This is a genomic window from Micromonospora sediminicola, from assembly GCF_900089585.1.
Taxonomy (GTDB): Bacteria; Actinomycetota; Actinomycetes; order Mycobacteriales; family Micromonosporaceae; genus Micromonospora; species Micromonospora sediminicola.
Map to the genome: position 1 here is coordinate 1,333,783 of NZ_FLRH01000003.1, position 56,729 is coordinate 1,390,511.

General features: G+C 73.1%; 48 protein-coding genes and 1 pseudogene (1 of these 49 running past the window's edge). 26 read left to right on the forward strand and 23 right to left on the reverse strand.

Annotated elements, in window-relative coordinates; all coding sequences use genetic code 11:
- Positions 1–229 precede the first annotated feature (229 nt).
- A complete protein-coding gene (locus GA0070622_RS06920; RefSeq protein WP_091570384.1) occupies positions 230–1,135 on the forward strand; it encodes a CDP-alcohol phosphatidyltransferase family protein in 906 nt (301 codons plus the stop codon).
- 64 nt (positions 1,136–1,199) lie between these two features.
- On the opposite strand, the gene GA0070622_RS06925 is transcribed toward GA0070622_RS06920, so the two are convergent.
- The 3 genes and pseudogenes from GA0070622_RS06925 to GA0070622_RS06935 form a co-directional block, all read right to left on the reverse strand.
- Positions 1,200–2,447: a phosphatidylserine decarboxylase gene (locus GA0070622_RS06925; protein ID WP_091570386.1), complete on the reverse strand. Its 1,248-nt coding sequence runs from the start codon at positions 2,445–2,447 to the stop codon at positions 1,200–1,202.
- Positions 2,448–2,986: 539 nt separating this feature from the next.
- Positions 2,987–3,170, reverse strand: a pseudogene (locus tag GA0070622_RS33655) (hypothetical protein); the annotation flags it as partial.
- The gene (locus GA0070622_RS06935; RefSeq protein WP_091570391.1) at positions 3,167–5,002 is read right to left on the reverse strand and encodes a PspC domain-containing protein; all 1,836 of its coding nucleotides are present in this window, start codon (positions 5,000–5,002) and stop codon (positions 3,167–3,169) included. The pseudogene GA0070622_RS33655 and the gene GA0070622_RS06935, both read right to left, overlap by 4 nt.
- Positions 5,003–5,247: 245 nt before the next feature.
- Between GA0070622_RS06935 and GA0070622_RS06940 the strand changes: the two genes are divergently transcribed.
- The 7 genes from GA0070622_RS06940 (at position 5,248) to GA0070622_RS06970 (ending at position 13,436) form a co-directional block, all read left to right on the forward strand.
- A complete protein-coding gene (locus GA0070622_RS06940; protein WP_245666550.1) occupies positions 5,248–6,429 on the forward strand; it encodes an ATP-binding protein in 1,182 nt (393 codons plus the stop codon).
- Positions 6,430–6,431: 2 nt separating this feature from the next.
- Complete coding sequence (locus GA0070622_RS06945) at positions 6,432–7,109, forward strand: response regulator (RefSeq protein ID WP_091570399.1); 678 nt, start codon at positions 6,432–6,434, stop codon at positions 7,107–7,109.
- Between the two features lie 564 nt (positions 7,110–7,673).
- Complete coding sequence (locus tag GA0070622_RS06950) at positions 7,674–9,314, forward strand: peptide ABC transporter substrate-binding protein (protein ID WP_091570402.1); 1,641 nt, start codon at positions 7,674–7,676, stop codon at positions 9,312–9,314.
- 162 nt (positions 9,315–9,476) lie between these two features.
- Positions 9,477–10,403: an ABC transporter permease gene (locus tag GA0070622_RS06955; RefSeq protein ID WP_091570405.1), complete on the forward strand. Its 927-nt coding sequence runs from the start codon at positions 9,477–9,479 to the stop codon at positions 10,401–10,403.
- The gene (locus GA0070622_RS06960; protein ID WP_091570409.1) at positions 10,396–11,373 is read left to right on the forward strand and encodes an ABC transporter permease; all 978 of its coding nucleotides are present in this window, start codon (positions 10,396–10,398) and stop codon (positions 11,371–11,373) included. Before GA0070622_RS06955 ends, GA0070622_RS06960 begins: the two co-directional genes overlap by 8 nt.
- Before the next feature lie 25 nt (positions 11,374–11,398).
- Positions 11,399–12,427, forward strand: a complete 1,029-nt coding sequence (locus tag GA0070622_RS06965; protein ID WP_091570412.1) for an ABC transporter ATP-binding protein — start codon at positions 11,399–11,401, stop codon at positions 12,425–12,427.
- Positions 12,420–13,436, forward strand: a complete 1,017-nt coding sequence (locus tag GA0070622_RS06970) for an ABC transporter ATP-binding protein (RefSeq protein ID WP_091570424.1) — start codon at positions 12,420–12,422, stop codon at positions 13,434–13,436. Before GA0070622_RS06965 ends, GA0070622_RS06970 begins: the two co-directional genes overlap by 8 nt.
- 65 nt (positions 13,437–13,501) lie before the next feature.
- On the opposite strand, the gene GA0070622_RS06975 is transcribed toward GA0070622_RS06970, so the two are convergent.
- Entirely contained in the window at positions 13,502–13,855 is a 354-nt protein-coding gene (locus tag GA0070622_RS06975; RefSeq protein WP_091570427.1) for a chorismate mutase, read from the reverse strand.
- A gap of 288 nt (positions 13,856–14,143) precedes the next feature.
- Between GA0070622_RS06975 and pcrA the strand changes: the two genes are divergently transcribed.
- Positions 14,144–16,537: a DNA helicase PcrA gene (gene pcrA / locus GA0070622_RS06980; protein WP_091570430.1), complete on the forward strand. Its 2,394-nt coding sequence runs from the start codon at positions 14,144–14,146 to the stop codon at positions 16,535–16,537.
- A 61-nt stretch (positions 16,538–16,598) separates the two neighbouring features.
- Here pcrA and GA0070622_RS06985 read toward each other — a convergent pair whose 3' ends face one another.
- The gene (locus GA0070622_RS06985) at positions 16,599–17,366 is read right to left on the reverse strand and encodes a M23 family metallopeptidase (RefSeq protein ID WP_369700216.1); all 768 of its coding nucleotides are present in this window, start codon (positions 17,364–17,366) and stop codon (positions 16,599–16,601) included.
- Between the two features lie 261 nt (positions 17,367–17,627).
- Complete coding sequence (locus GA0070622_RS06990; protein WP_091570434.1) at positions 17,628–18,341, reverse strand: M23 family metallopeptidase; 714 nt, start codon at positions 18,339–18,341, stop codon at positions 17,628–17,630.
- A 386-nt stretch (positions 18,342–18,727) separates the two neighbouring features.
- Between GA0070622_RS06990 and icmB the strand changes: the two genes are divergently transcribed.
- The 3 genes from icmB to sucD all read left to right on the forward strand — a co-directional run bounded on the left by icmB (position 18,728) and on the right by sucD (position 21,647).
- Positions 18,728–19,132, forward strand: a complete 405-nt coding sequence (icmB, locus tag GA0070622_RS06995; protein ID WP_091570437.1) for a coenzyme B12-dependent isobutyryl CoA mutase small subunit — start codon at positions 18,728–18,730, stop codon at positions 19,130–19,132.
- A gap of 446 nt (positions 19,133–19,578) precedes the next feature.
- Positions 19,579–20,757, forward strand: a complete 1,179-nt coding sequence (gene sucC / locus GA0070622_RS07000; protein ID WP_091570441.1) for an ADP-forming succinate--CoA ligase subunit beta — start codon at positions 19,579–19,581, stop codon at positions 20,755–20,757.
- 2 nt (positions 20,758–20,759) lie between these two features.
- Positions 20,760–21,647: a succinate--CoA ligase subunit alpha gene (gene sucD / locus GA0070622_RS07005; protein ID WP_091570445.1), complete on the forward strand. Its 888-nt coding sequence runs from the start codon at positions 20,760–20,762 to the stop codon at positions 21,645–21,647.
- Between the two features lie 54 nt (positions 21,648–21,701).
- Here the strand turns inward: sucD and GA0070622_RS07010 are convergent, their stop codons facing one another.
- The gene (locus tag GA0070622_RS07010) at positions 21,702–21,971 is read right to left on the reverse strand and encodes a hypothetical protein (protein WP_091570450.1); all 270 of its coding nucleotides are present in this window, start codon (positions 21,969–21,971) and stop codon (positions 21,702–21,704) included.
- A 147-nt stretch (positions 21,972–22,118) separates the two neighbouring features.
- Here GA0070622_RS07010 and GA0070622_RS07015 point away from each other — a divergent pair, with 147 nt between their 5' ends.
- Entirely contained in the window at positions 22,119–23,456 is a 1,338-nt protein-coding gene (locus GA0070622_RS07015) for a cell division protein PerM (RefSeq protein WP_091570455.1), read from the forward strand.
- Positions 23,457–23,535: 79 nt separating this feature from the next.
- Here the strand turns inward: GA0070622_RS07015 and GA0070622_RS07020 are convergent, their stop codons facing one another.
- Entirely contained in the window at positions 23,536–24,060 is a 525-nt protein-coding gene (locus GA0070622_RS07020; RefSeq protein ID WP_091570460.1) for a DUF4190 domain-containing protein, read from the reverse strand.
- A 148-nt stretch (positions 24,061–24,208) separates the two neighbouring features.
- Between GA0070622_RS07020 and purN the strand changes: the two genes are divergently transcribed.
- From purN to GA0070622_RS07035, 3 genes are all read left to right on the forward strand, one after another.
- Entirely contained in the window at positions 24,209–24,829 is a 621-nt protein-coding gene (gene purN, locus GA0070622_RS07025; RefSeq protein WP_091570465.1) for a phosphoribosylglycinamide formyltransferase, read from the forward strand.
- A complete protein-coding gene (gene purH / locus GA0070622_RS07030) occupies positions 24,826–26,394 on the forward strand; it encodes a bifunctional phosphoribosylaminoimidazolecarboxamide formyltransferase/IMP cyclohydrolase (protein WP_091570469.1) in 1,569 nt (522 codons plus the stop codon). The genes purN and purH overlap by 4 nt, the downstream gene beginning before the upstream one ends.
- 276 nt (positions 26,395–26,670) lie before the next feature.
- Positions 26,671–27,132 carry a hypothetical protein gene (locus tag GA0070622_RS07035; RefSeq protein WP_091570474.1) on the forward strand — a complete coding sequence of 154 codons (462 nt, stop codon included), beginning with the start codon at positions 26,671–26,673 and terminating at the stop codon, positions 27,130–27,132.
- Positions 27,133–27,263: 131 nt separating this feature from the next.
- Here the strand turns inward: GA0070622_RS07035 and GA0070622_RS07040 are convergent, their stop codons facing one another.
- The 5 genes from GA0070622_RS07040 to GA0070622_RS07060 form a co-directional block, all read right to left on the reverse strand.
- Entirely contained in the window at positions 27,264–28,292 is a 1,029-nt protein-coding gene (locus GA0070622_RS07040; protein WP_091570478.1) for an ABC transporter ATP-binding protein, read from the reverse strand.
- On the reverse strand, positions 28,276–29,313 hold the full coding sequence (locus tag GA0070622_RS07045) for an ABC transporter ATP-binding protein (protein ID WP_091570483.1): 1,038 nt from the start codon (positions 29,311–29,313) through the stop codon (positions 28,276–28,278). The genes GA0070622_RS07040 and GA0070622_RS07045 overlap by 17 nt, the downstream gene beginning before the upstream one ends.
- 7 nt (positions 29,314–29,320) lie before the next feature.
- A complete protein-coding gene (locus GA0070622_RS07050; protein ID WP_091570486.1) occupies positions 29,321–30,277 on the reverse strand; it encodes an ABC transporter permease in 957 nt (318 codons plus the stop codon).
- 72 nt (positions 30,278–30,349) lie between these two features.
- Complete coding sequence (locus GA0070622_RS07055) at positions 30,350–31,288, reverse strand: ABC transporter permease (RefSeq protein ID WP_091570490.1); 939 nt, start codon at positions 31,286–31,288, stop codon at positions 30,350–30,352.
- A gap of 90 nt (positions 31,289–31,378) precedes the next feature.
- A complete protein-coding gene (locus GA0070622_RS07060) occupies positions 31,379–32,977 on the reverse strand; it encodes a peptide ABC transporter substrate-binding protein (RefSeq protein WP_091570494.1) in 1,599 nt (532 codons plus the stop codon).
- A gap of 388 nt (positions 32,978–33,365) precedes the next feature.
- On the opposite strand from GA0070622_RS07060, the gene GA0070622_RS07065 reads away from it, so the two are divergent.
- Complete coding sequence (locus tag GA0070622_RS07065; RefSeq protein WP_091570499.1) at positions 33,366–34,229, forward strand: bifunctional methylenetetrahydrofolate dehydrogenase/methenyltetrahydrofolate cyclohydrolase; 864 nt, start codon at positions 33,366–33,368, stop codon at positions 34,227–34,229.
- A gap of 99 nt (positions 34,230–34,328) precedes the next feature.
- Positions 34,329–35,279: a malate dehydrogenase gene (gene mdh, locus GA0070622_RS07070; protein WP_091570504.1), complete on the forward strand. Its 951-nt coding sequence runs from the start codon at positions 34,329–34,331 to the stop codon at positions 35,277–35,279.
- Between the two features lie 8 nt (positions 35,280–35,287).
- Here mdh and GA0070622_RS07075 read toward each other — a convergent pair whose 3' ends face one another.
- Entirely contained in the window at positions 35,288–36,133 is an 846-nt protein-coding gene (locus GA0070622_RS07075) for an MBL fold metallo-hydrolase (protein WP_091570508.1), read from the reverse strand.
- A gap of 132 nt (positions 36,134–36,265) precedes the next feature.
- On the opposite strand from GA0070622_RS07075, the gene GA0070622_RS07080 reads away from it, so the two are divergent.
- On the forward strand, positions 36,266–37,483 hold the full coding sequence (locus GA0070622_RS07080; protein WP_091570512.1) for an NADP-dependent isocitrate dehydrogenase: 1,218 nt from the start codon (positions 36,266–36,268) through the stop codon (positions 37,481–37,483).
- Positions 37,484–37,805: 322 nt separating this feature from the next.
- Here GA0070622_RS07080 and galT read toward each other — a convergent pair whose 3' ends face one another.
- The 4 genes from galT to GA0070622_RS07100 all read right to left on the reverse strand — a co-directional run bounded on the left by galT (position 37,806) and on the right by GA0070622_RS07100 (position 42,050).
- Positions 37,806–38,879, reverse strand: coding sequence for a galactose-1-phosphate uridylyltransferase (galT, locus tag GA0070622_RS07085; RefSeq protein ID WP_091570516.1), 1,074 nt, complete (start codon positions 38,877–38,879; stop codon positions 37,806–37,808).
- Complete coding sequence (locus tag GA0070622_RS07090) at positions 38,876–39,664, reverse strand: DeoR/GlpR family DNA-binding transcription regulator (protein WP_091570520.1); 789 nt, start codon at positions 39,662–39,664, stop codon at positions 38,876–38,878. The genes galT and GA0070622_RS07090 overlap by 4 nt, the downstream gene beginning before the upstream one ends.
- Positions 39,665–39,843: 179 nt before the next feature.
- Positions 39,844–41,373: an adenylyl-sulfate kinase gene (gene cysC / locus GA0070622_RS07095; protein ID WP_091570525.1), complete on the reverse strand. Its 1,530-nt coding sequence runs from the start codon at positions 41,371–41,373 to the stop codon at positions 39,844–39,846.
- 110 nt (positions 41,374–41,483) lie between these two features.
- Complete coding sequence (locus tag GA0070622_RS07100) at positions 41,484–42,050, reverse strand: DM13 domain-containing protein (protein WP_091570529.1); 567 nt, start codon at positions 42,048–42,050, stop codon at positions 41,484–41,486.
- 144 nt (positions 42,051–42,194) lie between these two features.
- Here GA0070622_RS07100 and GA0070622_RS07105 point away from each other — a divergent pair, with 144 nt between their 5' ends.
- From GA0070622_RS07105 to GA0070622_RS07125, 5 genes are all read left to right on the forward strand, one after another.
- Entirely contained in the window at positions 42,195–43,109 is a 915-nt protein-coding gene (locus tag GA0070622_RS07105; RefSeq protein WP_091570534.1) for an ABC transporter ATP-binding protein, read from the forward strand.
- A complete protein-coding gene (locus GA0070622_RS07110) occupies positions 43,102–43,980 on the forward strand; it encodes an ABC transporter permease (protein WP_091570539.1) in 879 nt (292 codons plus the stop codon). Before GA0070622_RS07105 ends, GA0070622_RS07110 begins: the two co-directional genes overlap by 8 nt.
- Entirely contained in the window at positions 43,977–44,936 is a 960-nt protein-coding gene (locus GA0070622_RS07115; protein ID WP_091570542.1) for an ABC transporter ATP-binding protein, read from the forward strand. The genes GA0070622_RS07110 and GA0070622_RS07115 overlap by 4 nt, the downstream gene beginning before the upstream one ends.
- Positions 44,936–45,646 (forward strand): ABC transporter permease subunit, encoded by a 711-nt coding sequence (locus GA0070622_RS07120; RefSeq protein ID WP_091570546.1) that lies wholly within the window; start codon positions 44,936–44,938, stop codon positions 45,644–45,646. Before GA0070622_RS07115 ends, GA0070622_RS07120 begins: the two co-directional genes overlap by 1 nt.
- Positions 45,647–45,759: 113 nt before the next feature.
- Complete coding sequence (locus GA0070622_RS07125; RefSeq protein ID WP_245666137.1) at positions 45,760–46,242, forward strand: hypothetical protein; 483 nt, start codon at positions 45,760–45,762, stop codon at positions 46,240–46,242.
- Positions 46,243–46,363: 121 nt separating this feature from the next.
- On the opposite strand, the gene valS is transcribed toward GA0070622_RS07125, so the two are convergent.
- Positions 46,364–48,928 carry a valine--tRNA ligase gene (gene valS, locus GA0070622_RS07130; RefSeq protein ID WP_091570551.1) on the reverse strand — a complete coding sequence of 855 codons (2,565 nt, stop codon included), beginning with the start codon at positions 48,926–48,928 and terminating at the stop codon, positions 46,364–46,366.
- Between the two features lie 118 nt (positions 48,929–49,046).
- Between valS and GA0070622_RS07135 the strand changes: the two genes are divergently transcribed.
- On the forward strand, positions 49,047–50,564 hold the full coding sequence (locus tag GA0070622_RS07135; protein ID WP_091570556.1) for a hypothetical protein: 1,518 nt from the start codon (positions 49,047–49,049) through the stop codon (positions 50,562–50,564).
- Here the strand turns inward: GA0070622_RS07135 and GA0070622_RS07140 are convergent.
- The 4 genes from GA0070622_RS07140 to GA0070622_RS07155 are packed head-to-tail and all read right to left on the reverse strand — an operon-like array spanning position 50,561 to position 56,277.
- Complete coding sequence (locus GA0070622_RS07140) at positions 50,561–52,471, reverse strand: ABC transporter ATP-binding protein (RefSeq protein ID WP_091570560.1); 1,911 nt, start codon at positions 52,469–52,471, stop codon at positions 50,561–50,563. The two genes, GA0070622_RS07135 and GA0070622_RS07140, sit on opposite strands and share 4 nt — an antisense overlap.
- Positions 52,468–54,279 (reverse strand): ABC transporter ATP-binding protein, encoded by a 1,812-nt coding sequence (locus GA0070622_RS07145; protein WP_091570563.1) that lies wholly within the window; start codon positions 54,277–54,279, stop codon positions 52,468–52,470. The genes GA0070622_RS07140 and GA0070622_RS07145 overlap by 4 nt, the downstream gene beginning before the upstream one ends.
- Positions 54,280–54,316: 37 nt before the next feature.
- On the reverse strand, positions 54,317–54,829 hold the full coding sequence (locus GA0070622_RS07150; protein WP_091570569.1) for a methylated-DNA--[protein]-cysteine S-methyltransferase: 513 nt from the start codon (positions 54,827–54,829) through the stop codon (positions 54,317–54,319).
- Positions 54,826–56,277: a DNA-3-methyladenine glycosylase 2 family protein gene (locus tag GA0070622_RS07155; RefSeq protein ID WP_091570573.1), complete on the reverse strand. Its 1,452-nt coding sequence runs from the start codon at positions 56,275–56,277 to the stop codon at positions 54,826–54,828. Before GA0070622_RS07155 ends, GA0070622_RS07150 begins: the two co-directional genes overlap by 4 nt.
- 242 nt (positions 56,278–56,519) lie before the next feature.
- Here GA0070622_RS07155 and GA0070622_RS32995 point away from each other — a divergent pair, with 242 nt between their 5' ends.
- A protein-coding gene (locus tag GA0070622_RS32995) for a hypothetical protein (RefSeq protein WP_245666138.1) crosses the window boundary here: on the forward strand, positions 56,520–56,729 show its beginning. The gene runs 243 nt beyond the window's last position; only the first 210 of its 453 coding nucleotides appear in the window; it begins with the start codon at positions 56,520–56,522; the stop codon falls past the right edge of the window.

The following is a 56,729-nucleotide window of genomic DNA, read 5'->3' on the forward strand; positions in this document are numbered from 1 at the left end:
AGTTATAAGTACCGCCGGCAGCTATCGCCAAGCCCCTATCCCCTGTGCAATGGTGTACTCCGCAAATGGGCTGCCGGGCCCGAAAGGTCCGGCACGAGACAGCCGGACACCCGCCCCGACGTGGGCGGTCAGCCGATCCGGTGATGGAGGAAACGTGCCGAGAGCCCCATGGCGCCGGCGTCGTACGACTGACAGTCCGCGCCCCGCAGGGCGTCGCTGGGCGGGCCGGTTGCGCCGCAGCAGCACGTTCGCCCGCCAGGTGCTGCTGGTCCGGGTGGGCCGCCGTGACGGCGCCCCCGGGACCGACCTGGTCACCCCCGACCACCGCTACGCCGACCGCCAGCGGCTCCGCTACGGCCGGCTCGACGCCGAGATCGAGGCGGTCCGCCCGATCAGCCCGGTGCTCGTCCCGGCCGTGCCGGTCGACGAGTCCCCGGCGATGTCGATCCCGCTCCTGCCCGGCGAGCGCACCGCCGCCCGCCGTGCCAAGTTCGCGCTGGTCAACGCCTGCACCCTGAGCAGCCTCATGCTCGGCATGCTGGCCATCTTCCTGGCCATGCAGGGCGAGGTGCGGATCGCCGCCGTCTGCCTGATCGCGTGCGTCGCGTTCGACGGCCTCGATGGCGCCCTGGCCCGCAAGCTCGGCGTGGCCAGCCCGTTCGGCGCGCAGATGGACTCGCTGGCCGACATGTGCTCGTTCGGTCTCGCCGCGCCGGTGGTGGTCTACGCCTCGCTGGCCGGTTCGGTGCCCCCGGCCGCCGCCGCGGTCGCCTGTGCTCTGGTCGCCGCGTGCGCGGCGATCCGGCTCGCCCGCTTCAACGTCTCGCCCAAGGACGGCCGCTTCTTCTGCGGCGTGCCAACCACCATGGCGGCGGCGGTGCTCGCCCTGACCGTGGCGATCGGCGTGCCGGTCTCCGGTCTGGTCATGGTCGCCGGCGTGGCGCTGCTCGCCTTCGCCATGGTGTCGAGCTTCCCCTACGCCAAGCTCGCCCGGCTGCTGAAGCTGCCGCCGTGGCTCTGGCTGGCCCCGGTGGTCGGCGCGCTCGTCGACATCCGGCTCACCTTCGCCCTCGTGGTGGTGGGCTACCTGGTCAGCGGCCCGCTGCTCTGGCTGCACCAGCGCCGGGCCGCCTGACCCGGACTCGTACGACAGAAGGGGCGCCGCGCATCGCGCGGCGCCCCTTCTCGCGTTCTCGCGGTCAGCGCCAGCGGGCGATGACCGTGCTGCCACCGACCACCTTGTCGCCCGGCCCGACCAGCGGGTCCGCGGCGTCGGCCGGCAGGTAGACGTCGGTCCGCGAGCCGAAGCGGATCAGGCCGAAGCGCTCGCCCCGGGCCAGCAGCGAGCCGACCGGCGCCCGCTGCACGATCCGGCGGGCGATAAGCCCGGTGCGCTGGGCCACCACCACCGTGCCGTGGTCGGTGTCCAACACCGTGTACGCCGCCACGTTGTGCTCGGCGTCCGGCTTCATGGCGTTGACGAACCCACCGTCGGCGACGAAGTAGTCGATCACCTTGCCGGCCACCGGCGCGCGGTTGACGTGCACGTCCAGCACCGACAGGAACACCGCGATCCGCAGCCACTCGCCGTCGCCGAAGCGCTCGTCCTGCAACCGCTGCACGGAGAGGACCTGACCGTCCGCGGACGCGACCACCGCCGACGGGTCCTCCGGGACGTCCCGCTCCGGGTCCCGGAAGAACGCGGCCACCGGGGCGGCGGCCAGCGCCGGCAGCAGCCAGAGCCGGGACTTCGGCCGGGCGGCCCGGGCCAGGGCGGCCAGGCCGAGCGTGATGCCGGCGGCGGCCACGCCGTTGGAGTCGATGTGCATCTGTCGGGTCAGCGGCACGCTCGACGGCCGGTACGCCGGCGACAACGAGGCCGCCAGCGCGGCCGGCGCCGGGGTGAAGCGCAGGTGGTGCACGCGTACCGGCGGGGAGTTGCGCAGCACCACGTCGGTGCGGACGCCGTGCAGCACGCCCTGCCGGTCCAGCTCGGCGCCCGCGCCCTCGGTGCGGAACAGCGGCGCGGCGACGCTCAGCACCGCCCCGTCGGCCAGGTACTTCGACAGCCCGTCGACCGCGGCGCGGGCCTCCTCGGCGGTCCCGGTGAACGGCTCGGCGACGACGACCGCCGCCGCGGCGTCCGCCTCGGCGAGGGCGTCGACGACGCGTACCCGGTCGGCGACCCAGCGGCCCTGGGCCGTCACGTGCTCCCGCAGCGCGGCCGCCGCGGCGCCCTCCGCCGGCACCACGACGAGCCGGTCGCCGGGGAGCAGCGCCTCGATCGCCGCAGCCAGCACCGCGGACTCCGGGGTCGCGCCGACCAGCAGGCCGGCCTTGGGGTCGTTACGCCGGGCGAACTCGCTGACGAGCGTACGGGCGGCGCGCTCGCCGATGCGGACCGCACCGGACGGAGCGGTGACGCGCACGGCGGGGGACTGGGTCATGTCTGACGAGCTCCTGACGAGTGAGAGACGGACGGGACCGCCTCGGCGGCGGCCGACCGGCCGGGGAGCGCCCTGCGTGGTCGGGATGGCGGGGCCGGCCGGCGGAGGCGGGATCTCCACCGACCAGCATAGGCCGCGTCGTCGCGCTGCCGCACCGGCGCGGTCGGGCCGTCACCCGGCCCGGCCCGCCCGCGATCCGTCGTCGTCACCCGGGTCGAGCGGTGGCAGCTCGCGGGTGGCCGGTTCGGCCCGGCCCGCGGGCCCGCCGGTGCCCAGCTCCTCGGTCCCCGGCTCGGCCGGTGACCGGAGCGGCTCCGGGTCGGCGGGCCGGTCCGCCCACACCGGGGGCTCCGGGTCGGCGGGCCGGTCCTCCGACGCCGGCGTCGGCACGTCGGTCGTCGCGCCGGTGGGCCACTCGTCGGCCTCCGTGGGCACCGCCCGGCCGTCGACCGGTACGTCGTCGCGGTACGGCGCGGCCACCGTCGTCTCCGGTCCCGCGGTCGGGCCCGGCTGGTCGGACTGGTCCGCCCGGTCCGGCCCGCGACCCGAGCGCAAGGCCCCGACCAGCCCGAGCAGTCCGATCAGGACCAGCCCGCCGGCGAGGAACCAACCGACCGGCGGAACGGCCAGCCCGAGGATCCGGGCCAGCAGCCACCAGAGGGCCAGCCCGAGGAAGACGAGCCCGAAGGCGAACGACACGACGTCGGTGCGGTGGGCCTTCACCGGGTCACCTCCAGGTTTCCGGCGTTCACGTGGACGTAGAGACGCAGCTTGCCGCCGCCGGGGCCGTCCGCGCCGGCGTCGGTGCTCTCCCAGTGGCGGCCGTTGAGCCCGCCGGTGCGCCGGCCGAAGACCGTGGCCTCACCGGCGTTGACGTCCGCCACCGTGGTCACGTCCACGTCCGGCGGCACGACCACTGTCGCGTTGCCGAGGTTCACGTCGACGGTCACCTGGACGTCCTGCTTGTCGAAGTCGATGGCGCGCAGGTCGAGCACCGCGTCACCGAGGTTGTTCTCGTAGCGGTCGGCCAGGTCGCGCCGGTCGGTGGGGGCCCAGGTGACGTTCCCGTCGATGCCGCGGACCCGGTCGTAGGACTCGGCGACGGTGGCGACGCCGAGCGCCGCCGCGGTGACCAGACCGAGAGCGATCAGCCACCGGGCCCGGCCGAACCAGGTGCCCACGAGCAGCCCGAGGCCGATGGTGGCCAACACCGCGGCGAAGTAGCCGGCCGCGCCGACCGGAAAGACGTCGAGCAGGTCGAGCATCGCCACCAGGCCCAGCGCCAGGAAGATCAGCGAGAACGTGATCGCGCCGAGGGCCGAGCGCTCTTTCGGCCGCTTCGGCGGTCGCGGCGGTCGGACCGGCGCCGGGGAGGGGCGCGATCCGGCGTACGGGCCGTGCGGGGCGAACGGCGGGCGGTAGCCCCCCGGCGGCGGGGGCGCTCCCACCGGGGCCGGCGGTGGCACGGCCGCCGGATCACCGAGCGGGCCGCCCGTGGTGGGCGCGACCGGCCACGTCGGGGCCGCGCCGGAGACCGGCGGGGTGACCGCGGGCAGCGCGGCGGTCACCGGCTCGGGCCGGACCGGTCGGACGCCGGCCGCGGCGGGCCAGCCCGGAGCGGACAACGGCGTGGCCGGGTAGCCCGGCTCGACCGGGGTGGTCGGTAGACCCGACCCGACCGGCGTGGCCGGGTAGCCCGGCGGCTCGGGCCAGGCGGACGGCGCGGGTGGGTAGCCCGGCTCGGCCGGGGTGGCCGGCGGGTAACCCGGTTCGGGGTGGGCCCCGGCCACCGACGGGCCGGTGGCGGTCGGCGGCGTGCCCTCGACCGGTCCGTGCGACGGGACCGAGGGGGAGGGTCCGCCGGCCCACGGCACGCCCGGGGCGGCGGACCCGGCCCAGGACCCGGGGGCCGGGCCGGCGGGGGAGGGCGCCGGCCAGGCCACCGGTGGCACCGGGCCCGGCGCCGGCCCGGGCGCGGGCGTGCCCGTCCGGCCCGCCGCGTCGCGGGGCTCGCGGTTGAGCAGCAGCGCGCCGCCGACCAGGATCACCGCACCGAGCAGGATGGCCCGGAAGCCGTCGGTGACGACGTAGGCGAAGCCGACCGCGACCACGAGGCCGAGCACGATCACGGTGATCGGGGACATGCTGGAGCGCCCCCGGCCGAGCATCGACTCCACCGGCGAGGCGGTGTCCCCCTCGCCGGGGATGATCAGCCACGCGGCGACGTAGACGAGGATGCCGATGCCGCCGAAGAAGCCGAGCACGGCCAACAGGACGCGCCACAGCACCGGGTCGGTGTTGGTGGCCCGGCCGATGGCCGCGCAGACGCCGGCCAGGTAGCGGCCCTCCCGGGGGCGGACCAGCCCGTACCGGGTGGTGAAGCCGGCCGCACCGGGCGGTGGGGCGTACCCACCGGGTGGTGGATCGGCGAACGGCGCGCCGCCCGGCGGCGGGGTCGCGTCGTCGGCGGCGGATGCCGACCCCGGCGGGGGCGGCGGCGGATCGTCCTGTGCTGCCGCCCAGGGGCGGGGCGGACGGGCAGCGTCCTCGGTCATGACTCCGATACTGCTGCCCCGGCCGCCCGGCCGACCTCAGGACCCGACCCTGACCCCACCCTGAGATCCGCCGATGGTGAATGTCCGGGGCGTCCCCGTGGTCCGGGGCGTTCCCGCCGTGTGACGATCGGGTCGTCGGCCGTCGCCGGCATCTCGCGCCGACCCGGGAGCCTCCCATCAGCAGCACCGTCACGCCCCACCCGCCGCGCCTCTACCGGGCCACCGAGCACCGGTTGGCCGCCGGGGTGGCCGCCGGCATCGCCGACCACCTGGGCATCCCGGTGCTGCGGGTGCGGATGGCGTTCATGGTCCTGCTCGGGCTCAGCGGTCTCGGGCTGCTGCTCTACGCCGCCTTCTGGGCGGTGGTCCCGCCTCGCCCCGGCGACACCGCCGCTCCGCCCCGGCGCGACCTCACCCAACTGCTGCCGTTCGTGGCGATCGGGCTGGGCGTGCTGCTGTTGCAGGTGTTCGCCTTCAACTCGGTGGGCGCCGCCGGGACCGCCGGCTGGCTGGTGGCGATCATCGCGGTCGGCGCCGGCGTCATCTGGCACCAGTCCGGGCCGGAGCGCCGCCGGCAGTGGGGTGACTCGGCCGTGCCCTGGCTGGGCGCGGTGGTGGAGGAGAGCGACCGGCGGGCGTTCGTGCTCCGCTTCATCGGCGGCGGCGTGCTCGTCGCGGTCGGCATCATCGGCGTGGCCGCGGTCTACTCGCCGGCACAGAACTTCGACGCGGTGCTCAACGGCGTCATCTTCGCCCTGGTCGGGCTCGCCGGGGTGGGCGTGGTGACCGGCCCGGTGCTCTGGCGCACCTGGAACCAGCTCCGGTCGGAGCGGGAGGGGCGGATCCGCGAGCAGGAGCGCGCCGAACTGGCCGCCATGGTGCACGACCAGGTGCTGCACACGCTCGCCCTGATCCAGCGCAACGCCGGCGACGTCAAGACGGTGCAGCGGCTGGCCCGGGGCCAGGAACGGTCGTTGCGCAACTGGCTCTACAAGCCGACCGCCTCGCCGACCGAGCGGTTCGCGGCCGCTCTGGAGCAGGCCGCGGCGGAGGTGGAGGACACGTTCGCCATCACCGTCGAGGCGGTGGTGGTCGGCGACCGCGAGACCGACGAGCGGGTCGGGGCGCTGGTCGCCGCCGCCCGGGAGGCGCTGGTCAACGCGGCCCGGCACGCCGGGGTGCAGACCGTGTCGCTCTACGCCGAGGTGGAGCCGGAGCAGGTCAGCGTCTTCGTCCGGGACCGGGGCAAGGGCTTCGACCCGGATACGGTGGAGAATCACCGGCACGGCGTCCGAGGCTCGATCATCGGACGGATGAAGCGGCACGGCGGCCGGGCGGAGATCCGGTCCGAGCCCGGAGAGGGGACCGAGGTCCGGCTGATCCTGCCGATCAGCGGCTCCGGCGCCACCACGGAAAGGGACAGGTGACCATGTCCGAGCAGGAACCGGTCGAGGGCGCGACGCCGCGGGGTCCGCTGCGGGTGTTCCTCGTCGACGACCACGCCATGTTCCGCGCCGGCGTCCGCGCCGAGCTGGGCGCGCGGGTCGACGTGGTGGGCGAGGCCAGTTCGGTGGCCGAGGCGGTGGCCCGGATCGCGGCGACCCAGCCGGACGTGGTGCTGCTCGACGTGCACATGCCGGACGGCGGTGGCCGGGCCGTGCTGGAGGCGATGCGGCGGACCCACCCGCAGGTGAAGTTCCTGGCGTTGAGCGTGTCCGACGCCGCCGAGGACGTGATCGGCCTGATCCGGGCGGGTGCCCGGGGCTACGTCACGAAGACCATCTCGCCCGAGGAGCTGACCGACGCGATCCGTCGGGTGGCCGACGGCGACGCCGTGTTCAGCCCGCGGCTGGCCGGGTTCGTGCTGGACGCGTTCGCGTCCCGGCCGGACGCGCCGGTCGCCGATCCCGAGCTGGACCAGCTCACCAACCGGGAGCGCGAGGTGCTCCGGCTGCTCGCCCGGGGCTACGCGTACAAGGAGATCGCCAAGGAGCTGTTCATCTCGATCAAGACGGTCGAGACGCACGTCTCCAACGTGCTGCGCAAGCTCCAGATGTCGAACCGGTACGAGTTGTCCCGCTGGGCCGCCGACCGTCGGCTGGTCTGACCCCGGCGGACCGGGTCACCTCGGCACCCTCGTCCGGCCGGTCGACCGTGGCGTACGGCCGGCCGAGGCCGGCATCGTCCGGATGGTCAGAACCGCGAGCGTCCGTCGCGTACCGGCGTGGGCGGGGCGCATCTCACAGCGCCGGACGTACGGGGTGGTCCCGGCAGGTCTGGGCACGTCTTTCCTGTTCAGAGCCGTGCGATCGGTGACGTTTGTGATCTTTTCTCAAGTATCGGCAACGTGGCGGGCAACTAACGGCTTGATAACGGCACCTTCACGGAAAGGGCCGGTGGGTGTCACAGTGGCAGCACCTCACCCCCCGGTGTGAGGCATCTCGTCGGGCCCGCCGACCACGTGACGCGCTCTCCGCGCCGCTGCGTGGTCGTCGACCCTGCGCGGTGTCCTCGTCGAAGGGTGTGGCGCCCGGCGATCGGTACCCCTGGGGTGTCCCGATTTCCTCTGCGGTAAACCGGCGATCTGTGGTTCGGGTCGTCGGCGGTGTCACCCCCCCAACGTGCGTGAAACCCACGACGGAACCAGGTTAGAAAGAGGAGGCCCCTCGGAATGAGAGTCTCGAAGCGGGCGAGCGGCGCCCTCGCGGTTGGCGCGGCATTCGCGCTCGTCGCGTCCGGCTGCTCCAGCGGGAACAGCGACGGTGGTGACGCCGGCGCCAGCAAGGACGGCGCCATCACGATCCACGGCGTTCAGCCGGAGAACCCTCTGGTTCCGGCCAACACCACCGAGACCGGTGGCGGCAAGATCATCGACATGATGTGGACGGGTCTCGTCGAGTACCCGAACAACGGCGGCGCGCCCCAGAACGCGCTGGCGGACACCATCGAGACCAAGGACTCGAAGGTGTTCAACATCAAGATCAAGCAGAACACCAAGTTCCACGACGGCACCCCGGTGAAGGCGAAGAACTTCGTCGACGCCTGGAACTGGGCCGCCTACTCGCCGAACGGCGCCGCCAACGGCTCCTTCTTCTCCGACATCCAGGGCTACGAGGACGTGGCCACCTCCGACCCGGACGGCGACGGCCCGCAGAAGGCCCCGCCGCCGAAGCAGGAGAAGATGTCCGGCCTGAAGGTCCTCGACGACTGGAGCTTCGAGGTCACCCTCGCCGCCCCGACCGCCGTCTTCCCGACCAAGCTGGGCTACAGCGCCTTCATGCCGCTGCCGGACGCCTTCTTCACCCAGAAGGCCGAGGACTTCGGCAAGAAGCCGATCGGCAACGGTCCGGTCAAGTTCGTGTCGTGGCAGGACAACGTCGAGATCAAGCTGACCCGCTTCGACGACTACACCCTGCGTGACAAGGTGAAGATCAAGGACGTCGGGATCAAGCTGTACCAGGACGAGAACGCCGCCTACAGCGACCTGATCTCCGGCAACCTGGACTTCATGGAGACGGTTCCGACCTCCGCGCTCGCCGGCGAGAAGTACAAGGCCGACCTCGGTGACCGGGCGCTGAACACCGTCACCCCGGCGACCGCGTTCATCGCCTTCCCGATCTACGACAAGCGGTTCGCGAACAAGGACCTGCGCAAGGCGGTCTCGCTGTCGATCGACCGGCAGGCGATCAGCGACAAGATCTTCTTCGGTACCCGCAAGCCGGCCGACAGCTGGGCCAACCCGCTGACCCCGGGCGCCCCGGCGGGCAACTGCACCTCCTGCAAGTTCGACCCGGCCCAGGCCAAGGAGCTGCTCGCCAAGGCCGGCGGCTTCACCGGTGAGATGGTCTTCTACTACAACGCCGACTCCAGCCACAAGGACTGGATGGAGGCCGTTGCGCAGCAGGTGAAGACCAACCTCAACATCAACGCGCGTGCCGAGGGTGTCCCCACCTTCGCGGTGTTCCGCCAGAACATCAACGCCTACAAGATGAAGGGCCCGTACCGCGCGGCCTGGCAGCAGGACTACCCGGACATCGAGAACTGGGTGAACCCGCTCTTCGTCTCGAACGGCTCCTCGAACGACGGCAAGTACGTCAACCCGGCCGTGGACGCGGGCGCCAAGGAGGCCAGCGCCGCTGGCAGCCTGGAGGACTCGCACAAGAAGTTCGAAGAGGTTCTGAAGCTGGTCGACGAGGACGTCCCGACCATCCCGATCTACTTCTACGGCCAGCAGGCTGGCCACTCGGAGAAGATCAAGAAGCTCGAGCTCACCAACGTGGGCGAGCTGGACCTGAGCTCGGTCGAGCTCTGATCCGATCGGTCTGACCCCTGGGTCGGGCTCGCCGAACCCGGTGAGCCCGGCCCGGGGGCCGTTCCGCGACTGGGTGGGTGTCACCACGCCCACCCTCGCACCTGACCGCCATCCGTGTCGGCGTACCGTCGTCCGACGCCCCCTGTTCCTGGAGGCCACCCCATGGGCCGTTATCTGGTGAGACGGCTACTCCAACTCGTGCCGGTCTTCATCGGCACGACGTTCCTGATCTACTGGCTCGTCTGGTCGGTGCCCGGCGACCCGTTCGCCGGCAAGTGCGGTGAGCGGCGCTGCCCGCAGCAGTACATCGACTTCATGACCGACAAGTACAACCTGGATCAGAACATCTTCGTCCAGTACTTCACGTACATGCAGAACCTGCTGCAGGGCGACTTCGGCGAGACGTTCAGCGGTCGGTCGATCAACGACATCATCCTGACGTCGTACCCGAACACCATGAAGCTGGCCGTCGTGGCGCTGGCGATCGAGGCGGTCATCGGCCTCACCGCCGGCGTGCTGACCGGCCTGCGGCGCAACGGCTTCCTGGACAACCTGGTGCTCGTCTCCACGCTGTTCCTGATCGCGCTGCCGGTCTTCGTGGTCGGCTTCGTGCTGCAGTGGCTGTTCGGCGTGCAGTGGGGCATCGTCAAGCCGACGGTCTCCAGCGAGATGCGCTTCTCGGAACTGATCATTCCGGGCTTCGTGCTGGGAAGTGCCTCGATGGCGTACATCGCCCGGGTGGCACGCACCAGCATCGCCGAGAACCGGCGCTCCGACTACGTGCGCACCGCGATCGCCAAGGGCCTGCCGATGCGCCGGGTGGTCGGGGTGCACCTGCTGCGCAACTCGCTGATCCCGGTGGTCACGCTGCTCGGCACGGACCTGGGCGCCCTGATGGGTGGCGCGATCGTCACCGAGGGCATCTTCCAGATCAACGGAATCGGCCGACAGGTCTTCCGTTCGATCGTCACCAAGGAGAGCGCTACCGTTGTCTCCATCGTGATCGTGCTGGTGCTTGTCTACCTGCTGATGAACCTGCTGGTGGACCTGCTGTACGCAGCCCTGGACCCGAGGATCCGTTATGAGTGACCCCTCCACCGCATCGATCGTCAGCACCCCCCGTCCCGAGGAGCCGCGCGAGCTCGCGGCGTCGCCCGGCGCCGGGCTGCCCGAGGGCGCCCGCAAGGAGAAGCCACGCGGCCTGCTCGGCGACGCCTGGCGTGACCTGCGTCGCAAGCCCCTCTTCTGGATCTCGGCGGCGTTCATCCTGCTGTTCGTCGTGATGGCGGCCTTCCCGTCGCTGTTCTCCTCGGGCGACGCCGTCAACGGCGACCTGTCCCGCAGCCTCGGCAAGCCGTCGGCGGACGCCTGGTTCGGCTACGACGTGCAGGGCCGGGACGTGTACGCCCGCACCATCTACGGCGCCCGGGCCTCCATCGTCGTGGCGCTGCTGTCGGTGCTGGGCACGATGCTCATCGGCGGGGCCATGGGCATGATCGCCGGCTACCGCGGTGGCTGGGTGGACTCGCTGCTCTCCCGGATCGCGGACGTCTTCTTCGGCCTGCCGTTCGTGCTGGGCGCGATCGTCATCCTGACCACGTTCAACGGCTCGGGCAGCAGCAACAGCAAGGCCGAGATCATGTTCCTGGTGATCATGTCGCTGACGGTGCTGAGCTGGCCGGTGGTGATGCGGCTGATGCGGTCCTCGGTCCTGGCCACGCGCGAGGCCGACTACATCGTGGCGGCGCGCGCGCTCGGCGCCGGCACCGGGCGGATCGTGCTGAAGCACCTGCTCCCGAACTGTCTGGCCCCGCTGCTGGTCTACGGGACCATCATGGTCGGGTCGTTCATCGGTGCCGAGGCGACGCTGTCCTTCCTGGGCGTCGGCCTGAAGAGTCCGGTTGTGTCGTGGGGCATCATGATCAGCGAGGCGCAGAACTACATCCGTGTCGCGCCGTTCCTGCTGTTCTTCCCTGCCGCGTTCCTCGTCGCGGCCGTGCTGAGCTTCGTGATGCTCGGCGAGGCGGTCCGCGAGGCCCTCGACCCGAAGCTCCGATAGGGGAACTGAGTTGTCCGACATTCTCGTGTCCGAGCAGTCCGCTCCGGGCGCCGACGGATCCGGCCGCCCCTCGGGCCGCCTGCTCGAGATCGACGACCTGCGGGTGGAGTTCCGCACCAGGGACGGCGTCGCCAAGGTCATCAACGGGGTGACGTACCACGTCGACGCGGGGGAGACCCTCGCCGTGCTCGGCGAGTCCGGCTCCGGCAAGAGCGTCACCGCGCAGACCGTCATGGGCATCCTGGACACCCCGCCCGGGTTCGTCACCGGCGGCCAGGTGCGCTTCCACGGCAAGGACATGCTCAAGATGTCCGCCGAGCAGCGGCGTCGGATCCGTGGCGAGGGCATCGCCATGATCTTCCAGGACTCGCTCTCGGCCCTCAACCCGGTTTTCACCGTGGGCTTCCAGATCGCGGAGCAGTTCCGCATCCGCCGCGGCCTCAGCCGCGCGGATGCCAAGAAGCGCGCGATCGAGATGCTCGACCAGGTGAAGATCCCCAACGCCAAGGGTCGGTTCAGCAACTACCCGCACCAGTTCTCCGGCGGTATGCGGCAGCGGGCGATGATCGCCATGTCGCTGGCGCTCGACCCGGAGGTGCTGATCGCGGACGAGCCGACCACCGCGCTGGACGTGACCGTGCAGGCCCAGATCATGGACCTGCTCGGCGAGCTCCAGCGGGAACGGCAGATGGGCATGATCCTGATCACCCACGACCTCGGCGTGGTCGCCGACGTCGCGGACCGGATCGCGGTCATGTACGCCGGTCGGATCGTCGAGGAAGCCGACGTCTACGACCTGTACGGCAAGCCCGCCCACCCGTACACGCTCGGCCTGCTCAACTCGATCCCGCGGATGGACGAGAAGGGGCAGGAGCTCCGGACCATCAAGGGGCTCCCGCCGAACCTGATGAACATCCCGTCGGGTTGCGCCTTCAACCCGCGCTGCCCGATGGCGCAGCCGGTGTGCCGGGAGAAGGTGCCGCCGCTGCTGCAGCTGGGCAACGGCCGGGCCAGCGCCTGCCACTTCGCCGAGGAGCTCGTGAACCGTGACTGAGAACATCATCGAGGTCCGTGACCTGGTCAAGCACTACCCCGTGACCCGGGGCATCGTGTTCAAGAAGACCATCGGGCACGTCAAGGCGGTCGACGGCGTCTCCTTCGACCTCAAGGCCGGCGAGACGCTCGGCGTGGTCGGCGAGTCCGGCTGCGGCAAGTCGACGCTCGCCCGGGTGCTGATGAACCTGGAGAAGCCGACCGCCGGTCAGGTGCTCTACAAGGGTCAGGACATCTCCAAGCTCTCCGGTGGCGCGCTGCGGCGGCTGCGCCGGCAGATCCAGCTGGTGATGCAGGACCCGTACACCTCGCTGAACCCCCGCATGACGGTGGGTGACCTGATCGGCGAGCCGTTCGAGATCCACCCCGAGGTGGCTCCGAAGGGCAGCCGGCGCAGCAAGGTCAAGGAGCTGCTCGACCTGGTCGGCCTCAACCCGGAGCACATCAACCGGTACCCGCACCAGTTCTCGGGCGGCCAGCGGCAGCGCATCGGCATCGCCCGGGCGCTGGCGCTGCGGCCCGAGGTGATCGTCTGCGACGAGCCGGTGTCGGCCCTGGACGTGTCCATCCAGGCGCAGGTGATGAACCTGCTGGAGAAGCTCCAGGCCGAGTTCGGCCTGTCGTACGTCTTCATCGCCCACGACCTGTCGGTCGTGCGCCATCTGTCCGACCGGGTCGCCGTCATGTACCTGGGCAAGATGGTGGAGGTCGGCACCGAGGACGAGATCTACGAGCGGCCGACCCACCCGTACACCCAGGCGCTGCTGTCCGCGGTGCCGGTGCCGGACCCGACGCTGCGGGAGAGCAAGGCGATCATCCGGCTCCAGGGCGACGTCCCCTCGCCGATCAGCCCGCCCTCGGGCTGCCGGTTCCGCACCCGGTGCTGGAAGGCGCAGGACCTCTGCGCCCAGGAGGTGCCGCTGCTCCAGATCCGGCCGGGCTCGGACCACCCGAGCGCCTGCCACTTCGCGGAGAAGCGGGAGATCGTCGTCACCCACGGCGCGGCCTGATCCCGACCGGACCGCCTGTCCGCGTCAGTCGACGCGGGCAGGCGGTCCGTCGTATCCGGCGCCGGTCACAGCGGGCCGCGGCCGGCGCGCAGCAGCAGCAGCGCGAGCTGGGTGCCGTCGGCGCCGAGTTCGGAGCGGAAGCGCTCCAGGATCTCGCGTTCGCGGGAGAGCACCAGCCGGGTCCCGCCGGAGGCCATCCGGGTCGCGCCGACCTCCTGGGAGAGCGCGGCGCGCTCCTGCCAGAGCGCGATCAGCGTCCGGTCGATCTCGTCGATCCGTCGCCGGATCTCCCCGATCCGCTCGGCCGCCGCCGAGTCGTCGGTGCCGGTCCGGGCCGCCGCGGCACCGGTCGGGTCACCGCCGGCCGGCCGGTCGTGCCGCGCCAGGCTGCCGCTGGACTCCACCACGTCAGTCATCATCGTCGTCCCTCTCGGGGCTCGGACCCGGTACCCGGATCCCGGGACGGAAAAGCCCCGGGCTCGGGGAGCCCGGGGCGTTTCGTAGGTCTGAATGATCAGGCGCGACCCACGGCTGCCGGACTCCCGGTGCCGTAGTAAAAGAAGCGCTGATCGAACACGCCGTCGAGTATGCCGACCGGCGGGGCGGGCGCGCAAGGAAACCGGCCAACAGGTGGGACGTGACGCCGCCCGCGCACCCGGGCGCGCGGGCGGGGAAGTGTCCGGCCGACGGCATAGACTCGGACTGCGATGCATCCTCTCTTCGACATTCCCGCGTCCCCGCCCGCGCCGGAGTCCCGGCCGACCCCGCCGCGCCGCTCCGGGGCCGCCCGGTCCGACCCGCAGGCCCTCCTCGACGGCCTGAACGGCCCCCAGCGCGACGCGGTGACCCACGCCGGCTCCCCGCTGCTGATCGTGGCCGGCGCCGGCTCCGGCAAGACCCGGGTGCTGACCAACCGGATCGCCTACCTGCTCGGCGCCCGGGACGTGCACCCCGGCGAGATCATCGCGATCACGTTCACCAACAAGGCCGCCGGCGAGATGAAGGAGCGGGTGGCCGCGCTGGTCGGCCCGCGCGCCCGGCTCATGTGGGTCTCGACGTTCCACTCGGCCTGCGTACGCATCCTGCGCGCCGAGCACGAGCACGCCGGCCTGAAGTCCACCTTCTCGATCTACGACGCCGACGACTCCCGGCGGCTGATGCAGATGGTCGCCCGCGAGCTGGACCTGGACCCGAAGCGCTATCCCGCCCGGGGCCTCGCCGCGCAGGTCTCCAACCTGAAGAACGAGCTGGTCGACCCCGAGGAGTTCGCCGGCCGGGCCAAGGGGCCGAACGAGCGGGCCCTGGCCGAGGCCTACACGCTCTACCAGCGGCGGCTGCGTGAGGCGCACGCGCTCGACTTCGACGACCTGATCATGACGACGGTGCACCTGCTCCAGTCCCACCCGCACGTGGCGGAGAGCTACCGGCGCCGGTTCCGGCACGTGCTGGTGGACGAATACCAGGACACCAACCACGCCCAGTACGTGCTGATCAAGGAGCTGGTCTCCGGCACCGAGGGCGTCCCGCCGGCCGAGCTGTGCGTGGTCGGTGACGCCGACCAGTCGATCTACGCGTTCCGTGGCGCGACCATCCGCAACATCCTGGAGTTCGAGCGGGACTTCACCGACGCCCGCACGATCCTGCTGGAGCAGAACTACCGCTCCACCCAGACCATCCTCAACGCGGCCAACGCGGTGATCGACCGGAACACGTCGCGCAAGCCCAAGCGGCTGTGGAGCGACGCCGGCGCCGGCGAGCAGATCGTCGGCTACGTCGCCGACACCGAGCACGCCGAGGCGGACTGGGTGGCCCGGGAGATCGACCGGCTGGTCGACGGCGGCGACACCCGCCCGGGCGACGTGGCCGTCTTCTACCGCACCAACGCGATGTCCCGGGTGTTCGAAGAGGTCTTCATCCGGGTCGGCCTGCCCTACAAGGTGGTCGGCGGGGTGCGCTTCTACGAGCGCAAGGAGGTCCGCGACGCGCTGGCCTACCTGCGGGCGGTGGTCAACGACGACGACACGGTCAGCCTGCGCCGGATCCTCAACACCCCGCGCCGGGGCATCGGCGAGCGGGCCGAGGCCTGCGTCGAGGCTTTGGCGTCACGGGACCGCATCTCCTTCGGCGCCGCGTTGCGCCGCGCCAGGACGGCGCCGGGGATCTCCACCCGGGCGGCCAACGGCATCGCCGAGTTCGTCGCGCTGCTCGACGAGGCGCGTGAGCTGGCCGCCACCGGCACCCCGGAGGAGGTGCTGGAGGCGCTGCTGACCCGCTCGGGCTACCTGGCCGAGCTGGAGGAGAGCCTCGACCCGCAGGACGCCGGCCGGGTGGACAACCTCCAGGAGCTGGTGAGCGTCGCCCGGGAATACACCGAGCGGATCGAGGCGCTGGGCGCCGACGACGAGCGGGCCACCCTGGCCGGTTTCCTGGAGCAGGTGGCGCTGGTCGCCGACGCCGACCAGATCCCCTCCGACGACCCGGACCATCAGGGTGTCGTCACGCTCATGACGCTGCACACGGCCAAGGGCCTGGAGTTCCCGGTGGTCTTCCTGACCGGCCTGGAGGACGGCGTCTTCCCGCACCTGCGCTCGCTCGGCGACACCCGCGAGCTGGAGGAGGAGCGGCGCCTGGCGTACGTGGGCATCACCCGGGCCCGGCAGCGCCTCTACCTGTCCCGGGCGGTCACCCGCTCGGCCTGGGGCGCGCCGGCCTACAACCCGCCGTCGCGGTTCCTGGAGGAGTTGCCGCCGGAGCTGGTCCGGTGGGAGCGCACCGAGGGCTCGTACACCTCGTGGGGCGGCGGTGGGGGCGGCGTCGGCGGCCGGGCGGACCGGATGGGCCGCGGCGGCTTCGCCGGTGGCACTCCGAAGGCGACCGAGCTGGCCAAGCGTCTGGGCGTGGACGCCAGCCGGTTGTCCACCGCGAGCGAGCTGAAGCAGGCGCCCAAGGTCTCGGCCGGCGACCGGGTCAACCACCAGCGCTACGGCCTGGGTCGGGTGCTGGCGGTGGAGGGCGCCGGCCCGGGCGCCCGGGCCCAGATCGACTTCGGCGACCAGACCATGTGGCTGGTGCTGCGGCACGCCCCGATCGACAAGCTCTGAACGACGGGCGGGGCCCGGTCCGGCGTGCCGCCGGGCCGGGCCCCTTCTCGTGCCGTGGCCGTCAGCAGGCCACGTCGACGCCCCGGGCGCGCAGGAACGGCGCCGGGTCGATCTGGTTCCACATCGCGCCCTGGTGCACCTCGAAGTGCAGGTGCGGTCCGGTCGCGTCACCGGTCGCGCCCTCGTAGCCGATGACCTGGCCGGCCCGGACCTTGTCGCCGACGTCGACGAGGAGCCGGCTCTGGTGCGCGTAGTGCGTCAGGTAGCCGTTGTGGTGGTCGACGAAGACCGAGTTGCCGTAACCGTCACCGACGTCGCCGGCCTTGACCACGGTGCCCGCCGCGGCGGCCCGGATCGGCGTGCCGGCGGGCATGGCGAAGTCGATGCCCGCGTGCAGGGTTCCCCACCGCTGCCCGTAGCAGGAGGTGATCTCGGCGCCCTTCATCGGGATCACCCAGCCGGGCTTCGGCGCGGCCTTCTTCTTCGGCTTCGGCTTCACCGTCTTCCTCGGCTTCGGGGCGGCCGCGCTCGGGCTCGGGGACGGGCTGGCCGGGGTGGCCGACGGCGTGACGGGACTGACCGACTCCCGGGCCGAGCGGTCGGCGCGGGCGGCGTCCTCCGCGCGTGCCCGCGCGTCGAAGTCGACCGCCGCCGGCGCCGGGGTCGGTTCATCGGTGGTCGCGACCACGACACCGCCAAGGCCGAGCCCGAGCAGGGCCACCGCGCCGGTGACCAGGTATACGGTGCGCCGTGCCCGGCGGGGGCGCCGGTGGCGGGCGGGGGCGTTGTCCGGGGTGTTGCCGTTCGGGGTGGGACTGCTGTGTTGCACGGGGACCTTCACCAGTCGAGGGGCACGTGACCTCGAAATACTGGTGTCAGCGGCGGGGCGGCCGGGCCGGCGGGTCTCCCGGCCGGGCCGGTCCGGGCCGGCGTCCTGCCCGGGTTGACGCCGCTTGGGTGGTTCCCCGGAAGAGACGATCACCGGCCGGTGTGGGCCCGCTCACATCCGCAACTGTGATCCAGCAGACTTGCCGACAGACGAAACCGCCCGGATCACGGGATCCGGGCGGTCATCGGGCGGTGCGGAGGGTCAGGACGCGGCCACGTCGCCGTAGAGTGCCTCGGTTTCGAGCTTGATGTCCACTCCGCGCTCCTGGAGCCACGGCACCGGGTCCAGCGGCTGGCCGTTGACATGGACCTCGAGGTGCAGGTGGGAGCCGTAGGAGTGGCCGGTGTTGCCGACCAGGCCGAGCTGATCGCCGGCCTTGACCTCCTGGCCCTCCTTGACAGTCACCGCGGAGGAGTGGCCGTAGATGGCCTCGCTGCCGTCGGAGTGCTTGACGATCACCGCGTAGCCGTAGCCGCCGAACCAGCCGGCCTTGGTGACCGTGCCGGAGTGGATGGCCTTGTAGGGCGTGCCCTCGGGCGCGACCAGGTCGATGCCGGTGTGCAGCTTGCCCCAGCGCACGCCGTAGGGCGACTTGAAGTCGTAGCCGTGCAGGGGGAGGAGCCAGGGGTCCTGCTCGCTCGCGGCGGCGTCGGTCGACCGGTCGTCACGGGTGGCGCGGTCGGCGCTGTCGGCCCGGGCCGCGGCGTCCTGGCTGGCGACCGAGGCCTGCCGGAGCTCGTCGAGGACCGAGGGGCTGACGCTCTTGGCGTCGGGGAGGGCGTTCGCGCCGAGGGCGACGATGCCGGCGCCGACGAAGGCGGTGGTGACGACCGCCGCGTAGCGGCTCCGCGGGGGGGTGGGTACGCGGCGACGGCCGCGATATCGATCGGGCTCAGACGACAGGCGCTGGCGCACGCACACCCTCCGTTGTCGGGGATCCGATGCGACTCCGGACCGTTCGGTGAAGCTCCGCCGAACCTCCGGTGTCGCGTCGTCACCCGTCCGTGGACTCGATGACAACCGTGGACACGTTAGCCAACCGCCACTCCTGTCACAAGCCGAAGCGCCGAACTGGCGTTTCGTTATGTCCAATTCCATCCGAGCTTGTCATATCTCGTGCCGCTGGTCGGATGGCCCGTCAACTGTCCGTTCGTCGCGGACAGTGACCGATCGGCGGAGGTGTCCGACTTCCGGCGTACGAGGTCGGGCGGTAGTGCGCGGCCCGGCTTCCCGCCCCGCGCCCGGCCGGGTTACCGTTCGTTCAGGTCAGCAGTGCCGGTGCCGGTGAAAGGTGTGCGCAGATGAGCTCTCGAATCCGGGTCGTCGTCGCGAAGCCCGGCCTGGACGGCCACGACCGGGGCGCGAAGGTCGTCGCCCGTGCCCTGCGCGACGCGGGCATGGAGGTCATCTACACCGGTCTGCACCAGACGCCCGAGCAGATCGTCGAAACGGCCATCCAGGAGGACGCGGACGCGGTCGGTCTCTCCGTGCTCTCCGGCGCGCACATGACCCTGTTCAAGCGGGTCCTCGAACTGCTCGCCGAGCGCGAGGCGGCGGACATCGTGGTCTTCGGTGGCGGCATCATCCCCGAGGCCGACATCCCGGAGCTGGAGCGGCTCGGCGTCGCGAAGATCTTCACCCCGGGCGCGACCACCGGGTCGATCGTCGACTGGGTGCGGGAGAACGTCGCCCAGCCGGTCGGCTGACCGGCCGGTCTCCGCGGGCCCGGTCCCGAACCCGGGCAGGGGGAGGGGCCGGACGCACCCCTCACACGCCCGGCCCCTCTATGCACGATGCCCCGCCGCCACCCCTCGACCGACAGGGCATCGGCCGCTCCCGCCGTCGCGCTTGACCAGCGCTCCGACATCAGACTCAACGACGCCCCCGACGGGGGGTTACGCCCGGCTCCGGACATCCCCCGGACGGCTGACGCCGCGCGCTCCGGCGGCCCCCGTCCGTCGCTCGGCCGTCCACTCCGGCGACGACGGCTGTGCATTACCGCACACCGCGCACCCGCTCGGTTGCCGCTGGTTCCCATCTCGTTAGGCTGCGGCAAATGGCCTGTCTGTTCTGATGACAGGCGTCAAACTGATTTTCCAACGCTGGTGGCGGCGCGACGGCGCGCCGCGGAGACGGGACGGGACGCGCAATCGTGGACCTGTACGAGTACCAGGGGCGGGACCTGTTCGAGCGGCACGGCTTGCCCGTGCTCGCCGGCGGCGTCGCCACTACCCCGGAGGAGGCCCGCGCGATCGCCGAACGCCTCGGCGGTCGGGTGGTCGTCAAGGCGCAGGTGAAGGTCGGCGGCCGCGGCAAGGCCGGCGGCGTGAAGCTGGCCGAGGGCGCGGAGGAGACGGTGGCCCGGGCCACCGACATCCTCGGCATGGACATCAAGGGTCACACCGTCCACAAGGTCATGATCACCGTGACCGCGGACGTGGCCGAGGAGTACTACTTCTCGTACCTGCTCGACCGGGCGAACCGCACCTTCCTCTGCATCGCCAGCGTCGCCGGCGGCATGGACATCGAGCAGGTCGCCGCCGAGACCCCGGACCGGGTCGTCAAGGCGCCGATCGACGCCAACACCGGCGTCGACGAGGCCAAGGCGCGCGAGATCGTCACCGCGGCCGGCTTCCCGGCCGAGATCGCCGACCAGGTCGTCGACGTCGCGGTCAAGCTGTGGCAGGCGTTCGTCGCCGAGGACGCCACGCTGGTCGAGGTGAACCCGCTGGCCACCACCAAGGACGGCAAGCTGCTGCTCCTGGACGCCAAGGTCACCCTGGACGAGAACGCCGGGTTCCGGCACCCGGACCACGAGGCCCTGGTCGACCAGGCGTCGGTGGACCCGCTGGAGCAGGCCGCCAAGGCCAAGGACCTCAACTACGTCAAGCTCGACGGCGAGGTCGGCATCATCGGCAACGGCGCGGGCCTGGTCATGTCCACGCTCGACGTGGTCGCGTACGCCGGTGAGCGGCACGGCGGCGTCAAGCCGGCCAACTTCCTCGACATCGGCGGCGGCGCGAGCGCCGAGGTGATGGCGAACGGCCTGGAGATCGTCCTCTCCGACCCGTCGGTGAAGAGCGTCTTCGTCAACGTGTTCGGCGGCATCACCGCGTGCGACGCGGTCGCCAACGGCATCGTGCAGGCGCTGGCGCTGCTCGAGCAGCGCGGCGAGAAGGCCACCAAGCCGCTCGTGGTCCGCCTCGACGGCAACAACGCCGAGGCCGGTCGGGCCATCCTCGACGGCGCGGCCAACCCGCTCATCCAGCGGGTCGACACCATGGACGGCGCGGCCGAGCGGGCCGCCGAGCTGGCAGCTGCGGGGGTCTGACAATGGCTATCTGGCTGACCAAGGACTCCAAGGTCATCGTGCAGGGGATGACCGGTTCCGAGGGTTCCAAGCACACCCGGCGGATGCTCGCGGCGGGCACCACCGTCGTCGGCGGCGTCAACCCGCGCAAGGCCGGCACCACCGTCGACTTCGACGGCACCGAGCTGCCCGTCTTCGCCTCCGTCGCGGACGCGATGAAGGAGACCGGGGCCGACGTCACGGTCATCTTCGTGCCGCCGCAGTTCACCAAGGCCGCCGTGGTCGAGGCGATCGACGCCGGCATCGACCTGGCCGTGGTGATCACCGAGGGCGTACCGGTGCACGACACCGCCGCGTTCTGGGCGTACAACGTCGCCCAGGGTGAGCGGACCCGGATCATCGGCCCGAACTGCCCGGGCATCGCCTCGCCGGGCGCGTCCAACGCCGGCATCATCCCGGCCGACATCACCGGCTCCGGCCGGATCGGCCTGGTCAGCAAGAGCGGCACGCTGACCTACCAGATGATGTACGAGCTGCGCGACATCGGCTTCTCCACCTGCGTCGGCATCGGTGGTGACCCGATCATCGGCACCACCCACATCGACGCGCTGGCCGCCTTCGAGGCGGACCCGGAGACCGACGCCATCGTCATGATCGGTGAGATCGGCGGCGACGCCGAGGAGCGCGCGGCCGAGTTCATCAAGGCCAACGTCACCAAGCCGGTGGTCGGCTACATCGCCGGCTTCACCGCCCCGCCCGGCAAGACCATGGGTCACGCCGGCGCGATCATCTCCGGCTCGGCCGGCACCGCCGACGCGAAGAAGGCGGCGCTGGAGGCGGTCGGCGTCAAGGTCGGCAAGACCCCGACCGAGACCGCCAAGCTCATGCGGGAGATCATGTCGGGCCGCTGAGCGGTCGCACGACGTGCCGAGGGGGTCGACCGGGTCCGGTCGGCCCCCTCACGCTCAGCGGTACCAGTACGGGTAGTAGTAGCTGCCCCGGGCCCGCACGATGGCGCTGGCCACGATGTTGACGACGCCGAACGCGATGGCCAGCCAGCCGAGCAAGGGTGACTTGCCGTTGCGCCGCGCGTCGCGGATGGACAACCACCCGAAGACGATGCCCAGGATTCCGCAGCAGAGCAGGCCGAGCACGATGCCGAGAACGCCCCAGAGCGTGGTCCGGTCCCGGCCGGCGGCCGGTGGCGGCGGTGGCGGCGGATACGGAGCGTTCACGGCTTCCTCCGAGCGGTCGGTGCCGCGACAGGAAAGGTCGCGTCTGAAGCCGAGGCTAGACGGATCACCACCGCCGATCCGGGGGTTCGGCGAACTCGCCGCGGTATCGGACTGCCGTCCTTCGTGCGGCGTGCCAGAGTAGACGCGATGTCACGTGTCACCCCTGACCAGCCCCGCCGCTCGGCCGCCGGTCCCGGCGCCGGTGCCCGGCCGCCCGGCCGTGCCCGCCCCGGTGTCCGCGTGCCCGCGCCCCGGGCGGGCGAGCCGTCCCGCAGCCGGGCGCCGCTGCCCGTCGCCGCCGGGGTGGCCGCGCTCTGGGCCGCGGTGACCTCCTGGCTGCCGGTCACCATGGTGCTCGGCCTGGCCCAGCTCAGCGAGGACGCGGGCTCGCTCGGCGGCGCGGTCCGCGCCGGCCTCGCCGGCTGGCTGCTCGGGCACGGGGTGCCGCTGCAGACCGCGGCCGGGCCGCTCGGCCTGGCGCCGCTCGCGCTGAGCGCGCTCGTCGTCTGGCGGCTCACCCGCGCCGGGGTGCACGTCAGCCGCGCCGTCGGGGCCCGCGGCGGCGGCTCGCCCCGGCAGGCGCTCACCGTCGCGGTCGCCGTCGCCGTCGGATACGCGCTGCTCGGCGCGATCGCCGCGATCGCCGTCGGCGCGGGCGGCCTGCGGGTCTCCCCGGTCACCGCCGCGCTCACGTTCGCCGCGTTCGCCGCCCCTGCCGCCCTGGTCGGCGCACTGCGCACCACCGGGGTGTGGGGGCTGCTGGCGCGGCGCTGCCCGCCGGCCGTGCGGGACGGGCTGCGCACCGGCCTGGTCGCGGCGCTGCTGCTGTGCGGCGCGGGCGCCGGCGCGGCCGGGCTGGCGGTGGCCACCGGCGGCGGCGACGCGGCCGACATGATCGGGGCCTACCGCACCGGGGTGGCCGGTCAGGCCGGCATCACGCTGGTCAGCCTCGCCTACGCGCCGAACGCCACCGCCTGGTCGGTCAGCTACCTGCTCGGTCCCGGGTTCGCCGTCGGCACGGACACCGCCGTGCGCACCAGCGAGGTGTCGGTCGGCGCGTTGCCGGCCGTACCACTGCTCGCCGGTCTGCCGCGCGGGCCGGTGGACGGGCTCGGGTCGGGGCTGCTCGCGGTGCCCGTGCTGGCCGCGATGGCGGCCGGCTGGCTGCTCGCCCGGAGGCTGCTGCGGGTGGCGGCCGAGGAGCGGGCCGAGGTCGGGTGGGCGGCGCTGCTGGTGCCGGCGGCGCTCGCCGGGCCGGTCGCGGGCGCGCTGCTGGGGCTGGTCGCGGCGGCCTCCGGCGGCCCGCTCGGCGGTGGTCGGCTCGCCGAGATCGGTCCGGCGCCCTGGCCGGTGGCCGGCGTGGCCACGCTGGTGATCGCCGTGGGTGCGGCGCTCGGCGCCGCCGCCACCCGCACCCTGACCCGTCCCACCGCCCCGCCGTCCCGCCCGGCGCCCCCGCCCCGCGCCACCCCCGCCGCCCGCTGACCCCGCCCGTCCGGGAGGTGGGCCGGGAACGCGCGAGGGGGCGCCCGGCGGTCGCCGGACGCCCCCTGCACGGAGCCGGTCAGGAACCGAAGTTGCCCATGTTGATCGCGGCGCCGGCGATGGCGCTGATGATGCCGACGACCACACCGACACCACCGCAGATCAGGGCGGCCTTGGCCTGGCCCGGGTTGCTGGCCTCGCCCGCCTGGACCTTCTTCTGACCCATCACGCCGAGCACGATGCCGACGATGCCGGCCGGCACACCCAGCAGCGGGCAGCACAGGCCGAGCACGATCGAGGCGATGCCGACGATCATGCCGATGAGGCCCATGGTGTTGTTCTGACCCTGCCCCTGGCCCGGGCCGGCCGGGTAGCCGGCGGCCGGGTACTGCGGCGCGGCGCCGTACGGCTGCTGCTGCTGCGCGTACGGGTCCTGGCCGTAGGGCTGGCCGGAGGTGGGCTGGCCGTAGGGCTGCCCCGAGGTCGGCTGCTGCCCGTACTGCGGCGCCTGCGGCGGCTGGGCGTACGGGTCGTGCGGCTGTGCGGTCGGGTCCTGGTTCGGCTGCTGGCCGTACGGGTCCTGACCGGGGTATCCGGGCTGCATCGAGGTGCTCCTCAAACTGGGGGTCCATGGTCGGGTGCGCACGGCACCGGGCGACGGCAGCGTATCGTGTCGCCGCCATCGGGGAGATCACCAGCGGCGCGCCCGCCCGCGGACGGGACGTCCGGAGGGCACCGATAGGGTTGTCCGCGTGACCGAGCCCGCGTCCGTCGCCCGCCTCGTCGTCCTCGTCTCCGGTTCCGGCAGCAACCTCCAGGCGCTGCTGGACGCCGCCGCCGACCCCGGATACGGGGCCCGGGTGGTGGCCGTGGGCGCCGACCGGGACGGCATCGCCGGCCTGGACCGGGCCGCCGCGGCCGGGGTGCCCTCGTTCGTCGAGCGCGTCAAGGACCACCCGACCCGTGCCGACTGGGACAAGGCCCTCACCGCCCGCGTCGCCGAGCACCGGCCCGACCTGGTCATCAGCGCGGGCTTCCTGAAGCTGGTCGGTCCGGAGTTCCTCACCGCGTTCGGCGACCGCTACCTGAACACGCACAACACGCTGCTGCCGGCGTTCCCCGGCATCCACGGTCCCCGCGACGCGCTGGCATACGGCGTGAAGGTCACCGGGGCCACGTTGTTCTTCGTCGACGCCGGGATGGACACCGGCCCGATCGTCGCCCAGGTCGCCGTTCCGGTGCTCGACGACGACGACGAGGAGACGCTCACCGAGCGCATCAAGTCCGCCGAGCGCCGCCAGCTCGTCGAGCAGGTCGGCCGCCTGGTCCGTGAAGGTTGGACGATCACCGGCAGAAAGGTCACCATCCCGTGAGCACCACTCAGGACGCCCGCCCGATCCGGCGCGCGCTGGTCAGCGTCTACGACAAGACCGGCCTGGTCGAGCTGGCCCGGGCCCTGCACGAGGCGGGCGTGGAGATCGTCTCGACCGGCAGCACCGCGTCGACGATCTCCGGCGCGGGCGTGCCGGTGACGCCGGTCGAGCAGGTCACCGGCTTCCCGGAGATCCTCGACGGACGGGTCAAGACCCTGCACCCGAAGATCCACGGTGGCCTCCTCGCCGACCTGCGCAAGGACGCGCACGCCGCGCAGCTCGACGAGCACGGCATCGCCGGGATCGACCTGCTGGTCTCCAACCTCTACCCGTTCCAGGCCACTGTCGCCTCCGGCGCCGACCTCGACGAGTGCGTCGAGCAGATCGACATCGGCGGGCCGGCCATGGTCCGGGCCGCCGCGAAGAACCACGCCTCGGTGGCGGTGGTGACCGACCCGGCTGCGTACCCGGCGGTGCTCGCCGCGCTCGCCGACGGCGGTTTCACCCTGGCCCAGCGGCGCGCGCTCGCCGCCCGCGCCTTTGCCGACATCGCCGACTACGACGTGGCCGTGGCCGACTGGTTCGCCTCCACCGTGGCCCCGGCGGAGGACGGGTGGCCGCGGTTCGCCGGGTCGGCGCTGCGCCGCCAGGCCGTGCTGCGCTACGGCGAGAACCCGCACCAGACGGCGGCCCTCTACACCGACCCGGGCGCGCCGGCCGGCCTGGCCCAGGCCGAGCAGCTGCACGGCAAGGAGATGTCCTACAACAACTACGTGGACGCGGACGCCGCCTGGCGGGCCGCGCACGACTTCCCCGACCAGCCCGCGGTGGCGATCATCAAGCACGCCAACCCGTGCGGCATCGCGGTCGGCGCCGACGTGGCCGAGGCGCACCGCAGGGCGCACGCCTGCGACCCGGTCTCCGCCTTCGGCGGGGTGATCGCGGTGAACCGGCCGGTGAGCGTGGAGCTGGCCGGCCAGGTCGCGGAGATCTTCACCGAGGTGCTGGTGGCGCCGGGCTACGACGACGGCGCGCTGGAGCTGCTGCGGGCCAAGAAGAACATCCGGCTGCTGCGGGCCCCCGCGTTCGCCCCCCGGCCGGCCGAGTGGCGGCAGGTCGGCGGCGGCGTGCTGGTGCAGATGCGGGACGCGGTCGACGCGCCCGGCGACGACCCGGCCAACTGGACGCTGGCCACCGGTGACGCGGCCGACGAGGCCACGCTGCGCGACCTGGTGTTCGCCTGGCGGGCGGTACGCGCGGTGAAGAGCAACGCGATCCTGCTGGCCCGCGACGGCGCCACCGTCGGCGTCGGGATGGGCCAGGTCAACCGGGTCGACTCGGCGCGGCTGGCGGTCAGCCGGGCCGGCGACGAGCGGGCGCGGGGCTCGGTCTGCGCCTCGGACGCGTTCTTCCCGTTCGCCGACGGGCCGAAGATCCTCATCGACGCGGGCGTCCGGGCGATCGTGCAGCCCGGCGGCTCGATCCGCGACGAGGAGACCATCGCGGCCTGCAAGGAGGCCGGCGTGACCATGTACCTGACCGGCACCCGGCACTTCTTCCACTAGATCCTGGTTCCCCGGGGGTCGAGCGGACCTCGCAGAGAGACGGTTCAGATCTGGGCGATATACCTCAGAGGCATATTCATGACTCTGAGGTATATCGCTTCACGCACCCCGGTCCCGCCGGCCGCGACACGCCGGCAGGGCCGGTGGCGGAACGCACCGGCTCCAGGTGGCCCCGCCGTCCGTGCGCCGTTGCCGGCCGCCCTGGCCGGTTGCTAGCGTGTGCCCGGCGACAACGATCGACCGTCTCCACTGTCCATGAGCCCCGGCAGGTGTGCCATGCGCGTACGCGACCGGTTGACCGCCGTCGTCGTCACGTTGGCGTTCGTCCTGGCCGCGTTCGGCGCCGCCGTCGGCCTGCCCGCCGTCGGCCTGCCCGCCGTCGGCCTGCCCGCCGTCGGCGCGAGCGCCGCCGGGCCGTCCGCCGCCGGTCCGTCCACCGCCGGTCCGGCCGATGCCGGCCCGGGTGCCGCCGTACCCGCCCGGGGTTGCCGGGCCTTGCCGGTCGCGTCGCTCGGCGCGTACCCGCAACGGCCGTGCGCGGAGCTGTCCGGTGGGTGGTGGGGTGAGCGGCGCGGCGGCCTCGCCTACGGCGACGGGCCGGACGAGCCGCTCCCGGCCGCGCCGCCGAGCGTCGCCGGTCCGATCGTGTCGGCGCGGCTCGTTCCCGGCCGTCGGCCGCCGGCCCGACCGCTGCCGCCGCCCGGCGTGCCGGCGGCGCGGGCGCCGCCCACCGCCTGAGCCGCGCCGGAGCCTGCCGCGTCGACCCGGCGGCACCGCCGCTGCCCGCCGTCGCCCACGGGGGCGCGCCTCACGCACCCCGTCCGCGTCTCGCCGAGGCCTCGTCCCCACTTCCTCCGGGGGACGGGGCCTCAGACGTCCGGGCGCACCTCGGCGAAGTGACAGGCGCTGGGGTGCGGGTCCGCCGCCCGGGGCACCGTCTGCGGGTCCTGGGTGGCGCAGACCTCCTCCGCCTTCCAGCACCGGGTGCGGAACCGGCAGCCCGACGGCGGGTCGGCCGGACTCGGCACGTCCCCGCTCAGCCGGATGATGCTCCGCTCCGTGCGGGCCTCCGGGTCGGGCACCGGCACCGCCGAGAGCAACGCCTGGGTGTACGGGTGGGTGGCCCGCCGATAGATCTGCTCCTCGGTGCCGATCTCGACGATCCGACCCAGGTACATCACCGCCACCCGGTCGGAGATGTGCCGGACCACCGACAGGTCGTGGGCGATGAAGATGTACGAGAGCCCGAACTCGTCCTGGAGCTGCTCCAGCAGGTTGATCACCTGGGCCTGGATGGAGACGTCCAGGGCCGACACCGGTTCGTCGCACACGATGATCTCGGGCCGCAGGGCGAGCGCGCGGGCGATGCCGATGCGCTGCCGCTGACCGCCGGAGAACTGGTGCGGATAGCGGTTCAGGTGCTCCGGGTTGAGCCCGACCACGTCCAGCAGCTCCCGGACCCGCTGCCGGCGGCTGCCCTTCGGGGCGGCCTCCGGGTGGATCGCGAACGGCTCACCGATGATGTCGCCCACCGTCATCCTCGGGTTCAGCGAGGTGTACGGGTCCTGCATCACCATCTGCATGTTCCGGCGCAGCCGGCGCAGCTCCGACCCGGACGCCCGGAACAGGTCCTTCCCCTCCAACGTGGCCCGGCCGGAGGTCGGCGTCTCCAGCCGCATCAGCAACCGGGCCAGGGTCGACTTGCCGCAGCCGGACTCGCCGACCACCCCGAGCGTCTCGCCACGGCGCAGCTCGAAGCTCACCCCGTCGACCGCCCGGATCGCGCCGATCTGCCGCTTGAACAGCACCCCCTGGGTGATCGGGAAGTGCTTCACCAGGTCGTCGACGGCGAGGACGGTCTCGCCCCGGACCTTGGTGGAGTCAGCCGGCGGGGTCATCGTGGACCTCCTGCGCGAAGTGGCACGCGCTGGTCCGGCCGTCGCCGAGCACGAGGTCGTGCGGCACCTCGTCGACGCAGACCTGCTGCGCGTACGGGCAGCGGGGGTGGAACGGGCAGCCGGAGGGGATCCGCATCAGGTTCGGCGGCAGCCCCCGGATCGTGGACAGCGCCCGGCCGCGCACGTCGAGCCGGGGGATCGACTCCAGCAACCCCTTCGTGTACGGGTGGGCCGGCGCCCGGTACAGCGAGCGGACGTCGGCGTGCTCGACGATCCGGCCGGCGTACATGACCGCGATCCGGTCCGCCACGCCGGCGACCACGCCGAGGTCGTGGGTGATCAGGATGAGCGCCATGCCCAGGTCGCGCCGCAGGTCGGCCAGGAGGTCCATGATCTGGGCCTGCACGGTGACGTCGAGCGCGGTGGTGGGCTCGTCGGCGATCAGCACCTTGGGGTCCAGCGCCAGCGCCATGGCGATCATGACGCGCTGCCGCATGCCGCCGGAGAACTGGTGCGGGTAGTCGCCCAGCCGGTTCGCCGCGGCCGGGATGCGGACCAGGTCCATCAGCTCGACGGCGCGGCGGCGCGCGTCGGCCCGGGACAGCCCGGCCCGCTCGCGCAGCGACTCACCGATCTGCCAGCCGACCGGGAAGACCGGGTTCAACGCCGACAGCGCGTCCTGGAAGATCATCGCGATCTCCGTGCCGCGTACCTGCCGGCGCTCCTCCTCGGAGCGGGTGAGCAGGTCCCGCCCCTGGTAGAGGATCTGACCACCGCGTACGTGCGCCGGTGGGGTGTCCAGGATGCCCATGATCGCCTGGGCGGTGACCGACTTGCCGGAGCCCGACTCGCCGAGCACGGCCAGCGTCTCGCCGGCGTCCAGGTGGTAGGTCACCCCGTTGATCACCCGGGCCACGCCCTCCCGGGTGCGGAACTCGACGTGCAGGTCCCGTACCTCCAGCAGGTGCCCGCCGGGCGGGGTGGGGGAGGCCGGCGTGGGCCGGACCGCGTTCTGCGTCATCAGGAAGTCACCGGAGCTTCGGGTCGAAGGCGTCGCGGACCGCGTCGCCGAGCATGATGAAGGCGAGCACGGTCAGCGCGAGGAAGACCGACGGCACGATCAGCGGGGTCGCCGACTCCCGCATGTGCACCCGGCCGGCGTCGATGTCGATGCCCCAGGAGATGGTGGGCGCCTTCAGGCCGATGCCGAGGAAGCTCAGCGTCGCCTCGGCCGCGATGAACGAGCCGAGCGCGATGGTGAGCACCACGATGGCCGGGGCGAGCGCGTTCGGCAGGATGTGCCGCCACATGATCCGGCCGTTGCCGGCGCCGAGCATCCGGGCGGCGGCCACGTAGTCCTGCTCCCGGGCGGTGATGACCGAAGAACGCACCACCCGGGCCGCGGTGGTCCAGCCGAGCAGCGCCAGCACCAGGATGACCGCGAAGAGCCGGACCGTCTCGCCGCTGGTGCTCACCCGCTTGAGCAGCACGATCGCGGCCAGCAGCAGCGGGATGCCGAGCACGATGTCGATCACCCGGGAGAGCACCGCGTCGACCCACCCGCCGAAGAAACCGGCGAGCATGCCGACGACCAGCGCGATCACGCCGGTGATCAGCGCGGAGAACGCGCCCACCAGCAGCGAGGCCCGGGCGCCGTAGACCGCCCGGGCGAACGTGTCGCAGCCCTGGAAGTCGTACCCGAAGATGGCCCCGCCGGACGGTCCGGCGTGCTGCCGGGAGAGCACGCAGTCGCGCGGGTCGTTCGCGGTGAACAGCCCGGGGAAGGCGGCCATCGCGGCGACCAGCACGACCAGCAGCAGGCTGATCCAGAAGACCGGGTTGCGGCGCAGGTCCCGCCAGGCGTCACCGGCCAGGCTGCGCGACCGTCCCGGCCGGCCGGCCCGGTCGGGGGTGCCGGGCTCGCCGGAGACGCCCCGCCGCGCCGACTGGTCCTCCGTCGCCGCCACGGTCTCGAAGTCACTCATGCCCGCGCCTCGCTCCGCTCGGCGCGGTCACGAGCGACCGGGCACGCTGCGTCGATGATTCGTTCGCTGCGCTCACTCATAGCGGATCCTCGGGTCGAGTACGGCGTAGAGCACGTCCACCACCAGGTTGGACAGCAGGTAGACGACGACGAGCACGCTGACGATGCCCACCACCAGCGGGCCGTCCTCGGTGCGGATGCCGCGGAACAGGTTGAAGCCGACGCCGGGGATGTTGAACACGCCCTCGGTGATGATCGCGCCGCTCATCAGGTTGCCCAGTTCCACGCCGAGGAAGGTGACCACCGGGATGAGCGAGTTGCGCAGCACGTGCACGCCGACGATCCGCCGCCGGACCAGGCCCTTCGCGCGGGCGGTGCGGACGTAGTCGGCGCGCAGGTTCTCGGTGACCGAGGTCCGGGTCAGCCGCAGCGCGGTGGCCAGCGAGAGCGAGCCGAGCACGATGCCGGGCAGCAGCAGCGCCCAGAAGGAGGGCTGGGCGCCGGCGGTGGGCGGGAAGATCGGCCAGCGTACGCCGAGGAAGTACTGCGCCAGCGGGGCGAGCACGATGGTCGGGATGCCGAGCACCAGCAGCGTCAGCACCAGCGTGGCGTGGTCGAAGACGCCGGCGCGCCGGATGGCCGCGAGCACGCCGGCGGTGACCCCGAAGATCACGGTCACGGCCAGCGCGATCAACGCCAGCTTCACGGTGACCGGCCAGGCGGCGGCGAGGATGTCACTGATCTGCCGCCCGGTCAGCGACTGGCCGAGGTCGCCCCGGACCAGGCCGCCGAGGTAGTTGACGTAGCGGTAGAAGAAGCCGCCGACGCCGGTCGCGTCCAGGTGGTACTTCTCGGTCAGGTAGGCCCGCTGGGCCGCGGTGACCGGCCGCTCCCCGGCGAGCGCCTGGATCGGGTCACCCTGCCCGGCGAACATCAGCGCGTAGACGATCAGCGTGGTCCCGAAGAAGGCGAGGACCATCTGGAGCAGCCGCCGCAGGATGAACCGGAACATGCTGGCAAGTTTGCCGAAAAGGGGCGAACTGCGTGCCAATGCGAGGGCCGGGCCACCCGGTGGGGGTGGCCCGGCCCTCGACGGGGTGGGTCAGGCGCGCTCGATCTTCAGCAGGTCGACCCGGTCGAAGAGGTCCACGTGGACGTTCTTGACCTTGGTGGAGTGGCCGAAGTTGTTCTGCCCGTACCGCAGCGGGATCACCGGCAGGTCCTGCGCGAGCAGGTCCTCCGCCGCCTGGTACTTCTTGATCGCCTCGTCCTCGGTCGCCGCGCGGGCGCCCTCGGCGAGGAGCTTGTCGAACTCCGGGTTGCTGTAGCCGTAGTAGTTCGACGAGCCGTTGGTGCTGTACAGCGGGCCCAGGTAGTTCTCCATGGACGGGTAGTCCATCACCCAGCCCATCCGGAACAGGCCGACCGACTGCTTCTGCTTGAGCTTGGTCAGCAGGTCCGCGAACTTCGGCTCGGCGTTGCCGACGCACTCCACGCCCAGGTTGGCCTTCAGTTGGTTGCAGGTGGCGTCGATCCAGTCCTTGTGGCCGCCGTCGCCGTTGTAGGACAGCTCGATCTTCTTCGGGCCGCCCGCGGCCTCGTACATGGCCTTGGCCTTGGCCGGGTCGAACGCGCCGGCGGTGCCGATGGTGTTCTCCCGGTAGCCGGCGACCACCGGGGAGACGAACGAGCGGGCCGGCTGCTGCGAGTCCTTGAAGATCGACTTGGTGATCTCGTCCCGGTCGATCGCCATCGAGATGGCCTTGCGCACCTCGGGCTTGCTGAACTCCTTCTGAAACGTCGGGAAGGCCAGCACCTGAAGCGACGACGCCGGGCTCTGCTGGAACCGGTCGCCGAGGTCGGTGGCGGCGGTCGACAGGTTCTCGGTCGGGATCGTCTTGATCACGTCGAGGTTGTCCGACAGCACGTCCGCGTACGCGGCGGTCGGCTGCTGGTAGATCCGGAACTCGACGCCGCCGACCTTGGGCTGCTGCCCCGGGAAGGCGTCGTACTTCTCCACCTCGACCTTGGCGTCGTGCTGCCAGTTGCCCTTCATCTTGAACGGGCCCTGGCCGATCGGCGCCTGCTCGTACCCCTCGGCCAGCACGCCGGGCGCGGAGAAGGCCGCCTTGGGCAGCGGGTAGAAGGCGGTGTAGCCGAGCATGGTCTTGAAGTCCACGTACGGCTCGGTGAGCGTCACGGTGAAGGTCAGGTCGTCGACCTTCTTCAGGCCGCTCAGCGTCTGGGCCTTCGGCTTCTCGCCCTGGAGGTCCGCGTAGCCGGCGACCTTCTCGAAGAAGTAGCTCGAGTTCTGGCCGTTCGGGGCGTACGCGCCGTAGTTCCACGCGTCCAGGTAGTTGTCGGCGGTGACCTTCTCGCCGTTGTGGAACGTGTAGCCGGGCTTCAGCTTGATCGTCCAGACCTTGTTGTCCGACGACGTCACCGACTCGGCCGCCACCTCGTGCGGCTTGTTCGCCTCGTCGTAGTCGACCAGCGGGCTGAACAGGGCCGACAGGACCTGGGAGCCGCTCGTCTCGTTGGTGTTGGTCGGCACCAGGTGCTGCGGCTCGGCGATCTCGATCCGCACGGCCGCATCGGGGTCGCCTGCGCCACCGCTGCCGCCGCCCGAGCCGCAGGCCGCCAGGCCCAGCGTCACCGCGAGCGGGAGAGCGGTCCAGGCCGCCAGCCTACGAACACGCATGGAGTCTCCTCATCTCCTCACGCTGCGCTGTCGTCCCGACGCTGGGTGACTCTGCGCAACGAGCCGTAACGGTAGGTCGCGAGGCGGCGACTCGACAACGTGTGCGTTGCGGAGCGGTAACGGTGCGTGCCCGCCGGTCTTGTCGCCGCGGCTCCTGCCTGCTAGCTCCGGCCCTCTGGGCGGCATCTTTTCGGAGATGTGCGGCCGGCTCGGGTGTGAGTGGCCCGGATCGCGTGCGCCGCCCCGGGCGTCCGGTCCGTCCCGCGCCGGGGCCGCCCGTCCGTTTCTCCGGCCCTCCCAGTCACGCTGCGTGACTTAACGCACGTTGCGGAGCGTCATCGTCGGCCGTCGTCGTCCGGCCCGACCACCGACGTGAGACGATCACGGCGTGACGGCGACGATCCTGGACGGCAAGGCCACGGCGGCGGAGATCAAGGACGAGCTGCGGGAGCGGGTCAAGGCGCTCGCCGAGCGCGGCATCACCCCCGGGCTCGGCACCGTGCTGGTCGGGGAGGACGCCGGCTCCCAGGCGTACGTCAACGGCAAGCACCGCGACTGCGCGGAGGTCGGCATCGCTTCGCTCCGCGTCACGCTGCCCGCCGACGCCGGCCAGGAGCGCCTCGACGCGGCGCTGGCCGAGCTGAACGCCGACCCGGCCTGCCACGGCTACATCGTCCAGCTCCCGCTCCCGAGCCACCTGGACACCCAGCGGGCGCTGGAGTCGATCGACCCGGACAAGGACGCCGACGGCCTGCACCCGGTCAACCTCGGTCGACTCGTGCTCGGCTACGACGCGCCGCTGCCCTGCACCCCGCGCGGCATCGTGGAGCTGCTGCGCCGGCACGACGTCCCGCTGCGCGGCGCGAACGTCGCCGTCGTCGGCCGGGGCAACACGGTGGGTCGGCCGCTGGGCCTCCTGCTCACCCGGCGCAGCGAGAACGCCACCGTCACGCTCTGCCACACCGGCACGCTCGACCTGGCCGCGCACACCCGGGCCGCCGACATCGTGATCGTCGCCGCCGGGGTGCCGGGGCTGCTCACCGCCGACATGGTCACCCCCGGCGCGACAGTGGTGGACGTCGGCATCACCCGGGTGATCGGCGAGGACGGCAAGGGGCGCTACACCGGCGACGTCGACCCGGAGGTGGCCGAGGTGGCCGGCCGGCTGGTGCCGATGCCGGGCGGCGTCGGCCCGATGACCCGCGCCATGCTGCTGACCAACGTGGTCGAGCGGGCCGAGCAAACGGGCTGACCACCCAGGCAGGTCATAACCGTCCGCCCCTGGCCCGATCGGTGCCAGGATGGCTGATACGGTCCGGAAAACCGACTGGTATCAGGGAGTGGGACGACCATGGGTAAGAAGGTCACTGTCGTCGGGGCCGGCTTCTACGGCTCCACCACCGCACAGCGCCTGGCCGAGTACGACATCTTCGAGACCGTCGTGATCACCGACATCGTGGAGGGCAAGCCGGCGGGCCTCGCGCTGGACCTCAACCAGTCGCGCGCGGTCGAGGGCTTCGAGACCACCGTCGTCGGCGTCACCACCGGCCCGAACGGCGAGGGCTACGAGGCCATCGAGGGCTCGGACGTCGTCGTCATCACCGCCGGCCTGCCGCGCAAGCCGGGCATGAGCCGGATGGACCTGCTGGAGACCAACGCCAAGATCGTCCGCCAGGTCGCCGAGAACGTCGCCAAGTACGCCCCGAACGCCGTCGTCATCGTGGTGTCGAACCCGCTCGACGAGATGACCGCGCTGGCCCAGCTCGCCACGCAGTTCCCGAAGAACCGGGTGCTCGGCCAGGCCGGCATGCTGGACACCGCCCGGTTCACCAACTTCGTCGCCGAGGCGCTGAGCGTACCGGTGAAGTCGGTGCGGACCCTGACCCTCGGCTCGCACGGCGACACCATGGTCCCGGTCCCGTCCAAGAGCACGGTGAACGGCAAGCCGCTGCGCGACGTCATGCCGGCCGAGCAGATCGAGGAACTGGTCGTCAAGACCCGCAACGGTGGCGCCGAGGTCGTCGCGCTGCTCAAGACCGGTTCGGCCTACTACGCGCCGTCCGCCGCCGCGGCCCGGATGGCGAAGGCCGTGGCCGAGGACTCCGGCGAGGTCATGCCGGTCTGCGCCTGGGTCGACGGCGAGTACGGCATCGACGGCGTCTACCTGGGTGTCGAGGCGGAGATCGGCGCCGAGGGCGTGAAGCGCGTCGTCGAGACCGACCTGGACGCCGACGAGCTGGCCGCCCTGAAGGAGGCCGCCGAGGCCGTCCGCGCCAAGCAGGGCGACGTCGCCTCCATGTGACCCGAGCATCACCCCGGAAGGGGCGGCCGGCTTCCGCCGACCGCCCCTTCCCCCTTTCCACCCCACCCGCCAGCGGGGTGGGGGGTGAAGGGGGTGGGGAGGTGGGGGGTGGCCAGGAGGACGGGGGAGAGGGTGCGCAGGGTGGACTCGCGGGAGGCGCGCGCCCGGGGCGCGTCCTCCTCGTGGGCGTAGGGGAGGGACGGGTCGACCAGCTGGATCGAGTGCACCAACAGGTCGCCGGTGACCAGGAGGCGGTCCTCGCCGTGCTCCACCAGCACCGACTGGTGGCCGGGGGTGTGGCCGGGCGTGCTCAGCACGCGTACCCCGGGGGTCAGTCGGGTCTCGCCGTCGAGCACCCGCAGCCGGCCGGCGGCGCGCAACGGCCCCAGCAGCCGGGCCGGCAGGTCCGGGTGGAACAGCTCCAGCGCGTCCAGCTCCGCGCGCTGGACCAGATGGTCCGCGTTCCCGAACAGCGGACCGGCCCAGCCCACGTGGTCGCTGTGCAGGTGGGTGAGCACGACCGTGCGCACGTCCGCCGGGTCGATGCCGGCGGCGGTCAGCTCGGCGGGCAGCCGGCCCGGCACCGGCGCCCAGCTCGTGGCGAGCGCGTCCGCCGGGCCGATGCCGGCGTCGACCAGGGTGACCGGGCCGTCCCCGGCGCGCAGCGCGAACGCGCGGAACGGCAGCCACCAGCCGCCGTCCGGGCCGACGGCGTCCGGGTCCCGCCGGTCCGCCTCGCGCCACTGGGCGTCGGTGGCCCCCGGGAACGCCTCCTCGCGGGGCTGGAAGAAGGGACCCGCGCCGTCGAGCAGTGCGGTGACCGTGATAGACCCGACCGTGTGCGTCAGCGGCATCCGGGAAGGATGCCATCGCGACCCGTTCCGGGCGATCCCGTTTCCCGGGGTGAGGCCGGCTGGGGCGCCCCGGTCAGTTTGCAGTACGCTCGTACTGCTTGAGCACGTGTCCCCCGAGAGGAGCGCCGGCCGATGGCGAAGATCAAGGTAAACAACCCGGTCGTGGAGATCGACGGCGACGAGATGACCCGGATCATCTGGAAGCAGATCCGGGAGCAGCTGATCCTGCCCTACCTCGACGTCGACCTGCACTACTACGACCTGTCGATCCAGCACCGCGACGCCACCGACGACCAGGTCACCGTCGACGCCGCCAACGCCATCAAGGAGCACGGCGTCGGCGTCAAGTGCGCCACCATCACCCCGGACGAGGCCCGGGTGGAGGAGTTCGGCCTGAAGAAGATGTGGCGGTCGCCGAACGGCACCATCCGCAACATCCTCGGCGGCGTGGTCTTCCGCGAGCCGATCATCATGTCGAACGTGCCGCGGCTCGTCCCGGGCTGGACCAAGCCGATCATCATCGGCCGGCACGCGCACGGCGACCAGTACAAGGCCACCGACTTCGTCGTCCCCGGCCCGGGCACGGTCACCATCACCTACACGCCGGCCGACGGCGGCACGCCGATGGAGATGGAGGTCGCCAACTTCCCCGGCGGCGGCATCGCCATGGGCATGTACAACTACGACGAGTCGATCCGGGACTTCGCCCGCGCCTCGTTCCGGTACGGCCTGGACCGCAACTACCCGGTCTACATGTCGACCAAGAACACCATCCTCAAGGCGTACGACGGCCGGTTCAAGGACATCTTCGCCGAGGTGTTCGAGAGCGAGTTCAAGGCCGAGTTCGACGCCGCCGGCCTGACCTACGAGCACCGGCTCATCGACGACATGGTCGCCGCCGCGCTCAAGTGGGAGGGCGGGTACGTCTGGGCCTGCAAGAACTACGACGGTGACGTGCAGTCCGACACCGTCGCGCAGGGCTTCGGCTCGCTCGGCCTGATGACCTCGGTGCTGCTCTCCCCGGACGGCCGTACCGTCGAGGCCGAGGCCGCCCACGGCACGGTCACCCGGCACTACCGGCAGTACCAGAAGGGCGAGAAGACCTCGACCAACCCGATCGCCTCGATCTACGCCTGGACCCGGGGCCTGGCCCACCGGGGCAAGCTGGACGGCACCCCGGCGGTCACCGAGTTCGCCAACACGCTGGAGCAGGTCATCGTGGAGACCGTCGAGGGCGGTCAGATGACCAAGGACCTCGCGCTGCTCATCTCGCGGGACGCCCCGTGGCTGACCACCGACGAGTTCATGAACGCGCTCGACGAGAACCTGGCCCGCAAGCTCTCCGCCTGACGTGCAAGGAAGGGCCCCTTCTTAACGCCTGGCGTTGTAGAAGGGGCCCTTCTTAACACCTCAGGGCCTGGGCGCGACACCCGACTGGCGTGACTTCGCTCGGTGCGCCCTCGTTGACCCTGGTGGACGAGATGCCAGTCGCGTCCAGGAAGGTCGGCCGCGGTCACGCGCCGACCAGCCGACCTTCGTGGCTGCTGAGCGCAGCCAGCCGTCCCTTCCCTGCGGGGGGCCCTGTCCCGGGCCCCCCGCGCCCTCACGCCTCGCGCCGGTGTTAAGAAGGGGCCCTTCCTCTACCGCAGGCGTTAATAAGGGGCCCTTCCTTTCACGCGGCGCGGAGGAGTTCGGCGGCGCGTTCCGGGGCGATGTCGTTGATGAACACGCCCATGCCGGACTCCGAGCCGGCCAGGTACTTCAGCTTGTCCTTCGCCCGCCGGATGCTGAACAACTGCAGGTGCAGGTGGCCCAGCTCCCGGTCGATCCGCACCGGCGCCTGGTGCCAGGCGGCGATGTAGGGCATCGGCAGGTCGAAGAGCCCGTCGAAGCGGCGCAGCAGATCCAGGTAGAGCGGCCCGAAGGCGTCCCGCTCGGCGTCGTCGAGCGCCGGGATGTCCGGCACCGGCCGGTTCGGGGCCACGTGCACCTCGAACGGCCAGCGCGCCGCCGCCGGGACGTACGCGGTCCAGTGCTCGTTGCTCGTCACCACGCGTTCGCCGGCGGCGCGTTCGGCGGCCAGCACGTCGGCGTAGAGGTTGCCGCCGGTGCGGTCGGCGTGCCGCCGGGCGGCGGCCAGCATGGTGCGGGTCCGCGGCGTGACGAACGGGTACGCGTAGATCTGGCCGTGCGGGTGGTGCAGCGTCACCCCGATCTCCACGCCCCGGTTCTCGAACGGGAAGACCTGCTCCACGCCGGGCAGCGCGCTGAGCGCGCTGGTGCGGTCGGCCAGCGCGTCCAGCACGGTCCGCACCCGCCGGGGGGAGAGCCGGGCGAACGAGGCGTTGTGGTCGTCGGTGAAGCAGACCACCTCGCACCTGCCGCGCCCGGGGCGGACCGGGGTGAACGGGGTGATCTCGGCCGGCTCGTCGGCCACCCGCTGGCTCAGCGAAGGGAACCGGTTCTCGAAGACCACCACGTCGTAGTCGGGCGCCGGGATCTCGCTGTGCCGGTCGCCCCGGGACGGGCAGAGCGGGCACTGGTCGGCCGGGGGCAGGAACGTGCGGGTCTGCCGGTGCACCGCCACCGCCACCCACTCGTCGGTCAGCGGGTCGTACCGCAGCTGCGAGGCCGGCGGCGGCGGGGGCAGATCCCGCCGGTCCGGCTGGTCCCGCACCGCGTCGTCCCGCTCGTCGAAGTAGATCAGCTCCCGGCCGTCGGCCAGTTCGATCTGCGTACGCTTCACTCCGCCCCCTTCGTCGCCGGCGCCGTCACCAGCTCACCGACCCTGTCCTCGAGTACCCGCCGTGCCTCGGGTGCCAACCGGTCGTCGGTGACCAGCACGTCCGCCGCGTCCAGGCCGACGATCGAGGAGATGCCGACCGTGCCCCACTTGGTGTGGTCGGCGAGCACCACCAGCCGGTCGGCGGCGGCCACGAGCGCCCGGTTCGTGTCCGCCTCCATCAGGTTGGGCGTGGTGAACCCGGCCCGCTCGCTGATCCCGTGCACGCCGAGGAAGAGCAGGTCCAGGTGGAGCGCGGCGATGGCGGCCACGGCCAGCGGGCCGACCAGCGCGTCGGACGGCGTGCGCACGCCGCCGGTGAGCACCACGGTCTGGTCCGGGCGGCCACCGACGTGCAGGATCTCGGCCACCGGCAGCGAGTTGGTGACCACGGTGAGCCCGGGTACGTCCACCAGGCGACGGGCCAGCTCGGCGGTGGTGGTGCCGGCGGAGAGCGCGATCGCGGCGCCGGGGCGGACCAGCCGGGCGGCGTGGTCGGCGATCGCCGCCTTCTCGGCGGACTGGCGGACCGACTTGGCGGAGAATCCGGGCTCGTCGGTGGAGCTGGGTCCGGCGAGCGTCGCGCCGCCGTGCACCTTGGCGAGCAGGCCCTGCTCGTGCAGCGTCTCCAGGTCCCGCCGGATGGTCATGTCGGAGACGCCGAACTCGGCGGCCAGCTCGGTGACCCGGACGCCGCCGGCGGCGCGGACCCGTTCCAGGATGGTGGTCTGTCGTTGCCGCGCCAGCATCCCTGGTCACCTCCCGAGCCTCGCGACCGGGCACGCGACGATGCGCACTCACGCGGTCGAACGTATTTCAACAATAACGAACACTAGCGTGCGGGCGGGGCGGATGCGAGACCGCCGCCGTCCCGGAACGGGACGACGGCGGTCGGAGGGCGCGTGACGGGGGAGACGGCGGCCGGCGGTCAGGCGGGCTGGAGGCGCGGCTCCACCCAGCCGGTCTCGGTGAGGTGCTCCATCACCCGCTGGACCGCCTCCTCGACGGTCAGGTCCGAGGTGTCCACCGCCAGGTCGGCGTCGGTCGGCTCCTCGTACGGGTCGTCGATGCCGGTCATCCCGGTGATCAGGCCGGCCCGGGCGCGGGCGTAGAGGCCCTTGCGGTCGCGCTGCTCGCAGACCGCCAGCGGGGTGGCCACGTGGACCAGGAGGAAGCCCGCCCCGGCCGCCTGGGCCATCTCGCGGGCGGTCGCCCGGGCGGCCGCGTACGGCGCGATCGGGCAGCAGATGCCGACCCCCCGGTGCCGGGCGATCTCGGCGGCCACCCAGCCGATCCGGCGCACGTTCAGGTCCCGGTCGGCCTTGCTGAAGCCCAGCCCGGCCGAGAGTTCCCGCCGCACCACGTCGCCGTCGAGCAGCGTGATGGTCCGGTCGCCCTGTTCCCGCAGCGCGTCGGCCAGCCCGCGGGCGATCGTCGACTTGCCCGAGCCGGAGAGACCGGTCAGGAAGATCACCAGCCCGCGGTGCCGCCGGGGTGGACGGGCCCGGGCCAGTTCCCGGGCCACCGCCGGCGGCGTGTGCCACTCGGGCAGCGGGAAGCCCCGGTCCAGCAGGTCGTCGATCTCGTGCTGGCCGAGCGCCAGCCGCCGGTTGCGCGGCGGGATGTCCTCCCGCCAGCGCCACTGCCCGTCCCGGTTGTCGTACGCCAGCTCGCGCGGCACCAGCACCCGCAGGCCGGCGCCGGAGAGCATGCCCTCGGTGGAGAGCAGGTGGGTCACCCCGTAGGCGGCGGCCACCCGGGCCCGCAGCAGCGCGTCGCTGATCTCGTCGCGCCGCCGTGCCAGCGGCACCGCCACCAGGGTCGCCGGCGGCATCCGGTCGCGGGCGGCGAACACGGTGCGCACCAGCGCCTCGGCCGGCAGGCCGCCGGTCGTCTCCTCGCCCACCGGGATCAGCACCAGCAGGTGCGCCCCCAGGGTGCGGGCCGCGTGCGCGATCTGGGCCAGCTGCGGGCGGTGCAGCGGGCGGTCGGCGAAGACGCCGAGCACCCGACCCGGCGGCAGCAGGCCGCGTACCTCGTCCGGGCTGCGCCGCAGGCGCTGGAACGGCCCGTGGCCGCCGTCGCCCAACCGGCGGACCGCGCCGCCCACGCCGACCGTGCCCTCGCGGACCGGCCAGGCGTCGACCACGTCCATGGCCGCCACCGGGGCGCCCTCGCCGTCGGTGAGCACCAGCGCCCGGCGGGCCGGGTCGGCCAGGTCGAGCCCGTCGGCGAGCGCCGCCGGCACCTGGAGCGTCACCGGCACCGGCCAGGGCGTGCCGTCGGCGAGCCGGCCACGCCGGCCCAACGACGCCAGGTCGGCCCGGGTCATGAAACCGGTCAGCGGCGTGTACGCCCCGGTCAGCAGTAACTCGAGATCGGCCAGCTCAGCGGGTCTCGGCGCGTACGACGGCGCATCCCGCAGAACATCCTCGGGCAGGACCCACCCGTTGCTCATCGAACCCCCAACTCACCGGCCGGCACACAGTTTCGCAGCCCACCGGCGATCGGTCGAGAGCGCCACTCCACCTCCCGGCCACCCGACCGTCGGCCGGGTGTCGCCGCGGCTCAGCCGGCGGCGGTCAACGCCGCCGCGCCGAACGACACGGCGAACCGCTCGCACCAGATCGAGACGCTGGTCAGCCCGGTGAGATCGGTGCCGGCGGGGATCGCGTACGCCTGGTCGCCGCGGTTTCCCTTGAGCGGGCCGAGCGCCACGTGCCGGCCGTCGTCGAACACGCGCCAGCCGGACGGACCGGTCCGAACCGGCTGGTCGGTCAGCCAGACATGAAGATCCGGACCGTTGGAGGTGTTCAGCCCGACCAGTTCCAACCGGTGCCGCCCGTCCGCGGTCCGGACGATCCGTGCGGTGCCCCGGGTCTCGTGCTCGTGGCTGACGAACGCGCCGCTGCCGACCAGCATCGGGCCGGCCGGCGTGGGCGTCGACGCGGGTGCGGACGCCGAGGCGGGCGCGGACGCCGGCGTGGCCGTGGGCACCGCCACCAGCTCCTCGTGCACCTCGGTGTCGGTGGCCAGCTTCCATGGCTGGAACCAGTAGAGGGCGGTGGCCGCCCCGACGGCGAGGACGGCGAGGACGACCCAGGTCAGCGGGGCGCGCAGCAGGCGGATCGGCATGCGTCGAGTCTCCCGGCGCCGGGCCGCGCGGTCACCGGTCCGGGCGCTTACGGAAGCCTTACCGACGGTGTCGGGGCGGAATCAGGGGCAACCCCGAGCGTTTCCCGGTGCCCCGACCGGCCCGCACTTCCTAGGCTGGGCGGCGTGACACTGCTCGCGACCGAGTCGCTGACCAAGACGTACGGAGGCCGGGTCACCGCGTTGGCCGACCTCACCGTGTCGGTCGAGCCGGGGATCATCGGGCTGGTGGGCGCGAACGGCGCCGGCAAGTCCACCCTGATCAAGATCCTGCTGGGTCTGCTCCCACCGACCAGCGGCCGGGTGCAGGTGCTCGGCCTCGACCCCACCACCGACCCGGCCGCCGTCCGCGCCCGGGTCGGCTACATGCCCGAGCACGACGCGCTCCCGCCCGACCTCTCCGCCGCCGAGCTGGTCACCCACCTCGGCCGGATGAGCGGGCTGCCGCGCACGGTCGCCCGGGAACGGGCCTCCGAGGCGCTGCGCCACGTCGGCCTGCACGAGGAGCGGCACCGGGCCGTCGGCGGTTACTCCACCGGCATGAAGCAGCGGGTCAAGCTCGCCCAGGCCCTGGTGCACGACCCCGACCTGCTGCTGCTCGACGAGCCCACCAACGGCCTCGACCCGGCCGGCCGGGACGCCATGCTCGCCCTGGTACACCGGATCGGCACCGAGTTCGGCATCTCCGTGGTGGTCTGCTCGCACCTGCTCGGCGAGGTGGAGCGGATCTGCGACACGCTCGTCGCCATCGACGGCGGGCGGCTGCTGCGCGCCGACCGCGTCGCCGCCATGACCACCGCCACCGACGTGCTCGCCGTCGAGGTGAGCGAGGGTACGGAGGAGCTGGCCGCCCGGCTCACCGCGCTCGACCTGCCGGTGTCCCGCGACGGGCGGCTGCTGCTCGTCCCGCTCGCCGACGACGACACCTACGACCTGATCCTCGGCGCGGTCGCCGAGCTGGACCTGCCGCTGCACCGGCTGGACCAGCGGCGGCACCGGGTGGCCGAGCTCTTCGCCCCGAGGGAGCCCAGCCATGTCTGACGCGACCGGAGTCATCCACGACATCGGCTACCAGCGCTACACCGGGCCGCGGCTGGGCCGCCGGCAGGTGTTCGGCGCGCTCTACGGCCACGGCGTGCGGACCGTCTTCGGGCTGGGCCGCAGCGCCAAGGCGAAGATCTTCCCCTGGCTGGTGGTCGCCGTGGTCACCGTGGTGGCCGCCGGGTTGACCGCGGTACGCAGCCAGATCGGCGAGGTGGTGATGACGTACGCCCAGTTCGCCGACGCGATGAGCTGGCTGGTCATCTTCTTCGTCGCGGTGGCCGCCCCCGAGCTGGTCTCCCGTGACCTGCGCAGCGGCGTGCTGCCGCTCTACTTCTCCCGGCCGCTGCCGCGCGGCGACTACGCGCTGGCCAAGCTGCTGGCCCTGGGCACCGCGCTCTGGCTGCTGCTCGGCGGCCCGCAGCTGGTGATGTTCCTCGGCGCCGCGTTCACCACCTCGCGGGGCCTGCGCGGGGTCTGGGACGAGCTGCTCGACCTGCTGCCCGGCCTGCTCTACGCCGGGTTGTGGGCGGTGGTCTTCGCCTCGATCGGCCTGCTCGTCGCCTCGCTCACCGGCAAGCGCGCCTTCGCCGCCGGCGGCATCGTGGCGGTGTTCCTGATGACCGCGCCGGTGGTCGGCGTGCTGTCCATCATGCCCTCCCGGACGGTCAACGAACTGGCCTTCCTCGCCTCCCCGTCGACCCTGGTCGGGGGCGTCGGCAACTGGGCGCTGGGCGACCGGCTGACCCAGGGGCGCGGCGGCATGCCGATCGGCGACTTCGGGCCGGTCTACGCGGTCGTCGCCGTGCTGCTGGTCGCCGCCTGCGTCAGCCTGCTGCTCCTGCGATACCGGAAGGTGGCCGCCCGATGACGGCGCTGCGCACAGAACCGGCGGCCACCGTGCCCGCCGCCACGACCAGCACACTCGACCTGGCCGGCGTGTCCCGCTGGTACGGCAACGTGGTGGCGGTCAACGACGTCACCATGCGGCTCGGCCCGGGCGTGACCGGCCTGCTCGGCCCCAACGGCGCCGGGAAGACCACGCTGCTGCACATGATGGCCGGCTTCCTCGCCCCGTCCCGCGGCACGGTGACCCTGGACGGCGAGCCGACCTGGCGCAACCCCGGCGTCTACCGGCGACTCGGGCTGGTCAGCGAGCGGGAGGCGGTGCACACGTTCCTCAGCGCGTACGAGTTCGTGCTGGCCAGCGCGAAGCTGCACCGGCTGCCCGACCCCGAGGCGGCGACCCGGCGCGCGATCGAGCTGGTCGAGATGGAGAGCGCGCAGGACCGGAAGATCGGCACCTACTCCAAGGGCATGCGGCAGCGCACCCGGGTCGCTGCCGCGCTGGTGCACGACCCGCAGGTGCTGCTGCTCGACGAACCGTTCAACGGGATGGACCCCCGGCAGCGGCTGCACATGATGGCGCTGCTGCACCGGCTCGGCGACGACGGCCGGACCATCCTGTTCAGCTCGCACATCCTGGAGGAGGTCGAGCAGGTCTCCGGCACGGTCCAGGTGATGGTCGCCGGCCGGCTGGCCGCCTCCGGCGACTACCGGACCATCCGGCGGTTGATGACCAACCGGCCGCACGTCTTCGCGGTGCGGTCCACCGACGACCGGGCCCTGGCGGTGGCGCTGATGGCGGAGGCCTCGGTCTCCGGCGTCGAGCTGGGCCGCACCGGCCTGACCGTCAAGGCCGGCGACTACGGCGCGTTCACCCGGGCGCTGCCCCGCATCGCCCTCCGCCACGGCATCCGGGTCCGGCAGCTGCTGCCGGAGGACGAGTCGCTGGAGAGCGTCTTCTCGTATCTGGTGGAGGCCTGATGTCGACAGTCACCTGGATCACCGCTCGCGGTCTGTTCGGCCGGAGCCGGTTCCTCATGCTGCTGCCGTTACCGCTGATCCTGATCGGCCTGGCGGTGCTCTGCCGGGCGCTCGGCGTGGACCCGGGCCAGTGGGGGCCGCCGGTGCTGGTCGGCCTGGGCCTGGCCGTGGTGCTGCCGGTGGTCGCCCTGATCGTGGGCACCGGCGTGCTCGGCGCCGAGATCGACGACGGCACCGTGGTGCACATCCTCACCAAGCCGCTGCCCCGCTGGCAGATCGTGCTGCCCAAGCTCGTGGTCGCGGCCGGGGTCAGCGCGGTCACCGTCGGCGTCCCGATCTACGTCGCGGGCGTGCTGGCCGACTCGGTACGCCTCGGGCTGGCCCTGGTCGCCGCGTCCGCGGCGGGCGCGCTGGCGTACTCGGCGCTGTTCCTGGCGCTCAGCCTGGTGACCCGGCGACCGGTGCTGCTCGGCCTGGTCTACGTGCTGATCTGGGAGGGGCTGCTCGGCCGGTTCGTCACCGGCACCCGGGTGCTCTCGATCCAGCAGTGGGTGATCGCGCTGGCCGACCGGATGGCGCCCACCCCGCTGCTCGGCACCACCGTCTCGGTGCCGGTCGCGGCGGTGCTCACCGCGCTGGTGGCGGTCGGATTCACCGTGCTGGCGATCGACCGGCTCCGCTCGTTCAGCGTCGCCGGCGAGACCAGCTGAGACCCGGACGGGGCCCGGCTCCGACGCCTCCCGGCGGCGGAAAAGGGTCCCGTCCGGGTCCACCCGTTCTGTTAGGTTGCGGCGGCGACACCATCAGACACGGGGAGAAGACCTTGCGTTCAGTTCGACTCGCCCTGCTGGCTCCGGCCGCGGTGGCGATGATCGTCATGTCCGGCTGCACCGACGGCGACGACACCACGGCGGCGGAGCCGGCGGGTTCGTCCGCGTCCGCGCCGGCGACCCCCTCGGCGCCCTCGGCGTCACCCACCCCGGCCGGCCTCGACGCCGCCACCCGGACCACCTGCGCGGCCGCCGACAAGGACGTCACGGCCGCCCTCAAGGAGGTCGCCTCGGCGGAGAAGATCGGCCCGCCGGCCGGGCACTCCGCGGTGAGCGCGCAATACTCCGCCGGCGCGGCGACGCTCTACACGCACGCGTTCACCAGCAGCGACGAGGTCAACGCCGCGGTGAAGGACGTCGCGACCGAGATGTCGGACCTGGCGGACACCTGGGCCAAGGCGCCGAAGAAGGCGCCGAGCAAGGCGGATCTCACCGCCGCCCGGGACAAGCTGAAGGCGACCTGCGCGGCCGCCTAGGCCTGCACCGCCGCGACGGTGCGGCCGGCGCGAAGCCGGCCGCCCCGTCGCGTGCCCGCCCCGGTGCCGGCCGTGCCGTCGGCGGCCGCGCCGGAGCACGGCCGCCCCGTCGCGGCCGTGCTCAGAACGCGCAGGCGACGACCAGTTCGGTGGTGCGGTCGGGCAGCAGGTCCAGCTTGGCGATCCGGCCGGCCGCGCGTAGGTCGTCGGCGACGGTCGTGAGCTGCTCCAGCAGGGCCGCCGGCCCGAGCGCCTCGGCCAGCGGCACCTCCGCCCGCATCGACAGCTTCCGCTCCGACTTGGCCCGGCGGACCTGGCCCAGCGCGTCGGCGGCCAGCCGCAGCAGCTCCGGGTCGCCGGGCGCGGCCATCGCGCGGCCCACCTCGTAGGTGGTCGGCCACGGCGCGCGGTGCACCGAGCCGTACCGCCACCAGGACCAGACCTCCTCGGTCACGAACGGCAGCACCGGGGCGAACAGGCGCAACTGCGCCGACAGGGCGGTCGCCAGCGCCGCCCGGGCCGAGTCCGCCGCCGGCCCGGTGCCGTAGGCGCGCTCCTTCACCAGCTCGATGTAGTCGTCGCAGAACCGCCAGAAGAACGCCTCGGTGGCCATCAGCGCGGCGGTGTGGTCGTACCCGTCGAAGGCGGTGGTCGCGGTCGCGACCACGCCGGACAGTTCGGCGAGCATCGCGGTGTCCAACGGCTCGCTCACCGGGGCCCGCAGCGCGTCGGCGGCGCCGAGACCGAGCGCGAACCGGGACGCGTTGAGCAGCTTGGTGGCCAGCCGGCGGCCCACCTTGACCTGGGCCGGGTCGAAGGCGAGGTCCGTGCCCGGCTTGCCGTTGGCGGCCCAGTAGCGGACCGCGTCGGAGCCGTGCTGCTCCAGCAGTGCCATCGGGGTGACCACGTTCCCCTTGGACTTCGACATCTTCTTCCGGTCCGGGTCGAGGATCCAGCCGGAGAGCACCGCCGTCCCCCAGGGCAGCGCACCCTGCTCCAGGTGGGCGCGGACCACGGTGGCGAACAGCCAGGTCCGGATGATGTCGTGCCCCTGCGGGCGCAGGTCCATCGGGAAGACCCGGCCGAACAGGTCCGGATCGGTCTCCCACCCGCCCACGATCTGTGGGGTCAGCGACGAGGTGGCCCAGGTGTCCAGCACGTCCGGGTCGCCGACGAAGCCGCCGGGGCGGCCGCGCTGCGCCTCCTCGTAACCGGGCGGCGGCGCGCTGGTCGGATCGATCGGCAACATCGCCTCGTCCGGTGTGAGAGGGTGGGTCCAGTCCGGCTCGCCAGCGTCGTCGAGCCGGTACCACACCGGAACGGGCACGCCGAAGAACCGCTGCCGGCTGACCAGCCAGTCACCGGTGAGGCCTCCCACCCAGTGCTCGTAGCGGTGCCGCATGTGCTCCGGCACCCAGCGCAGCTCGCGTCCGCGGGCCAGCAGCTCCTCGCGCAGGTCGGCGTCGCGGCCCCCGTTGCGCAGATACCACTGCCGGGTCGAGACGATCTCCAGCGGCCGGTCGCCGCGCTCGTAGAACTTGACCGGATGCGTGATCGGGCGCGGCTCGCCGACCAGGTCGCCGGCGTCGGCCAGCAACTCCACCAGCGTCCGCCGGGCGCCGTTGACCGTCTGCCCGGCCAGCGCCGCGTAGGGCTCCGCCGGCACGCCGGCCGGCGGCTCCGGCAGCAGCCGTCCGTCCCGGCCGATCACCACCCGGGTGTCCAGCCGCAGCTCCCGCCACCAGGTCACGTCCGCCAGGTCACCGAACGTGCAGACCATCGCGATGCCCGTGCCCTTGGCCGGGTCCGCCAGCGGGTGCGCGCGCACCGGCACCTCCACCCCGAACACCGGGGTACGCGCCGACGCGCCGACCAGATCCGCGTACCGCTCGTCGTCGGGGTGGCAGACCAGCGCCACGCAGGCCGGCAGCAGCTCCGGGCGAGTGGTGTCGATCAGCACCTCGCGGCCGTCCGGGCCGGTGAACCGCAGCCGGTGGTACGCGCCCGACCGCTCCCGGTCCTCCAGCTCCGCCTGGGCCACCGCGGTGCCGAAACCGACGTCCCAGAGCGTCGGCGCCTCGGCCTGGTAGGCCTCGCCCCGGGCCACGTTGCGCAGGAACGCCCGCTGGCTGGCCGCCCGGGCCGCCGCGCCGATCGTCGTGTACGTCAGCGACCAGTCCACGGACAGCCCGAGCCGCCGCCACAGCGCCTCGAAGACCTTCTCGTCCTTCACCGTGAGCAGCTCGCACAGCTCGATGAAGTTGCGCCGGGAGATCGCGGTCGGGTCCTTGCGGGCCGCGTCGTCCACCGGCGCGGCCGGCGGGCGCCAGTCCGGGTCGTACGGCAGCGCCGGGTCGGGGCGCACGCCGTAGACGTTCTGCACCCGGCGCTCGGTGGGCAGCCCGTTGTCGTCCCAGCCCATCGGGTAGAAGACCGTCCGCCCGCGCATCCGCTGGAACCGGGCCACCGTGTCGGTGTGCGTGTAGGAGAAGACGTGCCCCATGTGCAGCTCGCCCGACACGGTGGGCGGCGGGGTGTCGATGGAGTACACGTCCGCCCGCTGCTTCGTGCGGTCGAACGCGTACGTGCCGTCGGACTGCCAGCGGCGCGCCCAGGTCTCCTCGAGGCCGTCCAGGCTCGGACGGTCGGGGACGCCGGCGCGGGCCGTCCTCGTCGTGTCGGTCATCAGCCGATGGTAGGCAGCCGGGCCGGGTCGCTCCACGACATTCGGGTGGTCGGGGACAGCGGACCGTGTCCCGGGTGTGACAGCATCTGCCCTCCACGGATGCGGGGGAGGCACCACGATGGACGGAAGCACGCGTACGCCACCGGCCGCCGCCACGGTGGCCGGGGCGGTGGCGGCGGTCGCGGTCGGGGCGTACTTCGGCACGCGCGGCCTCGCGGTGGCCCGCCAGGCCGGCTTCGCCGACCTCGTCCAGGGCTTCCCGACCGGGTCGTTGCGGCTGAGCGGCACGCTCGTCGCGCTGGGCGCGGGGGCGCTGCTGGCCGTGGTCCTGGCCGCCGTCGCCGTGGCGGACCGGTTGCCCGGCTGGCCGGTCGCGCTGGCCGGCTTGGCGCTGGACTACCTGGCCGGCGAGGTGGGCCTCCGGCAGGGCGCCGGTCTGGTGCCCCAGCAGCCGCCCACCGCCGAGGGCGTGCTGGCCGTGCTGGCGGCGGTCGGGGCGGGGCTGGCGCTCGGCGGGGCGCTGTCGGCGGTGGCCCGCTCGGCGCCCGCGCGGCGCTGGCCGGTCGCCGCCGCGCTCGCCGCCGGTCTGGTGGTCGGTCCGGGCGTGGAGGATCTGTTCCGTCTGGCGGCGGGCGACGGCGTCGCGAGCGGCGGCCGGGGCTGGTCGGCGCAGGTCGGGGTCAGTGTGCTGGCCGTCGTCGTCGCCGCGGTGCTCCGCCACCGGGAGTCCGGCCGCCCCGTCGGCACGGCCAACGCCGATCCCGCCGGCCCGCCTACCGGCGAGCCCGGCCGACGGTCGGCCGGACGGGCCCCGATCGGGGCCGTCGTGGCCACCGCCGTCGCGGCCGTGCTCACCCTGGCCGGGCTGATGACACGTTGGTGGGTGGTCGACGTGTTCCGGCTCAGCCCGGACGGTCTGGTCGGTCCCCGCCGGGCGCGGTTCGTCGAGTCGGTGGCGTACTTCTCCCCGGTGGCCGTCGCGGTGGTCGCCGGGTTGGTCCTGCTCGGCTACGCGTGGCGCACCGGCCGGGCGACCGCCGCGCGGTGGGTGGTGCTCGGGTTCGCCACCGGACCGCTGCTCCTGCTCGGGCTGCGGCTCGGTTTCGTCGGGGAACGGGCGCAGGCGTACCTGGTCCTGCTGGCCGGAGTGGCCGCGGTCGTGGCCGGCGCCACGCTGGCCCGGCTGCGACCGGGCCTGCTGCCCTGGGACGCGGTCGGCCTGCTCCTGGCCGCGTTGGCGGTGCCGTTCGCCGCCCCGACGGTCCAGGCCGAGCTGCCCGGCACCGGCACGCTCGTGGTGTCGCTGCCCTCGGCGCTCGGGCTCGGCCTGGCGCTCGGCTTCGGCCTGGTGCTCGTCGTCACCGCCCCCGGGGCAGACGCCGACCGGGACCCGGGCCGCGCCGCGGGCGTCCTGGCACTCGGCGCCGCCGCGATCGCTCTGTCCGCACTGGCGTTGGCGCCGACGGTGATCCGGGGCCTGGGACTCGGCCCGTCCGAGGGCGTCGCCCTGACCGTGCCGATGCTTGTCGCGGTGTCCGCCCTGGTCCTGGTGCTGCTCTTCGGCTTCGGTCGGGCGGTCGACCGGATCCGGCGCGACCTGCGGGCCGAGGCCACCACCGAGGGGCCGCGTCCCTAGAGCAGCGAGTCGCGCCACTGGCGGTGCAGGGCGGCGTACCGGCCGCCGGCGGCGGCGAGCCGGGCCGGTGAACCGTCCTCCACGATCCGGCCGCCGTCGAGCACCAGCACCCGGTCGGCGGTCTCGACGGTGGAGAGCCGGTGGGCGATCACCAGCGCGGTGCGGTCGCGCAGGACGCTGTGCAACGCGCGCTGCACCAGGCGTTCCGTCGGCACGTCCAGCGACGAGGTGGCCTCGTCGAGGATCAGCACCCGGGGGTCGGCCAGGAACGCCCGGGCGAACGCGACGAGCTGCCGCTGCCCGGCCGAGAGCCGGCCGCCCCGCCGGTGCACGTCGGTGGCGTACCCGTCGGGCAGGGCGGAGATGAACTCGTGCGCGCCGATCGCGCGGGCGGCGGCGACCACGGCGTCGTCGTCGGCGTCCGGCCGGCCGAACCTGATGTTCTCGGCGACGGAACCGCTGAACAGGTGGGTCTCCTGGGTGACCAGCACCACCGCCCGGCGCAGCTCGGCGTCGGCCAGGTCACGCAGGTCCACCCCGTCCAGGCGGATCGAGCCGGCCGCCGGGTCGTGGAAGCGGGCCAGCAGTTTGGCCACCGTGGACTTGCCGGCGCCGGTCGGGCCGATCAGGGCGACGGTCTGCCCGGCCGGCACGGTCAGGTCCAGGTCGCCCAGGATCGGCGTCTCCGGCCGGTAGCCGAAGGAGACCGCCTCGAAGACCACGCCGCCGCGCGGCGGGCCGGCGGGCAGCGGCAGCGGGCGCGCCGGTTCGGCCACCGCCGGCCGTTCGTCCAGCACGCCGGCCAGCTTCTCCAGTGCCGCGGTCGCCGACTGGAGCGCGTTGTAGAACTGGCTCAGCTCCTCCATCGGCTCGAAGAACCGCCGCAGATAGAGCAGGAACGCGGCGAGCACGCCGACCTCGGTCCGGCCGCCCAGCACCCGCCAGCCGCCGTACCCGAGCACCACCGCGGCGGTGAGGTTGCCGATCAGCCGGATGCCCGGCGAGTAGACCGCGATCAGCCGGAACGCGCGCAGGCTCGCCCGCCGGTAGTCGTCGTTGACCGCGGCGAAGATGCGCTGGTTGCGCGGCTCCCGGCGGAACGCCTGCACCGCCCGGATCCCGCGGAGCGACTCGACGAAGTGCACGATGACCAGCGCCACCGCCTCCCGGGTGCGCCGGTACGCCCCGGCCGAGGCGCGGGCGAACCAGCGGGACAGCCAGAACAGGAACGGGAAGGCGAGCAGGGTGACCGCCGCCAGCGGGAGGTCCAGCCAGAGCAGGATGCCCGCCACCGACAGCACCGACAGCACCGCCATGACCAGCTTGTCGATGCCGCCGTCGACCAGCTCGCCGATCGACTCCAGGTCGCTGGTCAGCCGGGACACCATCCGGCCGGACGTGTAGCGCTCGTGGAAACCGACGTCGAGGCGGAGGAAGTGCGCGTACACCCGGCGGCGGAGATCGAGCAGGACGGCCTGGCCGATCCGGGCGGCCAGGGCGAGGAACGCGCGCCGGGTCGCGTACTCGGTGACGGTGGCGACGACGAACGCGGCGGCCACCGCGACCAGCGGCCCGGCATCGCCGGCCCGCAGCGGCCCGATGCCCCGGTCGATGCCGAGCATGACCAGGTACGGCCCGGCCATCGCGGCCGCGTTCTGCGCCAGCAGCAGCGACACGGCCAGCCCGAGCCGGCGCCGGTGCGGGCGGAGCAGGTGACGCAGCAGGAGCCGGCTGCGGGCGCGCAGGCGGGTCACCGCCGCCGGGGACGAGTCCTCGGCCCGGCTGCGGTCGGCGTCCGGGTCGGTGGCCCGGCCCCGCCACCGTGACAGGTCGGCGTCCGGATCGACGCGGACGCCGTTCGTCGGGCCGCCCCGGGGCCGGGGGACCCGCGGGGCGCGGCCGGTCACGACCGCACCAGGCCGACGCCGGGTCGTCGATCCGGCTCCGCGGAGAGCACCGCCCGGTAGGCCGGCACCCGGGCCAGCAGCTCGGAGTGGGTGCCGACGGCGACGATCCGGCCGGCCTCCAGCAGCGCCACCCGGTCGGCCAGCGCCACCGTGGACGGCCGGTGCACCACCAGCAGCGCCGTGGTGTCCCGCAGCACCCGACGCAGTGAGGCCTCGACCAGCGCCTCGGTGTGCACGTCGAGCGCGGACAGCGGGTCGTCGAGGATCAGCAGGGCGGGCCGGCCGAGCACCGCCCGGGCGAGCGCCAGCCGTTGCCGCTGCCCGCCGGAGAGCGACAGGCCCTGCTCGCCGACCCGGGTGGCCAGCCCCCACGGCAGCTCGTACGCGAACTCCGCCTGGGCCAGCGCCAGCGCGGCCCGGACCTCCTCCTCACCGGCGTCGGGTCGGCCCAGGGTCAGGTTCTCCCAGACCGACATGGAGAACAGGGTCGGCTCCTCGAAGGCCACCCCGACCAGCCGGCGCAGCGCGCCGAGTCGCAGGTCGCGCAGGTCGTGGCCGTCGAGGGTGATCCGGCCGTCGGTCACCTCGTGCAGGCGGGGGACCAGCGACAGCAGGGTGCTCTTGCCGCAGCCGGTCGCGCCGACCAGCGCGAGTGTCTCGCCCGGCTCGACGGTCAGGTCCAGCTCGTGCAGCACCGGCGCGGGTGTGCCCGGGTAGTGGAAGCTCACCCGCTCGAAGCGGAGCCGGCCGCGCACGTCGGCCCGGTCCAGCGCGCGGGCGTGCGGCCGGTCCACGATGGTCGGCGGGGTGTCGAGGACCTCCTGGATCCGGTCGGCGGCGGTAGCGGCCTCCTGCCCGTTGGCGATGATCCAGCCCAGCGACTGCACCGGCCAGATCAGCATGAGCTGGAGGCTGACGAAGGCGACCAGCTCACCGATGGTGAGCGCGCCGTCGGCGACGGCGGCGGCGCCGGCCACCAGGACCGCGCCCAGCGTCAGGTTGGGCACCAGGTCGAACAACGCGGAGGTGCGGGCCAGCAGGCGGGCCTTGCCGATGCCGGTGTCGTGCAGTCGGCGGGCGCCGACGGCGAAGCGCGCGGCCAGCTCCGGCCCCCGCCCGTACGCCCGCATGGTGCGCAGCCCCTGTGCGGTCTCCTCGGCCAGGGTGGCGACGTCGCCCTGCTGGTCCTGCATCCGCCGGGACGCGGCGTGGTAGTGCCGGGCGAACCGGCGGCTGATCAGGAACAGCGGGACCGCGCTGGCCGCGACCAGCAGCCCCAGCCAGGGGTGCAGCCGGATCAGCAGCACCACCACGGCGGCGTAGGTGATCAGGTTGAGCACCAGGAAGAGCAGGCCGAAGGAGAGGAACCGGCGGATCACCGAGAGGTCGCTGGTGATCCGGGAGAGCAGCTGGCCGGACTGCCAGCGGTCGTGGAAGCTGGTCGGCAGCCGTTGCAGGTGCGCGTAGATGTCGGCCCGGATGGCCGCCTCCATGCCCACCGAGGAGGACGACTGGGTCCACCGCCGGATGAAGATCAGCACCGCTTCGGCGAGCCCGAGCAGCAACGCGAGGCCGCCCAGGCGGAGCAGCCCGGCCTCGTCGTGCCGGGCCACCGGCCCGTCGACCACGCGCTGCACCACCAGCGGGACGGCCAGGCTCGCCGCCGTCGCGGCCAGCGCCGCGACCAGCAGCCAGGCGAACTCCGGCGCATATGGGCGCAGGTAGGGCCGCAGCCGCCAGAGGTTGCGCAGCGGCTGGGACCGGGCGTCGGGATGCGCCGCGGGGCTGCCGTCGCTGGGCGCGGGCACTACCCGACGGTAGCGGCCGGGGGCGACGGTTCGGCTGTCAGCTAGCCGTCACCCGTCCCTCATGCCCGAGAAGCCACTTCTTCACGTCGAGCCCCCAGCGGTAGCCGCCGAGCGTGCCGTCGGTGCGCAGCACCCGGTGGCAGGGCACGAAGAGCGCGGCGGCGTTGCGCGCGCAGGCCGCCGCGGCGGCCCGGACGGCGGCCGGTCGCCCGGCCAGCGCGGCGAAGCCGGTGTAGGTCACCGGGTCGCCCGGCTTCACGTCGCGCAGCACCCGCCAGGCGTGCGTCAGGAAGAGGCCGTCGGTGTGCTGCTCCACCGGGATCGCGTCGATCGCGGTGAGGTCACCGTCGAGGTAGGCGCGCACGGCGGCGGTCACCGGGCCGAGGTCGCCCCGCTCCCGCAGGTCACCGCGCAGGCTCGGATGCGTCAACGGCACCAGGGCCGCCGGGTCGGCGGTGAAGCCGGCCGCGCGTACCGACCCGTCGGGGCCGGCGAGCACGCTCAGCGGGCCGGCGGGGGTGTCGATGACGGTGCTGTCCACAGTGCTCATGCCGCTCTCCAGAGTCGGATCGTCGCGTACGACCGCCAGGGGCGCCAGCGGTCGGCGTAGGCGTGCAGGGTCTTCGGGTCGTCGGGCAGGCCGAGCGCGGCCGCGCCCCGGCGGACGCCCAGGTCGGTGGCGAGCACGACGTCGGGGTCGCCGAGCGCCCGCATGGCCAGGTAGCCGGCCGTCCACGGCCCGACACCGGGCACTGCGGCAAGCTGCCGCGACGCCTCCTCGCGGTCGCCTCCGGGCTCCAGGTCCAGCTCGCCGTCGGCGACGGCCCGGGCCAGCGCCCGGATCGTCTCCCGTCGGGCCCCGGGCATCCGGAACGCCGTGTCCGGCGCGGCCAGCACCTCGGCCGGGGTCGGAAAGGCCCGCAGGCCGCCCGCCGGTTCCTCGGCCACGCCCGGGTCGGCGGGCGGGACGGCGGCGAGGAGGCGGGTGAGGGTGGTGCGGGCGGACCGGAGCGAGACCTGCTGGGTGGTGACGGCGCGCACGGCCAGCTCGAAGCCGTCGACCGCGTGCGGGAGCCGGACGCCGGGCTCGGCGGCGACCGCCGGGGCCAGGGCCGGGCCCTCGGCAAGGGTGGCGTCGACCGCGACCGGGTCCGCGTCCAGGTCGAGCAGGCGTCGGCAGCGGGCCACCGCGGGCGCCAGGTCCCGCATGTCGGCCAGCCGCAGCGTGGCGGCCACGTGGCCGTCGACCGGGGCCAGCGTCACCGTGGCGGAGCCGTGCGGCAGCCGCAGCGCGCGGTGGTAGGCGCCGTCCCGGACCTCCTCGACGCCGGGCAGCGCGCGCAGCGCGAGGAAGTCGAGCAGCGCTCCGGCGTGCAGGGGCGGCCGGTGGGCCAGCCGCAGCGTGACCGTGCCCGCCCCGCCGGCCGCGCGCCGCCCGCTCCGGCCGGCCCGCAGCTCGGACGGGGTGACGCCGTACACCTCGCGGACCGTGTCGTTGAACTGCCGGACGCTGCCGAACCCGGCGGCGAACGCCACCTCGGCGAGGCCGAGGCCGGTGGTCTCGACGAGGATCCGCGCGGTCTGGGCGCGTTGCGCCCGGGCCAGCGCGAGTGGACCGGCGCCCAGCTCGGCCCGGAGCATCCGGTGCAGGTGCCGCTCGGTGTAGCCGAGCCGGGTGGCCAGGCCGGGCACCCCGTCGCGGTCGACCACGCCGTCGGCGATCAGCCGCATCGCCCGGCCGACCACGTCGGCCCGAACGTCCCACTGCGGGGAACCCGGCGCGGCGTCCGGCCGGCACCGGCGGCAGGCCCGCAGACCGGCGCCCTGTGCCGCGGCGGCGGACGGGAAGAACCGGACGTTCTGCCGCTTCGGGGTCATCGCCGGGCAGGACGGCCGGCAGTAGATCCCGGTCGAGGTCACACCGGTGTAGAACCAGCCGTCGAACCGCGGGTCGCGGCTGTCGACGGCCCGGTAGCACCGCTCGAAGTCCAACTCCATGCACCGATCCTGCCTCGCAGGTCCGACGCTCGGCTGGCGGGTTTCGGACGTGAGTGCCGGCGGTCGCGCCAGTTCGGCGAGGTGGCGGGGTCCCCGCTTCCCGGATGCCGCCACCCCGGCGAGGTGGCGTGGATCTTGGCGATCGATGCGAGAAACTGTCGTAAGTGGTCGGTACGGTCCTCGCCACCAACTCAAGAAAAGGTGCGGGGCATGGCGAGCGTGGCCGGGCGGGGTGTCCGCTGATGCGATCGGGGCGAGCACGGCTGGACGCCGCGGTGGTGCAGGGCTTCTACGACCGGATGCGGGCGGTGGCGCCGGCCGCCTACGGTGCGATCGAACGGGACCGGGCCGACGACCCGGGGCGGCCGTTCGCCGACACCGCCTGTGGTCGGCTGGCCGGCTCGCTCGACCCGGCCGGGCTGCGCGCGCTCGGCATGTGGGCGCACCACTGG

Coding starts and splice junctions, on each gene's coding strand:
- GA0070622_RS06925 (WP_091570386.1), bottom strand. CDS start 2,447: ATGACCCAGTCCCCCGCCGTGCGCGTCACCGCTCCGTCCGGTGCGGTC.
- GA0070622_RS06935 (WP_091570391.1), bottom strand. CDS start 5,002: ATGACCGAGGACGCTGCCCGTCCGCCCCGCCCCTGGGCGGCAGCACAG.
- GA0070622_RS06945 (WP_091570399.1), top strand. CDS start 6,432: ATGTCCGAGCAGGAACCGGTCGAGGGCGCGACGCCGCGGGGTCCGCTG.
- GA0070622_RS06950 (WP_091570402.1), top strand. CDS start 7,674: ATGAGAGTCTCGAAGCGGGCGAGCGGCGCCCTCGCGGTTGGCGCGGCA.
- GA0070622_RS06955 (WP_091570405.1), top strand. CDS start 9,477: ATGGGCCGTTATCTGGTGAGACGGCTACTCCAACTCGTGCCGGTCTTC.
- GA0070622_RS06960 (WP_091570409.1), top strand. CDS start 10,396: ATGAGTGACCCCTCCACCGCATCGATCGTCAGCACCCCCCGTCCCGAG.
- GA0070622_RS06975 (WP_091570427.1), bottom strand. CDS start 13,855: ATGATGACTGACGTGGTGGAGTCCAGCGGCAGCCTGGCGCGGCACGAC.
- pcrA (WP_091570430.1), top strand. CDS start 14,144: ATGCATCCTCTCTTCGACATTCCCGCGTCCCCGCCCGCGCCGGAGTCC.
- icmB (WP_091570437.1), top strand. CDS start 18,728: ATGAGCTCTCGAATCCGGGTCGTCGTCGCGAAGCCCGGCCTGGACGGC.
- sucD (WP_091570445.1), top strand. CDS start 20,760: ATGGCTATCTGGCTGACCAAGGACTCCAAGGTCATCGTGCAGGGGATG.
- GA0070622_RS07015 (WP_091570455.1), top strand. CDS start 22,119: ATGTCACGTGTCACCCCTGACCAGCCCCGCCGCTCGGCCGCCGGTCCC.
- GA0070622_RS07020 (WP_091570460.1), bottom strand. CDS start 24,060: ATGCAGCCCGGATACCCCGGTCAGGACCCGTACGGCCAGCAGCCGAAC.
- GA0070622_RS07035 (WP_091570474.1), top strand. CDS start 26,671: ATGCGCGTACGCGACCGGTTGACCGCCGTCGTCGTCACGTTGGCGTTC.
- GA0070622_RS07040 (WP_091570478.1), bottom strand. CDS start 28,292: ATGACCCCGCCGGCTGACTCCACCAAGGTCCGGGGCGAGACCGTCCTC.
- GA0070622_RS07045 (WP_091570483.1), bottom strand. CDS start 29,313: ATGACGCAGAACGCGGTCCGGCCCACGCCGGCCTCCCCCACCCCGCCC.
- GA0070622_RS07050 (WP_091570486.1), bottom strand. CDS start 30,277: ATGAGTGACTTCGAGACCGTGGCGGCGACGGAGGACCAGTCGGCGCGG.
- GA0070622_RS07055 (WP_091570490.1), bottom strand. CDS start 31,288: ATGTTCCGGTTCATCCTGCGGCGGCTGCTCCAGATGGTCCTCGCCTTC.
- GA0070622_RS07060 (WP_091570494.1), bottom strand. CDS start 32,977: ATGCGTGTTCGTAGGCTGGCGGCCTGGACCGCTCTCCCGCTCGCGGTG.
- mdh (WP_091570504.1), top strand. CDS start 34,329: ATGGGTAAGAAGGTCACTGTCGTCGGGGCCGGCTTCTACGGCTCCACC.
- GA0070622_RS07075 (WP_091570508.1), bottom strand. CDS start 36,133: ATGCCGCTGACGCACACGGTCGGGTCTATCACGGTCACCGCACTGCTC.
- GA0070622_RS07080 (WP_091570512.1), top strand. CDS start 36,266: ATGGCGAAGATCAAGGTAAACAACCCGGTCGTGGAGATCGACGGCGAC.
- GA0070622_RS07090 (WP_091570520.1), bottom strand. CDS start 39,664: ATGCTGGCGCGGCAACGACAGACCACCATCCTGGAACGGGTCCGCGCC.
- cysC (WP_091570525.1), bottom strand. CDS start 41,373: ATGAGCAACGGGTGGGTCCTGCCCGAGGATGTTCTGCGGGATGCGCCG.
- GA0070622_RS07100 (WP_091570529.1), bottom strand. CDS start 42,050: ATGCCGATCCGCCTGCTGCGCGCCCCGCTGACCTGGGTCGTCCTCGCC.
- GA0070622_RS07110 (WP_091570539.1), top strand. CDS start 43,102: ATGTCTGACGCGACCGGAGTCATCCACGACATCGGCTACCAGCGCTAC.
- GA0070622_RS07115 (WP_091570542.1), top strand. CDS start 43,977: ATGACGGCGCTGCGCACAGAACCGGCGGCCACCGTGCCCGCCGCCACG.
- GA0070622_RS07120 (WP_091570546.1), top strand. CDS start 44,936: ATGTCGACAGTCACCTGGATCACCGCTCGCGGTCTGTTCGGCCGGAGC.
- valS (WP_091570551.1), bottom strand. CDS start 48,928: ATGACCGACACGACGAGGACGGCCCGCGCCGGCGTCCCCGACCGTCCG.
- GA0070622_RS07135 (WP_091570556.1), top strand. CDS start 49,047: ATGGACGGAAGCACGCGTACGCCACCGGCCGCCGCCACGGTGGCCGGG.
- GA0070622_RS07150 (WP_091570569.1), bottom strand. CDS start 54,829: ATGAGCACTGTGGACAGCACCGTCATCGACACCCCCGCCGGCCCGCTG.
- GA0070622_RS07155 (WP_091570573.1), bottom strand. CDS start 56,277: ATGGAGTTGGACTTCGAGCGGTGCTACCGGGCCGTCGACAGCCGCGAC.